This is a genomic window from Streptococcus mitis SK564 (assembly GCF_000148525.1).
Lineage (GTDB): Bacteria > Bacillota > Bacilli > Lactobacillales > Streptococcaceae > Streptococcus > Streptococcus mitis_H.
On sequence record NZ_AEDU01000032.1, the window covers coordinates 1 to 57,671 of the forward strand.

54 protein-coding genes and 1 pseudogene (1 of these 55 running past the window's edge) are annotated in these 57,671 nt (G+C 38.9%); 51 read left to right on the forward strand and 4 right to left on the reverse strand.

The genetic code is table 11. From position 1 onward, the window contains the following. The 25 genes and pseudogenes from SMSK564_RS13835 to asp5 all read left to right on the forward strand — a co-directional run. The coding region (locus SMSK564_RS13835) for an LPXTG cell wall anchor domain-containing protein (protein ID WP_000630055.1) at positions 1–466 on the forward strand (466 nt) is incomplete at its 5' end. 504 nt (positions 467–970) lie between these two features. After that, positions 971–1,225 (forward strand): hypothetical protein, encoded by a 255-nt coding sequence (locus SMSK564_RS13045; protein WP_000948461.1) that lies wholly within the window; start codon positions 971–973, stop codon positions 1,223–1,225. A gap of 273 nt (positions 1,226–1,498) precedes the next feature. Further along, a complete protein-coding gene (locus tag SMSK564_RS13870) occupies positions 1,499–1,849 on the forward strand; it encodes a CatB-related O-acetyltransferase (RefSeq protein ID WP_000128880.1) in 351 nt (116 codons plus the stop codon). Positions 1,850–1,965: 116 nt separating this feature from the next. Further along, the gene (locus SMSK564_RS11925; RefSeq protein WP_025170938.1) at positions 1,966–2,850 is read left to right on the forward strand and encodes a glycosyltransferase family 2 protein; all 885 of its coding nucleotides are present in this window, start codon (positions 1,966–1,968) and stop codon (positions 2,848–2,850) included. A 690-nt stretch (positions 2,851–3,540) separates the two neighbouring features. Continuing rightward, positions 3,541–5,625: a glycosyltransferase gene (locus tag SMSK564_RS11930; RefSeq protein WP_001003169.1), complete on the forward strand. Its 2,085-nt coding sequence runs from the start codon at positions 3,541–3,543 to the stop codon at positions 5,623–5,625. Next, positions 5,622–6,500, forward strand: a complete 879-nt coding sequence (locus SMSK564_RS11935; RefSeq protein WP_000659782.1) for an acyltransferase — start codon at positions 5,622–5,624, stop codon at positions 6,498–6,500. Before SMSK564_RS11930 ends, SMSK564_RS11935 begins: the two co-directional genes overlap by 4 nt. A gap of 26 nt (positions 6,501–6,526) precedes the next feature. Beyond that, positions 6,527–8,611 (forward strand): glycosyltransferase, encoded by a 2,085-nt coding sequence (locus SMSK564_RS11940; protein ID WP_000426740.1) that lies wholly within the window; start codon positions 6,527–6,529, stop codon positions 8,609–8,611. Then, on the forward strand, positions 8,611–9,489 hold the full coding sequence (locus SMSK564_RS11945) for an acyltransferase (protein WP_000747431.1): 879 nt from the start codon (positions 8,611–8,613) through the stop codon (positions 9,487–9,489). The genes SMSK564_RS11940 and SMSK564_RS11945 overlap by 1 nt, the downstream gene beginning before the upstream one ends. 29 nt (positions 9,490–9,518) lie before the next feature. Next, positions 9,519–10,406 (forward strand): glycosyltransferase family 2 protein, encoded by an 888-nt coding sequence (locus SMSK564_RS11950; RefSeq protein ID WP_000526151.1) that lies wholly within the window; start codon positions 9,519–9,521, stop codon positions 10,404–10,406. Then, the gene (locus SMSK564_RS11955; protein ID WP_000191224.1) at positions 10,403–11,299 is read left to right on the forward strand and encodes a glycosyltransferase family 2 protein; all 897 of its coding nucleotides are present in this window, start codon (positions 10,403–10,405) and stop codon (positions 11,297–11,299) included. Before SMSK564_RS11950 ends, SMSK564_RS11955 begins: the two co-directional genes overlap by 4 nt. Positions 11,300–12,030: 731 nt before the next feature. Then, complete coding sequence (locus tag SMSK564_RS11960; protein WP_001009498.1) at positions 12,031–12,903, forward strand: DapH/DapD/GlmU-related protein; 873 nt, start codon at positions 12,031–12,033, stop codon at positions 12,901–12,903. A 177-nt stretch (positions 12,904–13,080) separates the two neighbouring features. Continuing rightward, positions 13,081–14,091 carry a sugar transferase gene (locus tag SMSK564_RS11965; RefSeq protein WP_000766265.1) on the forward strand — a complete coding sequence of 337 codons (1,011 nt, stop codon included), beginning with the start codon at positions 13,081–13,083 and terminating at the stop codon, positions 14,089–14,091. 9 nt (positions 14,092–14,100) lie between these two features. Further along, a complete protein-coding gene (locus tag SMSK564_RS11970) occupies positions 14,101–16,545 on the forward strand; it encodes an SP_1767 family glycosyltransferase (RefSeq protein ID WP_001044148.1) in 2,445 nt (814 codons plus the stop codon). Positions 16,546–16,565: 20 nt separating this feature from the next. Then, positions 16,566–17,444 (forward strand): glycosyltransferase family 2 protein, encoded by an 879-nt coding sequence (locus SMSK564_RS11975; protein WP_000391824.1) that lies wholly within the window; start codon positions 16,566–16,568, stop codon positions 17,442–17,444. A 12-nt stretch (positions 17,445–17,456) separates the two neighbouring features. Further along, positions 17,457–18,683: a glycosyltransferase gene (locus SMSK564_RS11980; RefSeq protein WP_000888629.1), complete on the forward strand. Its 1,227-nt coding sequence runs from the start codon at positions 17,457–17,459 to the stop codon at positions 18,681–18,683. 109 nt (positions 18,684–18,792) lie between these two features. Then, a pseudogene (locus SMSK564_RS13910) lies at positions 18,793–18,951 on the forward strand (glycosyltransferase family 2 protein); the annotation flags it as partial. Between the two features lie 60 nt (positions 18,952–19,011). Beyond that, positions 19,012–20,229 carry an accessory Sec system protein translocase subunit SecY2 gene (gene secY2, locus SMSK564_RS11985; RefSeq protein ID WP_025170939.1) on the forward strand — a complete coding sequence of 406 codons (1,218 nt, stop codon included), beginning with the start codon at positions 19,012–19,014 and terminating at the stop codon, positions 20,227–20,229. Between the two features lie 9 nt (positions 20,230–20,238). Continuing rightward, complete coding sequence (gene asp1 / locus SMSK564_RS11990) at positions 20,239–21,819, forward strand: accessory Sec system protein Asp1 (RefSeq protein WP_000291169.1); 1,581 nt, start codon at positions 20,239–20,241, stop codon at positions 21,817–21,819. Further along, positions 21,803–23,338, forward strand: a complete 1,536-nt coding sequence (gene asp2, locus SMSK564_RS11995) for an accessory Sec system protein Asp2 (protein ID WP_000031246.1) — start codon at positions 21,803–21,805, stop codon at positions 23,336–23,338. Before asp1 ends, asp2 begins: the two co-directional genes overlap by 17 nt. Further along, positions 23,335–23,775: an accessory Sec system protein Asp3 gene (gene asp3 / locus SMSK564_RS12000; RefSeq protein ID WP_000586334.1), complete on the forward strand. Its 441-nt coding sequence runs from the start codon at positions 23,335–23,337 to the stop codon at positions 23,773–23,775. The genes asp2 and asp3 overlap by 4 nt, the downstream gene beginning before the upstream one ends. Beyond that, positions 23,768–26,140 (forward strand): accessory Sec system translocase SecA2, encoded by a 2,373-nt coding sequence (secA2, locus tag SMSK564_RS12005; RefSeq protein ID WP_000472385.1) that lies wholly within the window; start codon positions 23,768–23,770, stop codon positions 26,138–26,140. The genes asp3 and secA2 overlap by 8 nt, the downstream gene beginning before the upstream one ends. Before the next feature lie 11 nt (positions 26,141–26,151). Next, on the forward strand, positions 26,152–27,663 hold the full coding sequence (gene gtfA, locus SMSK564_RS12010; protein ID WP_000158464.1) for an accessory Sec system glycosyltransferase GtfA: 1,512 nt from the start codon (positions 26,152–26,154) through the stop codon (positions 27,661–27,663). Next, on the forward strand, positions 27,656–28,993 hold the full coding sequence (gtfB, locus tag SMSK564_RS12015) for an accessory Sec system glycosylation chaperone GtfB (RefSeq protein WP_000571749.1): 1,338 nt from the start codon (positions 27,656–27,658) through the stop codon (positions 28,991–28,993). Before gtfA ends, gtfB begins: the two co-directional genes overlap by 8 nt. 1 nt (position 28,994) lies before the next feature. After that, positions 28,995–29,174: an accessory Sec system protein Asp4 gene (gene asp4 / locus SMSK564_RS12020; protein ID WP_001278708.1), complete on the forward strand. Its 180-nt coding sequence runs from the start codon at positions 28,995–28,997 to the stop codon at positions 29,172–29,174. A gap of 4 nt (positions 29,175–29,178) precedes the next feature. Further along, positions 29,179–29,403, forward strand: a complete 225-nt coding sequence (gene asp5, locus SMSK564_RS12025; protein WP_000569967.1) for an accessory Sec system protein Asp5 — start codon at positions 29,179–29,181, stop codon at positions 29,401–29,403. Between the two features lie 50 nt (positions 29,404–29,453). Here asp5 and SMSK564_RS12030 read toward each other — a convergent pair whose 3' ends face one another. Together SMSK564_RS12030 and sstT are read right to left on the reverse strand one after the other, a co-directional pair. After that, the gene (locus SMSK564_RS12030; protein ID WP_000028190.1) at positions 29,454–30,407 is read right to left on the reverse strand and encodes an aromatic acid exporter family protein; all 954 of its coding nucleotides are present in this window, start codon (positions 30,405–30,407) and stop codon (positions 29,454–29,456) included. Between the two features lie 67 nt (positions 30,408–30,474). Continuing rightward, the gene (gene sstT, locus SMSK564_RS12035; RefSeq protein WP_000713439.1) at positions 30,475–31,680 is read right to left on the reverse strand and encodes a serine/threonine transporter SstT; all 1,206 of its coding nucleotides are present in this window, start codon (positions 31,678–31,680) and stop codon (positions 30,475–30,477) included. 151 nt (positions 31,681–31,831) lie between these two features. Here sstT and SMSK564_RS12040 point away from each other — a divergent pair, with 151 nt between their 5' ends. The 25 genes from SMSK564_RS12040 (at position 31,832) to SMSK564_RS12155 (ending at position 54,419) form a co-directional block, all read left to right on the forward strand. After that, positions 31,832–32,398, forward strand: a complete 567-nt coding sequence (locus SMSK564_RS12040; protein ID WP_001154852.1) for a mechanosensitive ion channel family protein — start codon at positions 31,832–31,834, stop codon at positions 32,396–32,398. A gap of 51 nt (positions 32,399–32,449) precedes the next feature. Next, a complete protein-coding gene (locus SMSK564_RS12045) occupies positions 32,450–33,355 on the forward strand; it encodes a magnesium transporter CorA family protein (RefSeq protein ID WP_000242267.1) in 906 nt (301 codons plus the stop codon). A gap of 16 nt (positions 33,356–33,371) precedes the next feature. Continuing rightward, positions 33,372–33,899, forward strand: a complete 528-nt coding sequence (locus tag SMSK564_RS12050; RefSeq protein ID WP_000234222.1) for a YqeG family HAD IIIA-type phosphatase — start codon at positions 33,372–33,374, stop codon at positions 33,897–33,899. 2 nt (positions 33,900–33,901) lie between these two features. Further along, a complete protein-coding gene (yqeH, locus tag SMSK564_RS12055; RefSeq protein WP_000391197.1) occupies positions 33,902–35,008 on the forward strand; it encodes a ribosome biogenesis GTPase YqeH in 1,107 nt (368 codons plus the stop codon). A gap of 211 nt (positions 35,009–35,219) precedes the next feature. Beyond that, on the forward strand, positions 35,220–35,531 hold the full coding sequence (yhbY, locus tag SMSK564_RS12060; protein ID WP_000060169.1) for a ribosome assembly RNA-binding protein YhbY: 312 nt from the start codon (positions 35,220–35,222) through the stop codon (positions 35,529–35,531). 51 nt (positions 35,532–35,582) lie between these two features. Next, positions 35,583–36,215: a nicotinate-nucleotide adenylyltransferase gene (locus SMSK564_RS12065; protein WP_000963700.1), complete on the forward strand. Its 633-nt coding sequence runs from the start codon at positions 35,583–35,585 to the stop codon at positions 36,213–36,215. Then, positions 36,212–36,805 (forward strand): bis(5'-nucleosyl)-tetraphosphatase (symmetrical) YqeK, encoded by a 594-nt coding sequence (gene yqeK / locus SMSK564_RS12070; RefSeq protein WP_000222106.1) that lies wholly within the window; start codon positions 36,212–36,214, stop codon positions 36,803–36,805. Before SMSK564_RS12065 ends, yqeK begins: the two co-directional genes overlap by 4 nt. Beyond that, positions 36,806–37,306 carry a cysteine hydrolase family protein gene (locus tag SMSK564_RS12075; protein WP_000844691.1) on the forward strand — a complete coding sequence of 167 codons (501 nt, stop codon included), beginning with the start codon at positions 36,806–36,808 and terminating at the stop codon, positions 37,304–37,306. It begins immediately after the preceding gene. 12 nt (positions 37,307–37,318) lie between these two features. Next, a complete protein-coding gene (gene rsfS, locus SMSK564_RS12080; RefSeq protein ID WP_001003002.1) occupies positions 37,319–37,672 on the forward strand; it encodes a ribosome silencing factor in 354 nt (117 codons plus the stop codon). 110 nt (positions 37,673–37,782) lie between these two features. Beyond that, entirely contained in the window at positions 37,783–38,523 is a 741-nt protein-coding gene (locus SMSK564_RS12085; RefSeq protein WP_025170940.1) for a class I SAM-dependent DNA methyltransferase, read from the forward strand. 9 nt (positions 38,524–38,532) lie between these two features. Continuing rightward, on the forward strand, positions 38,533–39,630 hold the full coding sequence (locus SMSK564_RS12090) for a nucleotidyltransferase (protein ID WP_000156391.1): 1,098 nt from the start codon (positions 38,533–38,535) through the stop codon (positions 39,628–39,630). Between the two features lie 131 nt (positions 39,631–39,761). Then, a complete protein-coding gene (locus SMSK564_RS12095) occupies positions 39,762–40,016 on the forward strand; it encodes a type II toxin-antitoxin system Phd/YefM family antitoxin (RefSeq protein WP_000388574.1) in 255 nt (84 codons plus the stop codon). 3 nt (positions 40,017–40,019) lie between these two features. Then, positions 40,020–40,274, forward strand: coding sequence for a Txe/YoeB family addiction module toxin (locus SMSK564_RS12100; RefSeq protein WP_000924733.1), 255 nt, complete (start codon positions 40,020–40,022; stop codon positions 40,272–40,274). Positions 40,275–40,485: 211 nt separating this feature from the next. Continuing rightward, positions 40,486–42,099 carry a ribonuclease Y gene (locus tag SMSK564_RS12105; protein WP_000404936.1) on the forward strand — a complete coding sequence of 538 codons (1,614 nt, stop codon included), beginning with the start codon at positions 40,486–40,488 and terminating at the stop codon, positions 42,097–42,099. A 128-nt stretch (positions 42,100–42,227) separates the two neighbouring features. Then, the gene (gene gmk / locus SMSK564_RS12110) at positions 42,228–42,854 is read left to right on the forward strand and encodes a guanylate kinase (protein WP_000775039.1); all 627 of its coding nucleotides are present in this window, start codon (positions 42,228–42,230) and stop codon (positions 42,852–42,854) included. A gap of 24 nt (positions 42,855–42,878) precedes the next feature. Further along, the gene (gene rpoZ / locus SMSK564_RS12115) at positions 42,879–43,193 is read left to right on the forward strand and encodes a DNA-directed RNA polymerase subunit omega (protein WP_000979235.1); all 315 of its coding nucleotides are present in this window, start codon (positions 42,879–42,881) and stop codon (positions 43,191–43,193) included. A gap of 65 nt (positions 43,194–43,258) precedes the next feature. Further along, a complete protein-coding gene (locus SMSK564_RS12120; protein WP_000951907.1) occupies positions 43,259–45,655 on the forward strand; it encodes a primosomal protein N' in 2,397 nt (798 codons plus the stop codon). A gap of 12 nt (positions 45,656–45,667) precedes the next feature. Beyond that, positions 45,668–46,603, forward strand: a complete 936-nt coding sequence (gene fmt / locus SMSK564_RS12125) for a methionyl-tRNA formyltransferase (protein WP_000163654.1) — start codon at positions 45,668–45,670, stop codon at positions 46,601–46,603. Next, positions 46,596–47,909 (forward strand): 16S rRNA (cytosine(967)-C(5))-methyltransferase RsmB, encoded by a 1,314-nt coding sequence (gene rsmB, locus SMSK564_RS12130; RefSeq protein WP_004237212.1) that lies wholly within the window; start codon positions 46,596–46,598, stop codon positions 47,907–47,909. Before fmt ends, rsmB begins: the two co-directional genes overlap by 8 nt. A 14-nt stretch (positions 47,910–47,923) precedes the next feature. After that, a complete protein-coding gene (locus SMSK564_RS12135; protein WP_000406242.1) occupies positions 47,924–48,664 on the forward strand; it encodes a Stp1/IreP family PP2C-type Ser/Thr phosphatase in 741 nt (246 codons plus the stop codon). Next, positions 48,661–50,562 carry a Stk1 family PASTA domain-containing Ser/Thr kinase gene (gene pknB, locus SMSK564_RS12140; protein ID WP_000614551.1) on the forward strand — a complete coding sequence of 634 codons (1,902 nt, stop codon included), beginning with the start codon at positions 48,661–48,663 and terminating at the stop codon, positions 50,560–50,562. The genes SMSK564_RS12135 and pknB overlap by 4 nt, the downstream gene beginning before the upstream one ends. A gap of 88 nt (positions 50,563–50,650) precedes the next feature. After that, positions 50,651–51,409, forward strand: coding sequence for a threonine/serine exporter family protein (locus tag SMSK564_RS12145; protein WP_000392876.1), 759 nt, complete (start codon positions 50,651–50,653; stop codon positions 51,407–51,409). A 1-nt stretch (position 51,410) separates the two neighbouring features. Continuing rightward, positions 51,411–51,860, forward strand: a complete 450-nt coding sequence (locus tag SMSK564_RS0103205; protein ID WP_025170941.1) for a threonine/serine exporter family protein — start codon at positions 51,411–51,413, stop codon at positions 51,858–51,860. Between the two features lie 112 nt (positions 51,861–51,972). Further along, positions 51,973–53,145 carry a hydroxymethylglutaryl-CoA synthase gene (locus SMSK564_RS12150; protein ID WP_000151953.1) on the forward strand — a complete coding sequence of 391 codons (1,173 nt, stop codon included), beginning with the start codon at positions 51,973–51,975 and terminating at the stop codon, positions 53,143–53,145. Next, the gene (locus tag SMSK564_RS12155) at positions 53,145–54,419 is read left to right on the forward strand and encodes a hydroxymethylglutaryl-CoA reductase, degradative (protein WP_000704400.1); all 1,275 of its coding nucleotides are present in this window, start codon (positions 53,145–53,147) and stop codon (positions 54,417–54,419) included. Before SMSK564_RS12150 ends, SMSK564_RS12155 begins: the two co-directional genes overlap by 1 nt. Before the next feature lie 189 nt (positions 54,420–54,608). Here the strand turns inward: SMSK564_RS12155 and SMSK564_RS0103210 are convergent, their stop codons facing one another. Then, entirely contained in the window at positions 54,609–55,574 is a 966-nt protein-coding gene (locus SMSK564_RS0103210; RefSeq protein WP_000226007.1) for a LacI family DNA-binding transcriptional regulator, read from the reverse strand. Next, the gene (locus SMSK564_RS12160) at positions 55,555–57,009 is read right to left on the reverse strand and encodes a sucrose-6-phosphate hydrolase (protein ID WP_000455327.1); all 1,455 of its coding nucleotides are present in this window, start codon (positions 57,007–57,009) and stop codon (positions 55,555–55,557) included. Before SMSK564_RS12160 ends, SMSK564_RS0103210 begins: the two co-directional genes overlap by 20 nt. Before the next feature lie 381 nt (positions 57,010–57,390). Here SMSK564_RS12160 and SMSK564_RS12165 point away from each other — a divergent pair. Next, positions 57,391–57,671: part of a sucrose-specific PTS transporter subunit IIBC coding region (locus SMSK564_RS12165; RefSeq protein ID WP_001064568.1), annotated on the forward strand (this coding region is incomplete at its 3' end). 1,299 nt of the annotated region lie beyond the right edge of the window; the window shows 281 of its 1,580 annotated nt.

The following is a 57,671-nucleotide window of genomic DNA, read 5'->3' on the forward strand; positions in this document are numbered from 1 at the left end:
CGCTTTAACTCCAGAAGAGAAGAAAGTGATTGAGGACAAGGTCAAAGCAGTCAACCCAGGCTCTACAGTAGTAGTAGATAACAAGGGTAACGCAACAGTCACAACACCATCAGGTAAGACAGCAGTTATCCCAGGCGTAGACTTGACTAAGACAGAAAAAGATGTAACGAAACCAAATGCAGGAAATGACATCGTTAAACCAGGCACATCAGCATCAACAAGTGCGTCAGCGTCAACAAGCGCCTCTGAACCAGCATCAACAAGTGCGTCAGCTTCAGCCAGCGTATCGGCATCAGCAAACACATTATCTTCTGAAACACCATCAGAATCAGCAGGTAAGTCAAGACAGCAATTGCCAAATACAGGTACAGAAGCTTCCAAATCATCTGTACTCCTTGGAGCTTTGGCAGCCGTGACTGGTCTAGGTCTGTTTGCGAAACGCCGTAAACGTGATGACGAAGAATAATCGGATTAAAAATACATAGAAAGTATTATTATCTCGATTTATGAAAAATCCCTTGGATGAAAACTCATCCAGGGGATTTTTTGCATTATTTCGTCGTAAATGTCCACTAATGATCGATAGTTGTATTCGTATTTTTCCTGTACGATTGTAACCTATGGTAAACAAGACTTTAAGACCTCATTTTACTTGTTGATTAATATCCTTGAAGGAATAAAACTCTATCGGCATGACTTTGAATCGTATATGATTATCTTTCCAATTCGTTAATTGTATGTAAATTTATTAATTTTCAATTCTGGGATAGCCTTGATATTTTTATGTAAGTTACTTTTATTATAAGAGTATTTGTGGTAAGATGTATATAACAAGAGAACACTATATAGTCTCTCTATACGAAGGGTAAATAACACTAAATTTGTATAAAGTTTTCGTTAGATGACTACTTATTCAAATTGTAGGTGAACTGATAGATATAGTCAATTTAGTTGGAGGGGGAAGTTTTAATTGCTATCTGGAAAATTCTGTTTATTTTCACATAAAAATAAGCAACACCAACGTTATTTTCAATTCTTACCTGATGGTCAGATTAGAGATATTGGTGGAGCAGGTCATGATAATGAGCGGTTTTGGAAATTAGAAGATCACAAACTTAAATTATATTCTAAGTCAGAGCAACTAACAGCAGTTTTTGAGTGTTGCTATGAAGAAGTAGGTCATTCCTACTGGGAAGGATTACATCAGGAAACGATTCCCTTATAAATACGAATATATGATTCGCGTCCAGACTTATTTGATTACCTGACAAAATATACTTGTCGTTATTTGATTGATTACGGAGCCTTAATAGTAGGGAAACATACGTATGGCATTCCACAATTAATTGACTATGATCATGGAGGTCAGGTTATAATTGGTGATTATTGTTCTATTGGGCATAATGTTCAATTTATAACTGCAAATCATGATTTAGAGTTGATTACAACCTATCCATTCAAGAGTTTAGAGGTATTTTATACGGATGAGTCATTGCAGATGACTGATGATCATATTTTGAAAAGTCCAACTCGAGTTGGTAATGATGTTTGGATTGGAAACAATGCTCAAATCATGGCTGGGGTAACTATTGGAGATGGTGCAGTCATAGCAGCAGGGGCTCTGGTGACCAAGGATGTAGAACCATATGCTGTTGTAGGAGGCAATCCAGCCAAAGTGATTCGTTATCGTATCGCAGAGCCTACTTTCCGTGAACAAATGTTAGAAATTGCGTGGTGGAATTGGCCAGAAGACATTATTTCTGAACGATTGGATAAAATCATGAGTAAGGATATATCAGGATTTATAAAAGAATACTTACAAAATGCTGGGGAAGTTAAATGTGACTAAACCGTTATCAGAAATATTAGAATTGATTTAGGGCATATATTAAAAAATGCGTACTGTACTGAAATCGACTTTGTTTTTTATATATTGCACCAGAAAAGGAGTATATGATTAAAATGATGGAAAAAATAAGTGTTATTGTTCCTGTTTATATGTCAGAACTATATCTTGAAAAATGCTTGGATAGTATCGTTCAACAAACCTATCAAAATCTTGAAATTATTTTGATTAATGATGGCTCAACAGATGGTTCAGCCGCAATCTGTCAACGTTATCAAAATCAAGATACACGTGTCAAAGTCTATCATAAAAGAAACGGTGGAGTTTCTTCTAGCCGCAATCGTGCCTTGGAAGTTGTAACTGGGGATTATATCGTTTTTGTAGATAATGATGACTGGTTGGAGTTGGATCATATTCAAAATCTTTATGATTTATTGAAAAAAACAGATGCAGATATTGCAATCGGAAACTTTACTCAATTTTTGGATGATCAATCTAGTTTTTTGATTCATGTAGGAGCAGATGGTTATTTTGAGAAGACTTATACGCCATTTGAATGGTTTTGCCATCAATATGACAGTAAGTATAATCTCAGTCAATGCTTTACAGTTCCGTGGGCGAAGTTATACAAGACGGAGTTGTTTAAAGATATTGTATATCCAACGGATAAAAGTGTAGAGGATGATTACACAACTTATAAAGTTTATCTTCAGGCAGATAAAATTGCTTTTATGAATAAGGCTATTTATATCCATAGAAAACGTTCTACAAGTGTTACAAGGACAGTCAATCTTGCAGATGTATATCCCTTAAAGAGTATTGAAGAACGTATGACTATTCTCCAATTAATTGGAGCTCCTCAGGAGTTATTGGATAGGGAAATTCAAGCTTATAAATGGCGATTATCTATTCATGAAGAAGAAACTCTTAAACATGGAGATGTGGAATCTTATCAACAAATTTTGGTCAAAAAAGCAATTGTAGCTAAATATTTTGAAGGTTAGGAAGACACATTTTATAAATTGATTTTTCTCTATTTTTGGTGGATGTTTTTAGATAGAAAAAGTGACCTATACTCAAAAATTAGAATGTTATCTAATTATTGATGTGTGTTGCTTTTTGCGTTTATCAGATAGCTATTCTAAAATAATAAGGTTATACTTTTCGAAAATGAAATTTAAATCACGTCAGCGTCGCCTCACTGTGCGTAGGGTTGATACTGGAAAAAACTCAATTTGAGGAGAAAATAAAGCAAATTTTCTAATTTAAAAGACTTTTTGCCCAGTCTCTCTATCTACAACCTCAAAGCTGTACTTTGAGCAACCTGCGGCTAGATTTCTAGTTTGCTCTTTGATTTTCATTGAGTATTATTTACATTAATAGATTCCTAAAAGATACTTGATATGCAGATAGACGAGTCATTTTTTAGATGTCTGAGACGAATTAAAAATTTATCTTTAGGGTTGATCATTCGAAAATGTTATTGTGTAACTGCAGTAAGATTATAACGCTAAATATTTTAAGTTATTTAACTTGTGTTTTGCATGATTATTGAATCCAGAGAGTAATTATAATTTAGTGCGGTATGAGCGATTCTATCAATGAAATAAATATATTTTTTTAATTTGGAACTTCCTTAATAGCTTAAAAAATAGCAAAAAAATGTTATAATAGTAGGAAAGGAGAACGAGCTCATGAATGAAAAAATTACGGTAATTGTGCCAGTTTATAATGTTGAACATTACCTGAATAAATGTTTAGATAGTATCATAAAACAAACATATAAAAATCTTGAAATTATTGTTGTCAACGATGGCTCTACAGATAATTCAGGAATAATTTGTCAAGAGTATGCACGCAAAGATAATCGAATTATTTACATTGAAAAAGAAAATGGTGGTTTATCAGATGCGAGAAATGTAGGTCTGGACAAAATGACTGGTTCCTATGTAACTTTTATTGATTCAGATGATTGGGTTGAGTCGGATTATGTAGAAGTTCTATATAATAAATTAATTGAGTATCATGCAGATATTGCCGTTGGGAATTACTATTCTTTCAACGAAAGCGAAGGAATGTTCTACTTCCATATATTGGGAGACTCCTATTATGAGAAAGTGTATGACAATGTTTCTATCTTTGAGAACTTGTATGAATCTCAAGAAATGAAGAGTTTTGCTTTGATATCTGCTTGGGGCAAACTCTATAGAGCAAGATTGTTCGAGTGGTTACGCTTTGATATAGGTAAATTAGGAGAGGATGGTTACCTCAATCAAAAGATTTATTTATTATCTGAGAAGATTATTTATATAAATAGAGGAATTTATTCATATCGAGTTAGAAAAAATAGTCTGTCCAAACATTGGACAGAAAAGTGGATGCAAGCCTTAGTGTATGCTATGTCTGAACGCATTACCTTATTAGCTAGTCTAGGTTATCCTTTAGAACAACACTTGGCACATTATCGTCAAATGTTGGATTGGGTACTTTATAATGGCCAAATTCATGGACTTTCAGATACACAGTCTTATAAAGAGTTTGAAATGAAAAGAACTCTTTTAAATCAGTTGTCAATACAGGAGCAAAAGGAAAAGAAGGCTATTGTGTTAGCAGCAAATTATGCTTATGTAGATCAGGTCATGACGACTATAAAGTCTATTTGCTATCATAATCGCTCAATCCGTTTTTATTTGATTAATAGTGATTTTCCTAATGAGTGGATGAAACAATTAAATAAGCGCTTGGAGAAGTTTGATTCAGAAATTATCAATTGTCGGGTGACTTCTGAACAAATTTCGCGTTATAAAACGGATATTAGTTACACAGTTTTTTTACGCTATTTCATAGCTGATTTCGTGCAAGAAGACAAGGTCCTCTACTTGGACTGTGATTTAGTTGTAACGAAAAATCTGGATGATTTGTTTGCTACAGACTTACAAGATTATCCTCTGGCTGCTGTTCGAGATTTCGGGGGCAGAGCCTATTTCGGTCGAGAAATGTTTAATGCAGGTGTTCTCTTGATTCATAATGTTTTTTGGAAACAAGAGAATATGACGCAAAAGCTAATTGACCTAACCAATGAATGGCATGATAAGGTCGATCAGGCTGATCAAAGTATTTTAAATATGCTCTTTGAAAATAAATGGTTAGAATTGGACTTTGATTATAATCATATTGTCATTCATAAACAGTTCACTGATTATCAATTACCTGCAGGTCAGGATTATCCTGGTATTATTCATTATCTTTCTCATAGGAAACCGTGGAAGGACTTGGCGGCTCAAACCTATCGTGATGTTTGGTGGTACTACCATGGCCTTGAATGGACAGAGTTAGGAAAAAATTATCATTTACACCCATTACAAAAATCTCACCGTTATCCTATAAAGGAACCGTTCACTTGTCTCATTTATACAGCTTCAGACCATATTGAGCAAATTGAAACATTGATTCAATCCTTACCAGCCATTCAGTTTAAGATAGCAGCTAGAGTCATAGTCAGTGATAAATTAGCACAGTTGACAGTTTATCCAAATGTGACCATTTTTAACGGGATTCACTATTTGGTAGATGTTGATTATGAGTTGGTAGAAACGAGCCAAGTACTTTTAGATATTAATTATGGTGAAAAAACAGAAGAGATTTTAAATCAATTTGCAAGACTTGGGAAGCCCATTTTAACCTTTGAAAACACCAAATCCTACGAAGCGGGTCAGGAAGTATATGCTGTTGACCAAGTTCAAGCAATGATTGAAAAATTAAGAGAAATAAGCAAATGAAGGAAAAACATCTATTAGAAGATGCTCTGATTTTGACGGTTAGTGATCAGATTGAACAGTTGGATTATCTCCTAGAAAACTTGTCAAACATCTGTTTTCATATTGCCGCTCCTGTACAGTTTTCGGATAAAATCCGTAGTTTAGAAACTAAATATAATGTTCGTCTCAGGACAGTTACAACTGAACAGCAAATTGATTTTCTAGTGAATATGTGTGATTTCCTACTAGATATTAATCATTTTCAAGAAGTTGATTCTATTGTTTCCAAGTTTGTTCAGACTAGGAAACCTGTCTTCGCTTTTGACAATACAGTCCATGGCAATCAAGGTCAAGAAGTCTTTTCGTCAAGTAATCCAGATAAACTGGTTTCGAGAGTGAGAGAGTATCTGAATGAAGTCAGAGTAGGCATCAATCATCAAGAGAAAATCATCCAAGATGGGACTTGGAATGTATTTCAAATTAATAATAAAGCAGATTTAATTGTCGGAAGCAATGTTATTTGTAGAAATTTTGAAAATTTTAATGTTTCTTCTGGCAAGTTGGTATTGAATGATGGTGTCTTCATCAATAATTCTTGTAGTTTTAACTGTATGGAAAGAATTGAAGTCGGAAACGGAACTATGATGGGGGAAGGTGTTCGTTTTTATGATCACGACCATGTTTATACCGCTGAAAAAATTGAAAAATGGCAGTGGACCACAGCGCCAATAAGAATTGGAAGAGAGTGCTGGATAGGAAGTAATGTCACGATTTTAAAAGGAGTGACTATTGGGGATAATACCATTATCGGAACAGGTTGTCTCATACACAATGATATTCCATCAAACAGTATGGTTTATAATGATGGGAATGTACTTGTAAAAGAACGTAGCTAAAAATAGATATTCTAGGGAATGATTATATGGAAAATGAATTAATTAGTATTATAGTTCCAATCTACAATGTTGAGAATTATTTGCGACAATGTTTGGATAGTTTAATTAATCAAACTTATAAAAATCTTGAAATTATCGTTATCAATGATGGCTCTACAGATAATTCGGGCGTGATTTGTCAAGAGTATGCACAAAAAGATAATCGGATTATTTATATTGAAAAAGAAAATGGTGGTCAATCGGAAGCACGGAATATGGGCTTGGATCGAATGACAGGATCTTATGTGACCTTTGTTGATTCAGACGATTGGGTAGAACCGAATTATATAGAAGTTTTATATAAGAAATTACTTGAGTATTGTGCAGATATAGCAGTTGGAAATTATTACTCTTATGATGAACAGGAGGGGGTATTCTATTTCCATATATTCGGGGATTCCTATCATGAGAAGGTATATGATAATGTCTCTATTTTTGAAAATTTATATGAATCAAAACAAATGAAAAATTTTGCTTTGATTTGTGTTGCTGGAAAACTTTATAAGGCAGGCCTATTTGAAGACTTACGTTTTGAGGTAGGTAAGTTAGGAGAAGATGGTTATCTCAATCAAAAGATTTACTTACTTGCTGAGAAGACAATTTATTTGAATAAAGGCTTATATGCTTATCGCCAAAGAGAAGGAAGTAGTTCCAGAATTTGGACAGAAAAGTGGATGCATGCTTTAGTTGATGCTATGTCTGAGCGTATTACTCTACTAGCTAATATGGGTTATCCTCTTGAGAAGCACTTGGCAGTTTATCGTCAGATGTTGGAAGTCAGTCTCGCGAACGGTCAAGCTAGTGGTTTATCCGATACAGCAACGTATAAAGAGTTTGAAATGAAAAGAACTCTTTTAAATCAGTTATCAAGACAGGAACAAAGGGAAAAGAAAGCCATTGTACTAGCAGCAAACTATGGCTATGTGGACCAAGTTTTAACGACTATCAAGTCTATTTGCTATCACAATCGTTCCATTCGTTTCTATCTGATTAATAGTGATTTTCCTAATGAATGGTTGAAACAATTAAATAAACGATTAGAAAAGTTTGATTCAGAAATTATTAATTGCAGGGTTACATCTGAGCAAATTTTGCGATATAAAACTGATATTAGTTACACTGTTTTTTTGCGTTATTTTGTAGCTGACTTCGTGAAAGAAGATAAAGCTCTTTATTTGGACTGCGATTTAGTGGTAACTAAAAATTTGGATAATTTGTTTGAAACAGATTTGCAAGATAATCCATTAGCAGCTGTTCGAGATTATGGAGGAAGAGTATACTACGGTAGGGAAATGTTCAATGCGGGTGTTTTACTAATCAACAATCGTTTGTGGAAACAAGAAAATATGTCCCAACGCTTGATAGATTTGACAAATGAGTGGCATGATAAGGTGGATCAAGCAGATCAGAGTATTTTAAATATGCTCTTTGAAAATAGATGGATAGAGATGGAATTTGATAATAACCATGTTGTGATTCATAAGCAATTCACAGACTATGAGTTACCAGCAGGTCAAGATTATCCTGGTATTATCCACTATCTCTCACATAGAAAACCGTGGTTTGATTTAGCCGCGCAGACCTATCGTGATGTTTGGTGGTATTATCATAGCCTTGAATGGACAGAGTTAGAAAAAAATCATCATTTACACCCATTACAAAAATCACATATCTATCCTATCAGAGAGCGGCTTACTTGTTTAATTTATACGTCTTCAGATCAGATTGAACAAATTGATACATTGATTCAATCCTTGCCCAATATTCAATTTAAGATTGCTGCTAGAGTTATGGTCAGTGATCGTTTGAAACAATTGTTGGTCTATCCAAATGTAACTGTTTATGCTGGAATTAATTATTTAGTAGAACTAGATCAAGAATTGATTGAGACTAGTCAGGTACTTTTAGATATTAATCATGGTGAAAAAACAGAGGAAATGTTAGATCAATTTTCAGAAAGAGGGAAGTTGATTTTAGCTTTTGAAAATACAAAATATCGTGAGGTTGGACAAATAACCTACAAAGTAGAACAAGTTCAAGAAATGATTGAGAAATTAAGAGAAATAAGCTAATGAAGAAAAGAACTATACTAGGCGATGCCTTGATTTTGACTGTCAGTGATCAGATTGAGCAGTTAGATTATCTCCTAGACAACTTGCCGGACATCTGTTTTCATATTGCGGCTCCTGTCCAGTTTTCCGAGAAAATCCGTAGTTTAGAAACTAAATACAATGTCCGGCTCCTAACAGTTACAAATGAAGAACAGCTAAACTTTCTAGTCGATACGTGTGACTTTTTATTAGATATCAATCATTTTCAAGAAGTGGATGCTATTGTATCAAGGTTTGTACAGGCTGGGAAACCTGTCTTTGCATTTGATAATACAGTCCATGGAAATCAAGGACAAGAGGTTTTTCTATCAAGTAACCTGGATAAATTGGTTTCTAGAGTGAGAGAGTATCTGAATGAAGTCAGCGTGGGAGTCAATCATCAAGAAAAAATCATCCAAGATGGGACTTGGAATGTGTTTCAAATAGAGGATAAGGCTAGCTTCGTGGTAGGTTCTAACGTTGTCTGTAGAAATTTTGAAAATTTTCGTCTTCCTTCTGGGAAGTTAATACTGCATGATGGTATCTTCATCAATAACTCTTGTAGTTTCAACTGTATGGAAAGAATTGAAATTGGAAAAGGAACCATGATGGGGGAAGGGGTTCGTTTTTATGATCACGACCATGTTTATACTGCCGAAAAAATCGAAAAGTGGCAGTGGACTACGGCTCCGATTAGAGTTGGAAGAGACTGTTGGATAGGAAGTAATGTCACGATTTTAAAAGGAGTGACTATTGGGGACAATACCATTATCGGAGCCGGTTGTCTCATACGCAATGATGTTCCGGCAAATAGTGTGGTTTATAATGATGGTAATCTTTGTGTAAAGAGAAGAGAATAAATAGAAAATAAAGTCTAGGTGGTCAGTATATGGGGAATGAATTAATCAGTATTATAATTCCAATTTACAATGTTGAAAAATATTTACGACAATGTTTAGATAGTATTATGAATCAGAGTTATGAACAATTTGAGTGTTTATTAGTCAATGATGGCTCACCAGATAACTCTGCTGATATTTGTAGAGAATATGTTGATAAGGATTCTCGTTTCAAATATTTTGAAAAGGAAAATGGTGGAGTCTCTTCAGCTCGAAATCTAGGTATTGAACGTTCGGGGGGGGCGTACATTACTTTTATAGATCCGGATGATTGGGTGGAATCAGATTATTTAGAAGTGCTGTACAGAGCTTTAGTAGATGAAAAAGCAGATATAGCTGTCTCTACTTATAAACAATTTAATGTGGATGATAATTGCGTCTACGTTCATTCTTTTCAGAGAGGATATGATAGAAAAGTTTTTACAAATGTAGAATTAATTGATTCTCTACCTTTGTTGCGCGGATATGATAGTACCTATAATTTTGTTAGTTGCAAATTGATTACTAGAAATATACTAGAATATATTCGTTTCAATCTCTCTACTGGTTATGGTGAAGATATGGAGTTTTGGAGCAAAGTATTTTTAATATCTAAGAAAATTGTTTATGAAAATAAAGATACTTATATCTACCGAACTAGTAATGATCATTCAAAGTATTATGAAGCAGAAAATATTCGAAGTAATGTTGAACAACGTCTCATTTTTCTGGCGATGCTTGCTGCTAGAGGAATGGATATAACGAATCATCTATCTGAATATATGCGCTTCATGAATGTTTCTAAGATGAAATTATTAGAAGAAGTGGGAGAAACTCACGAAACGGTTCAATGGCTAAAAGAAAGTTTGTTTTTGTTAGGAGGAGATTTAAGTAATTGACACAAGAGTTAATTAGTATTGTAGTCCCTATCTACAATGTTGAAAAATATTTACGACCATGTTTAAATAGTATTCTAAGTCAGAGTTATGAACAATTTGAGTGTTTATTAATCAACGATGGTTCACCAGATAACTCTGCTGATATTTGTAGAGAATATGTTGATAAGGATTCTCGTTTCAAATATTTTGAAAAGGAAAATGGTGGAGTTTCTTCGGCTCGAAATCTAGGTATTGAACGTTCGGGGGGGGCGTACATTACTTTTATAGATCCGGATGATTGGGTGGAATCAGATTATTTGGAGGTTCTGTATAGAGCTTTGGTAGATGAAAAAGCAGATTTAGCTGTCTCTACTTATAAACAATTTAATGTGGCTGATAATTGTTATTATGTCCATTCTTATCAAAGAGGATACGAAAAACGAGTTTTTAATCAGGAAGAATTTATATCAGAACTTCCACTATTAGAGAGGTATGATTATTCATATGGATATTCTACTTGTAAATTAGTGGATAGAAGTTTGTTGGGTGATTTTAAATTTAATGAGGTAACTACTTTATCGGAAGATATGGAATTTTGGTATAAAGTTTATTTGTTTTCGAATAAAGTTGTTTATGTAAATAGGGATACGTATATATATCGTACGGGTAATTTAAGAATTTATGATTCGGAAGCGATTCGTAGTGATATTCAACAACGTCTTAACTTTCTTACTTTTCTTGGAGTCAGAGGAGTGGAAAAGCAGAGTTATGTAGAAAATTTTATCACTCACTTAAAATATAGGATAGAGGAACAGATAAAATACGATTTAGAAGATACAGAGACTGTACGTTGGTTAAAGGAAATTTTATTTTTGATAGATATAGGTAGTGAGAGTGCTTTAAGAGTTAATTAGTATTATAGTTTCTATCTGTAATATGGGGAAGTGTTTGAGAAAATGATTGAAAAACATTATGAAGTAAACTTATCAAAATTTTGAATGTTTGTTAATAAATGGTGTTTCTCTAGAAAATTCTGTTGATATTTGTAGAAAGTATGTTTTTAAAGTTTCTTGCTTACAATATTTTGAAAAATAAAATTAGTACGTAATTTAAGTATTGAATGTTTGGAAGTTGAGTACCTTTGCTGATTCAGATGATTGTTTGTCTTAGATTTAAATTATTTAGAAGTGCTATATTTAAAAGATAGTTCTATGTAGTACAGATTCTGTGATTGAAGTTTTATTTTAAAGTGTACTTATGTACAAAAAGTTGTTTATATACTCATGAATTCCTATATAATTACAGAGTACATTTTGAATAGACTGTTGGAGAAATACGAGCGGAGAAATAAATGATGGAGGATATTGATATACAAATAGGATGGCTATATCATATTGTATCGCTGAATATATCTATTTGGAAAAGATTAGAAACAGAATATAATAGAGACTTAGAAAATTTAAATTTTTTGAAAATATATCAAGGACTCATTTGGAATTCATAGAAGATTAAAATTAAAAAGTAATCGTCTTAGGAGTTGATAATCTCCCAACTCTAATTTGTGAAATTATTGAATTTTATGATAGAGGATAATGGATTTATCAGGTAAGCTAAGTTTAGGAAATAATATAGGTGGTAAAAAAACATGAATTTTAAAGATTCTGTAAAATTATTAGGAGATTTTCATCATATAGAGATTTCTCCTACTAGTACTATTGAATTAGGAACAGATGTTACATTTCGTTCATTTGTAAGTTTAGAAGTAGCTAATAATGCTAAATTAACACTAGGAAATAGAGTTTTCTTTAATGATCATTGTACGATTCGTTGTGGTAAAGAAATTGAAATTGGTAAGGATACCATGTTTGGAGATGGGGTAAGGATTTTTGACCATAATCATAAATACTCAAATTACCATATCGAAAAAATTCAATTTACTGCTGACAAAATAACGATAGGAAAAAATTGTTGGATTGGAACTAATGTTGTCATTTTAAAAGGGGTTACGATTGGAGATAATGTCATTATTGGAGCAAATGCCCTAATTTATAAAGATATACCAGCTAATTCTATCGTTACTTCTCAGGAGGATTTAAAAATCATTCCTAGGAACCAACACCAATTTCATGTTTTTACTTTAACAGCTTCAGATACTTTAGAAAACCTAGACTATCTTGTTCAGAATCTGCCAGAGGTAGCTTTCCATATAGCAGCTAAAACAAATATTTCGGATTATCTTGAAAGTTTCAATCGTTATGAAAACGTGAATATATACACAAATGTTCATCATGGTGATATTATTGAGGATTTGTTGAAGAAATCAGATATTTATTTAGATATCAACCATTGGGGAGAGGTGGATGGCATTGTTCATAGAGCAATAGAACAAAATAAGCCTGTTTATGCTTTTGAAAATACCAATCATGATTCAACTGGGACAAGTAAGGTTTTTTTAGCAAATGAACCAGAAACGATGGCGGCAGCTATTCGAGAATTTTTAGATAAGAAGACTTCCTAATGTTGAGTAAATTGGGCATAAAAAATTGTCTATTTATGGTTAAAATACTATATAGACACGGAGCTTTGAAATAGGTTAGAATCTGAAACGAAATCAAACAATAATACAATCTGTTTATATAGTGGAGTGGTTGGTATGTTGTTTTCTAAAAAAAGGGAATCTAAAAGGGAAGTATTTATGAAACTACATTTAACGAATTTATACGGTATGGCTGGTGATAGTACTGTTATTCTAGCCCAAAATGCTGTACAAAAAATAGCAAGTCAACTGGGGTTTAGAGAGGTTGGTATTTATTTTTACAACATTGCTTCAGATAGCCCTTCTGAAATGAATAAGCGTCTGGATGGGATTATGGCCAGTATTTCTATTGGTGATATCTTAGTCTTTCAGTCTCCTACTTGGAATGGCTTTGAGTTTGATCGAGTCTTGTTTGATAAGTTGAAGGATATGCAGGTGAAAATTATTTGCTTTATCCATGATGTTGTTCCTCTCATGTTTGATAGTAACTATTATCTTATGAAGGAATATATGTATATGTATAATCTATCAGATGTTTTAATCGTCCCATCAGAGAGGATGAAAGAACGCTTGATGGAAGAAGGCTTGACAACTAAGAAAATCCTCGTTCAAGGTATGTGGGATCATCCTCATGATTTATCCTTATATACCCCAGAGTTTAAAAAAGAACTCTTTTTTGCTGGAAGTTTAGAGCGTTTTCCAGACTTACAAAATTGGTCTCAAGATACGCCTTTAAGAGTATTTTCAAATAAAGGGGAGATCGGTTCTAGTGCTAGAAATCTTAGTATTGAAGGATGGAAAAAAGACGAGGAACTATTGCTAGAATTATCAAAAGGTGGATTTGGTCTTGTCTGGGGAACGCATCAAAATGATGGAGAAAGCAACCAATATTACACCCTGAATATATCTCATAAGGTTAGTACCTATCTGACAGCTGGGATACCAGTCATTGTACCAAGTAGCCTATCAACTTCTAAATTTATAGTAGATCAGGGCTTGGGCTTTGTGGCAGATAGCTTAGAAGAGGTTCATGAGATAGTTGAGAAAATGAATCTACAAGAATATCAAGAAATGACGAATCGTATAAAGACCTTTAGTTATTTGCTAAAAGAGGGTTATTTCACTAAAAAGTTATTGGTAGATGCAATCTATCACTTGGGAATTGATTAAGGGAATGAGATGAATAAAACAATTGTATTAGCTGGTGATCGCAATTACACCACGCAGTTAGAAACAACCATAAAATCTATTCTATACCACAATAGAGACGTTAAGATTTATATTTTAAATCAAGATATTATGCCAGATTGGTTTCGAAAACCACGAAAAATTGCTCGTATGTTAGGTAGTGATATTATTGATGTAAAGTTGCCAGAGCAAGCTGTATTTCAAGGTTGGGAAACTCGGGAGTATATAAGTCCAATGACTTATGCCAGATACTTTATACCAGATTATATTTCTGAGGATAAAGTTTTATATTTGGACAGTGATTTAATTGTAAATCAATCTTTGGAACCATTATTTGAGATTGACTTTTATGAATATTTATTAGCAGCTGCTTGGGATACGGATGGTGTCACATTTAATGCAGGAGTGATGCTGATCAATAACAAAAAATGGCGTCAGGAGAAATTAAAAGAGCGACTAATTGAACAATCAATAGTTACATTAAAAGAAGTGGATGAAGGGAAATTTGAAAATTTTAACGGTGATCAAACGATTCTGAATCAAGTTTGCTCTAATAGATGGTTAGAGCTAGACAGAGGATACAACCTTCAAGTAGGTCATGATGTAACTGCTTTTTATAATAAATGGGAAAATTATTTTAATGAATTAGTATCCCCTAGCATCATACATTTTGTTTCCTATAGAAAGCCTTGGACTACTTTGATAGCTAACCGCTACCGTGATTTATGGTGGGAATTTCATGATTTGGAATGGACTAAAGTCTTACAACATCATTTAGGAGATTTTGAACTATCATCGTCTTTAGATAAGGAATTTTCTTGTTTAACTTTGACAAACTCCCAAAATTTAGAAGGAATAGAAGAGCTAGTCACAGCTTTACCAGATGTGGTATTTCATATCGCTGCTTGGACAGATATGGGTGATGAATTAACAAAATTAGCTGTATATGATAATGTGAGATTGCATCCACAGATTGTTCCTCCAGTCTTAGATAAGTTGAAAAAGTCAACAAATCTATATTTGGATATCAATTATGGTAGTGCAGATGAGAACTTTTTAAAATCTTTGAAGGAACAGGATAAAAGGCTATTAACTTTTCAATCGACTCATCATGGAAATTTGGGACAAATCGTTTTTGAAAATGGGAAAGTTTCATTTATGATTGATGCAATTAAAGATCTTAAGAAAAATGGTCATCTTACCTGTTTTCGACAAGTTCCAAGTTTAACTTGCTTAACATTTACTGCTTCTCAGAATATTGAACAACTGGATTACTTGGCTGAACAGCTACCCAATGTTGTTTTTCAAGTTGCAGCTTGGACAAGTATGGGGCCAAAATTATATGATTTATCTAATCGTTATCCCAATATTCAACTTTATCCAGCAATTTCAAGAGATAAGTTAGAAGAATTGAAAGAAAATATGGATGCTTACTTAGATATCAATTTGGTGAGTTCAACGGCTGATATTGTTGAAGAAATGACTCGTCTATCTAAACCGATACTAGCTTTTTATAAATCTCAAAATGGGAATAATGGTCAAAGATTGTATTCAAGTGAACATCCTGAAAGAATGTTGGCTGATTTACAGAAATTAATAAATAATGAAATTCTAGGGAAACAGCTGGATCCGATTCAAGTAAAAGGGATAGATGAAACCTTAGATTATATTATTGAGAACAAGTCTTCTTTGGTTCGTTTTGGGGATGGAGAAATTAATATGCTTGCAGGGCATTCGATTCCATATCAGGATTATGATGAAGATTTGGTCTCGATTATGAGAGATATCATCGGACAGGAAAGTAGAGAAGAATTAGTTGTGTGCCTTCCTGATGCCTTTACAGATCGTTTCAGGTTTACATCTTGGGCAATTCCATTTTGGAAAGATCACATGGATCATTATATGGATTTTTACAGAGAACTATGTAGTAATTCATGGTATGGCTCAACCTTTGTATCTCGCCCTTATATCGATTTTGAAGACAAGAGTCAAGCTAAAACTCAATTTGAAAAATTGAAAAGTATCTGGGAAAACCGTGATTTACTGATAGTTGAAGGTGCGACTTCTCGTTCAGGTGTAGGGAATGATTTATTTGATAAGGCCAATTCTATTAAACGGATTGTTTGTTCTTCTCACAGTGCTTTTTCTAAAGTTTCTGAAATTGAACACGAAATTGAACAACATGCGGCTGGTCGCTTGATTTTATGTATGTTAGGCCCTACAGCAAAAGTTTTAGCTTATCATTTGAGTCAAAAGGGGCATCAGATATTAGATATTGGCCATATAGATTCAGAATATGAGTGGATGAAGATGAGAGCCAAGACAAAGGTTAAGTTTGCGCACAAACATACAGCAGAATACAATTTTGATCAGGATATTGAATTCATTGAGGATGAAGTATATAATAGTCAAATTGTTGCTGATTTGTCTAGATAGAAAATATGAACGGAGTATAAGTGGAAGAATTAATTACTGTTATTGTGCCTGTTTACAATGTAGAAGACTTTATTGATATGTGTTTAGATAGTCTATCTAAACAGACTTATAAACTTTTTGAAGTGCTAATGGTGAATGATGGTTCTACAGATAATTCAGGGACCATTTGTAAGGAGTACGCTGTTCGTGATAGTCGTTTTCATTATCTTGAAAAAGAGAATGGAGGACTTTCAGATGCTCGCAACTTTGGTCTTGAACATTCCAAAGGAGCGTACATTACATTTGTCGATTCTGATGATTGGGTTAGTGATACTTATCTTTTTGATTTATATGAAGCGCTAACTAGAGAGAACGCTGATATTTCAATAGCAAGCTATGTAAAGTATAATGTGGCAGAAGCAATGTATTATTTTCATATATTTGAAGATAATTACTATGAAAGAGTTTTTACTTCTGAGGAATTGATAAGAGAATTACCAAATTTAGAAAATGCAGAGTTATCTTACTATACCAGTTGGGGAAAATTATTCAGGAAAAACTTATTTGAACATGTTCATTTTCCAAAAGGAAAGTTAATAGAGGATACTAGAACGAATATTAAGTTATTCTTAGAGTCATCAAAAGTAATTTATATTAATAAAGGTTTATATTTCTACCGTGTTAGAGAAGGGTCTATTATACAAAGTGTTACAGAAAATTTACTAGAGGATGTTTTTGATGCTTTAGTTGAACGAATTTGTATTGTGAGTATGAGTGGTTTGTATTCAGATTCATATAGATATTCTCTATTATCTCATTTAGAGGGTAGATGTGCTCAAGCGAGAGAGAGTGGTTTAGAGTATTCTGAAATTTACAGAAGATACTTAGAAATGATTCACTTGATTAAACGAATGAGATAGAATGGAGAGTAGATGTTAGAAGATAAAAAAGCTGTAGTTTTTGCAGGTGATTACGCATATATTCGACAAATTGAAACAGCAATGAAATCACTTTGCCGACATAATAGTCACTTAAAGGTATATATCTTAAATCAAGATATTCCTCAGGAATGGTTTAGTAGATTGAGAGTCTACTTACAAGAAATGGGAGGAGATTTGATTGATTGCAAATTAATAGGGCAACAGTTTCAAATGAACTGGTCAAATAAACTTCCCCATATCAATCATATGACATTTGCACGCTATTTTATTCCAGATTTTGTAACAGAAGATAAAGTTCTCTATCTTGATAGTGATTTAGTGGTGACGGGTGATTTGACATCCTTATTTGAAGTAGACTTAGGTGAGAACTATCTAGCTGCAGCTCGTTCTTGCTTTGGAGCTGGAGTTGGCTTCAATGCTGGAGTTTTGTTGATTAACAACAAAAAATGGAAATTAGATAATATTCGTCAGCAGTTAGTTGAATTAACTGAGAAAGAACATGAAAATGTGGGAGAAGGAGATCAGTCTATTCTCAATATTCTTTTTCAAAATAGTTGTTACCAGCTAGAGGATACCTATAATTTCCAAATAGGTTTTGATGCTGGTGCAGCTGAAAAGAATCATGCTTTTATTTTTGAAATTCCATTAACACCTCTTCCAAAAATTTTGCACTATATTTCTCCTGATAAACCCTGGAAGCAGTTTTCTGTTGGACGTCTGAGAGAAGAGTGGTGGAAATACTCTTTTATGGAATGGAGTTATATAGTATCTAGCTGGAAAGAAAAGGGGGTATTTTATTCTGCAGATATTTATAAACCAAAATTAACTTGTATGAATTTAACTAATTCTTGGTGTGTAGAAAAAATTGATTATCTAGTTGAACAATTACCAGAAGTACATTTTTATATAGCTGCTCATACTGTTATGGCAAATGAATTGAATAGACTATCTAAATTTCAAAATGTTACTCTCTATCCGAATTCTTTTCCTATTCTTGTAGAGAGACTCTTAAGAAATTCAGATATTTATTTAGATTTAAATTTAGACCATAAACTAGAATATATTTATGATTTAGTGAAGAAATATAATAAACCTATGCTTAGTTTTGAAAGTAGTCGATATCAAGAACTTTCGGATAGTGACTATGATGGTCTTTATTCTAATATTACTCCTGAAGAATTAGTTAATGCAATTAGAAGCTATATTCAAGATAAATAATCCATGATAGAATAATTAGTTACATACCTTGAAAGTTTATGATAACGACTTTTTAAATTGGATAAGAAAGTACTATTTATGATGTTTTGTTACTCATTTTAGCTGGATTGGATTAGATATTTCAGTTATGCGTGTTAGATTTATCAATCTTTTAAAGGATTATAAGCAAATTTTAGAATACTATCAATTAATAGATATTGAGGAATATAAAGACATTTGTTTCAGATTAAAGCTATTTTTTGAAGCAGGAAAAAGAACTAAAGTATGATATTCCTCTTTTTATAACTAAGAGAGGAGAATCAAGTTGTTAAGAGAAAGAAAGTATATCGTGAAAAAAATTTACTCATCAATAGCAGTAAAAAAAGGACTAATAAGTTTGTTTCTGCTGTTTATCTATGTAGTTGGAAGTCGACTTACTCTTCCTTTTGTTGATTTGAATAGTAGAGACTTTCTAGGTGGATCAACGGCATATTTGGCCTTTTCAACCGCACTTTTAGGAGGTAATCTAAGGAGTTTATCCCTATTTTCTATAGGGTTATCACCGTGGATGTCATCAATGATTCTATGGCAGTTACTCTCTTTTTCTAAGAAATTAAATATTTCTTCAGGAGCAGTAGAAGTTCAAAATAGAAGACAGATGTATTTGACATTAGTCATTGCCTTGATTCAATCCTTAGCACTCTCATTGAATTTGCCCATACAGCAGTTTTATTCTTCTTTCTTAGTGATTATAATGAACACCTTGTTATTAATAGCGGGAGCCTTTTTTCTCATATGGCTATCAGACTTAAATTCTCGACTTGGAGTAGGTGGCTCGGGAGTTATTTTATTAGCTAGCATTGTTTTAACTATTCCACAAGATATTTTAAGTACATTTCAGCTTGTTCGAATTTCAACGGGAATGATAATATTTATTGTATTGAGTAGCATTGTATTAACCTATATGATGGTACTTATGTATAGAGCGCGTTATCGTATACCCGTTCATAAGATTGGCTTACGTAGCCGATTCAAGCGCTATTCTTATTTTGAAATAATGCTAAATCCTGCTGGAGGGATGCCGTTTATGTATGTTATGAGTTTTTTAAGTTTACCTACCTATATCTTTTTACTATTACAAGCCCTTTTTCCTCAGACTTCTGTCTTCTCTGAAATGTCGGCTCAGTACGGAATTGGAAAACCATTATGGATTTATTCATACATTGCCATGATTTTTTTATTTAGTATTGCTTTCTCTTTTGTCAATATGAGTGGCGATCAGATATCAGATCGTATGAAGAAATCTGGAGAGTATATATACGGAGTTTATCCAGGAGAGGAAACCGGTCGCTTTATTAATCGATTAGTGTTTCGTTTTTCGATTATAGGTGGGACCTTTAATGTGCTTATGGCAGGAACTCCAATGTTATTAGTTTTATCTGATGAGAAGTTGCTAAAAATTGCTATGATTCCAGGTTTATTTATGATGTTTGGTGGTATGATTTTCACAATCAAAGATGAAATGAAGGCTTTGAGACTAAATGAAACCTATAAACCCTTGATTTAGGAGGCTTTTATGTATTATTTTATTCCAGCTTGGTATGGTTCAACTCGCCAATGGCATGCGGATATGATTCCATGGTATCATTCTCAGTTTCGTTTTGAGTTTGATGATACTTTTAATCAAATTAGGCTTTTTCAAAGACAAGGGATACCATCCCGGCTATTAGTATTAGCCTATCAGCCACATTTGCGTTATTTTTTACATAGGCACGGTGTCTTAGAGACAGAAGTCTATTCTATCTTTGATGATATGCAAGACTTGCATGATATACACACCCAGGTTCTTAATATGAAAGATATAGAGTGGGATAGCGATTGTCAATTTCTCTATAGTCCATTTGCAATAGTGGTTCAGAAAAATGGCAAAAAATATGCCAAGGTAGAACATGGTGTAGAAGGCTTTATTACTGAGATCCAATATTTTGATTTCGATGGACAGATGAGTAAGAATTATATCATGGATGATCGTGGCTTTGTATCGAGTGTTATTTATTTTGATAATGGACAGCCTACCTATCAAGACTACTTGGATCCTAAAGGTATCTGGAGATTTAGGGAGCATTTAAACGAGGGAGGACGAGTAGAGGTAAATCCAATATTTGGTTACCGTTTTAAACAGCTTCACTACACTGACATGAGTCAATTAATCGCAGAATATTTTGATAAATATCTGCAAAAGCAACAGAAAAAACAGGATATTTTCATCATTCCTTCTCATCCCCATCATGACCAATTTGTCTTAAATTGTTTACCGAGTGATACTGATAAAATTTTGAGTCTTTTCATTAATCGGAATTCTCAAGCTAGTTTTAAAGCCTTAGCTCCATCATTTGAACAGGTAGATGTAGTCTTAGTGGATAGAGAGGATAGTTTACAACTTTTGCAGGAACTATATCCTGAACTTTCTAATAAATTTTATCATCTTTCTCCTTTTGATACACGTTTACGTCTGGGGCGAAGTCAAACAAGAAAAGAGTCTATTATTTACTATCAACTTGATTTTAACGAAGAAATTGATAGAGAATCATTGACTCAAGTTTTGTTATTTATTGCTGAGACCAAAAATACAGAGGTCATTTTTGGAGCCTTTTCTGCTAGTCAGGAACAAATGGAGGAAGTGGAATCACTTGTCAATGAAATCATTCAGAAACAAATCCATACTGATAGTTTAGAAAAAGGAATAGACTACGGTGGGGCAGAAAATCCTTTAGAAGAAAATCAAGAGCAGGAACTACGTTTTCAGTTTGTCAATATGAATGATGAATTGGATCTGATTAAGACACTAGAATTTGTTCGTTTGATTGTGGATTTGAATAAACAACCCCACCTCTATACCCAAATCGCAGGTATTAGTGCGGGAATTCCTCAGATTAATCAGATTGAAACAGTCTATGTGGAACATTTGAAAAATGGTTATCTGATTTCAGATGTGACCGGATTTTCCAAGGCGGCACATTACTATACAGATAAACTGAAAGAATGGAATCAAGCCTTAGTATACTCTATTGATAAAATCAAGGAGCATACTGGACAACGATTCTTAGATAAGTTGCATCACTGGATTGAGGAGGTTACAGATGTCAAAGGATTATAAAATCCTACAGATAGGGATTGATAATTGGGCTCATCATTATGAAATTCCTGAAAACATGGATTGGTATTATTTCTGTCCCAATTCACCGCTAGCTCTTCGCAAAATGATGGAAATGGAAGGGATAACCAGTTTTCATGCTATCTTAATAGAGGATGGACAGTATATAAGGGATTTAATGCCTTTTGTACATCATATCGAACCCTATACTTTACTTTATAATCAAGATTTTCAAACGACAGATTTGGGTATTCTTGATTGCTTAAAAAAGCGGTGTGCTCAGGCTGTAGATTTTTCTGATCCCCAGGAATTACTCAATGATTTATCAACTTCTCTCTTTGGTGGGGGGTATGGGGATAAATTATTTCCGTCAAGTATCCAAATTCATCCCTCTTTTAAAGGTTCTATTTCCTATCAAGGATTTGAGCATGTGACCTTAGAAGGAAATTTTGGGGATGATTTTCAACAACTAGCTTACTGGTCTGATAATTTTAGAGTATATAAAAATTCAGATATAGAGTTATGGTTAGAATATGAAAAAGAAGGAAATTGTGAATTAAGATTTGTTATTCGTAAATTGTGGGATGGATCTGTAGATGATTTTTTTGAAGAGGAAATTTATAGTGAAATTGACTTAGAAGAAGCAATAGTAATAAATAGTAAAGAAATAGATATCTTTTTGTCAGTATCGATAGAAGCTAGAGGACAAGGAAAAATTCAGCTTGGAAATCTTCATCAGCGTTGGAGTCGTAAACAATTTGGAAAATTTTTCCTTGGAGGTCATATTTTACATGATAGTAAGCGTGATGAAATCAACTACTTCTTCCATCCGGGTGATTTTAAATCTCCCTTGACCATCTATTTTGCTGGGTATCGTCCTGCAGAGGGGTTTGAAGGTTACCGTATGATGAAAAATCTAGGATGTCCTTTTCTTCTATTTTCGGATCCTCGTCTTGAGGGTGGAGCCTTTTACATTGGAAGTCAAGAATTAGAGAATAAGATTAAAGAAACCATTCAATATTATTTGGATTATCTTGGTTTGACATCTAAAGATTTGATTTTATCTGGTCTTTCCATGGGGACCTTTCCGTCGCTCTATTATGCAGCCGCTTTTGAGCCACGTGCAGTTATTGTCGGTAAGCCATTAGCTAATATTGGGACTATCGCAAAACGAGCGCGTTTAGAGGCACCAGGAGTATTTAATACCAGTTTTGATGTTCTGAGACATCAGACTGGTGGAGTTAGTTATCAACATATGGAAGATTTGAATCAAACCTTTTGGAATGATTTTAAAAAGGCTGATTTTTCAAATACGACCTTTGGTTTGTCCTATATGAAGGATGAGGATATGGATCCTCAGGTTTACGAACAATTAGTAGCTCATTTGTGTAATACTGGTGCGAAAATTCTTTCTAAGGGGACAGCTGGTCGACACAATGATGACACAGATACAAATGTAGCCTGGTTTCTACATTTTTATCGTATGATATTGAATAGTGATTTTGGAAGGTTAGACAAATGATTATCAATCAGAGAACAGATATTAGGTGGGGAGAAGTAGGGGAGACATTTATGTATGGTACGAGTGTTACCTATCATCCAGATCAGCATATTAGTCTCTACAATCCCCTAGTGGCTTCTGGGGAGATTATTCGCTCGTGGACTTCTAGTTTGAACTACCAAGCCTTTAGAACACAACCTAGTCTCCCACTTTTAAAAAGAAAGCATGATTATGAGATTTCTATGAATATAGAATGTCAGCCTACCAATGGAGTCTATACAAAGATTGCCTTTTTTGATAGATATGGAGATGTGATTGAGGAAAAGGTAGAAAAAATAAAAACTTTCTGCTTTACCTATCCTGATGATACCTATACCTATCAAGTTTCCCTTCTGAGTGCTGGTTTTGAGTCCTTAGATTTCTATTCTTTTTCTATTAAGGAGACGAATCGTGTTTAAAGGTTTATATCAAGATTTTCAACTTCGGAAAGTCAAAAGGATTTTAAGAAAGATTAATGCCCTTAAGGGAAATATGGAGTCTCTATCAGACCAGGAACTAGCGGCAAAAACAGTGGAATTTCGTCAGCGCCTTGCTGATGGAGTCACTCTCGATGATCTATTGGTAGAGGCTTTTGCTGCTGTTCGTGAAGCAGATAGACGTGTATTGGGCATGTTCCCCTATGATGTCCAAGTCATGGGAGGAATTGTGATCCATCAGGGAAATGTCGCTGAGATGAATACTGGCGAGGGGAAGACCTTGACAGCTACTATGCCCGTATATCTCAATGCCCTGACAGGTAAAGGTACTATGGTAATTACCACTAATGAATATCTAGCCAAACGTGATGCCGAGGAGATGGGACAAGTCTATCGCTTCTTAGGATTGACTATTGGTATCCCTTTTCCAGATGATGACCAAGAGGAAGTGACGCCAGAAGAGAAAAAAAAGATTTATGCTTCTGATATCATTTATACAACGAATAATAATTTAGGTTTTGATTATTTACATGATAATTTGGCCTCAAATGAGGAAGGAAAATTTTTACGCCCCTTTGATTACGTCATCATCGATGAGATTGATGATATCTTATTGGACAGCGCTCAGACACCTCTTATCATTGCAGGCTCCCCTCGGGTTCAATCAAATCACTACGGCATTATTGATACGCTGGTAACGACTTTGGTAGAAGGAGAGGACTATATCTTTAAAGAGGAGAAGGATGAGATTTGGCTCACTACCAAGGGGGCTAAAGCTGCTGAAAGCTTTTTAGGGATAGATCATTTTTACAAGGAAGAACATGCAATTTTTGCTCGTCATTTAGTGTATGCGCTTCGAGCCCATAAACTCTTTACAAAGGACAAGGACTATGTCATTCGTGGGAATGAAATGGTATTAGTAGATAAGGGGACCGGACGTTTGATGGAGCAAACTAAACTACAGGGAGGTCTCCATCAGGCCATTGAAGCCAAGGAACATGTCAAATTGTCTCCAGAGACGCGGGCTATGGCTTCGATCACCTATCAGAGCCTTTTTAAGATGTTTAATAAGATATCTGGTATGACAGGGACAGGGAAGGTTGCAGAAAAAGAGTTTATTGAAACCTACAATATGTCTGTAGTACGCATTCCAACCAATCGCCCTAGACAACGGATTGACTATCCAGATAATCTCTATGTCACTTTACCTGAAAAAGTGTATGCTTCCTTGGAGTACATCAAGGAATACCATGCTAAGGGAAATCCCTTACTCGTTTTTGTTGGCTCAGTTGAAATGTCTCAGCTTTATTCGTCACTCTTGCTCAGAGAGGGAATTGCCCATAATGTTCTAAATGCTAATAATGCGGCGCGTGAGGCCCAGATCATCTCTGAGTCAGGTCAAATGGGGGCTGTGACAGTGGCTACTTCCATGGCAGGACGTGGTACGGATATCAAGCTTGGTGAAGGAGTCGCAGAGCTTGGCGGCTTGATTGTTATTGGAACTGAGCGGATGGAAAGTCAGCGGATAGACCTGCAAATTCGTGGCCGTTCTGGCCGTCAGGGAGATCCTGGTATGAGTAAGTTTTTTGTATCCTTGGAGGACGATGTTATCAAGAAATTCGGTCCATCTTGGGTTCATAAAAAGTACAAAGATTATCAGGTTCAAGATATGACTCAACCAGAAGTATTGAAAGGTCGTAAATACCGAAGGCTAGTCGAAAAGGCTCAGCATGCTAGTGATAGTGCTGGACGTACGGCGCGTCGTCAGACACTAGAATATGCGGAGAGTATGAATATTCAACGGGATATGATTTATAAGGAGCGTAATCGTCTAATAGATGGTTCTCGTGACTTAGAAGATGTTGTTGATGAAATCATTGCTAGCTACATAGATCAAGTGACTTCTTCAGACTATGAAAGCCGAGAACTACTCTTCCACTTCATTGTGACCAATATTAGTTTCCATATTAAAGAAGTTCCAGACTATGTAAATGTGACTGACAAAATCGCAGTTCGTAGCTTTATGAAGCAGGTGATTGATAAAGAACTTTCTGAAAAGAAAGAATTACTTGATCAGCATGGTCTGTATGAACAGTATTTACGACTTTCTATGCTCAAGGCTATTGATGACAACTGGGTAGAGCAGGTAGACTATCTCCAACAGTTATCGATGGCTATCGGTGGCCAGTCTGCTAGTCAGAAAAACCCGATCGTAGAGTACTATCAAGAAGCCTACGCAGGTTTTGAAGCCATGAAAGAACAGATTCGGTCTGATATGGTACGTAATCTTTTGATGGGACTTGTTGAAGTTACTTCTAAAGGTGAAATTATGACTCATTTCCCATAAGAGGAGAATATATGACAATTTATAACATAAATTTAGGAATTGGTTGGGCCAGCAGTGGTGTTGAATATGCCCAAGCCTATCGTGCGGGTGTTTTTCGGAAATTAAATTTGTCCTCTAAGTTTATCTTTACGGATATGATTTTAGCTGATAACATTCAGCACTTAACATCTAATATTGGTTTTGATGATGATCAGGTGATCTGGCTTTATAATCATTTTACAGACATAAAGATTGCACCGACTAGCGTGACAGTGGATGATGTCCTGGCTTATTTCGGTGGTGAAGAAAGTCACAGAGAAAAAAATGGTAAGGTCTTGCGTGTCTTCTTTTCTGATCAAGATAAGTTTGTAACCTGTTATTTGGTAGATGAGGACAAGGACTTGGTTCAACACGCGGAATATGTCTTTAAAGGAAAACTGATTCGTAAGGATTACTTTTCTTATACGCGTTATTGTAGCGAATACTTTGCTCCCAAGGACAATGTTGCAGTCCTATACCAACGAACTTTTTACAATGAAAACGGGACTCCAGCCTATGATATCTTGATGAATCAAGGCAAGGAAGAAGTTTATCGTTTCAAGGACAAGATTTTCTATGGGAAGCAATCTTTTATGTGTGCCTTTATGAAATCCTTACATTTGAACAAGTCTGATTTGGTCATTCTTGATAGGGAGACAGGTATTGGACAGGTTGTTTTTGAGGAAGCGCAGGTAGCGCATCTAGCGGTAGTTGTTCACGCGGAGCATTATAGTGAAAATGCTACAAATGAGGACTATATCCTTTGGAACAACTATTATGACTATCAGTTTACAAATGCAGATAAGGTTGACTTCTTTATCGTATCAACTGATAGACAAAATGAAGTTCTACAAGAGCAATTTGCCAAATACACCCAGCACCAACCAAAGGTTGTTACCATTCCTGTAGGAAGTATTGATTCCTTGACCGAGTCAAATCAAGGACGTAAGCCATTTTCATTGATTACAGCTTCACGTCTTGCCAAAGAAAAACACATTGATTGGTTGGTCAAGGCGGTGATTGAGGCGCGTAAGGAAATTCCTGAATTAACATTTGATATTTATGGTAGTGGCGGAGAAGATTCTCTGCTTAGAGAAATTATTGCAAATCATCAGGCTGAGGATTATATCCAGCTCAAGGGACATGCGGAACTTTCGCAGATTTATAGCCAGTATGAGGTCTATTTGACGGCTTCTACCAGCGAAGGATTTGGTTTGACCTTGATGGAAGCTATTGGTTCAGGCCTTCCTCTAATTGGTTTTGATGTGCCTTATGGTAATCAGACCTTTATAGAAGATGGGAAAAATGGTTATTTAATTCCAAGTTCATCTGACCATGTAGAAGACCAAATCAAGCAAGCTTTTTCAACTAAGATTTGTCAATTGTATCAAGAAAATCGTTTGGAAGCTATGCGTGCCCATTCTTACCAAATTGCAGAAGGTTTCTTAACCGAAGAAATTTTAGAAAAGTGGAAGAAAACAGTAGAGGAGGTGCTCCATGATTGAACTTTATGATCGTTGTAGTCAGGAAAGTCGAGATTTACATGAAAGTCTAGTCGCTACTGGTCTTTCTCAACTTGGAGTAGTCATCGATGCAGATGGTTTTCTGCCTGATGGTCTGGTCTCTCCTTTTACTTATTATCTAGGATATGAAAAGGGAAAACCTCTCTATTTTAATCAAGTCCCTGTTCCAGCTTTTTGGGAAATTTCAGGAAATAATCAGTCTGCTCGTATTGAGGATATGACACAGGAGAGAGCTGTCATTCATTATGCTGACGGAATGCAGGCTCGTTTGGTTAGGCAAGTAGATTGGAAAGACCTAGAAGGTCGAGTCCGTCAAGTTGATCATTATAATCGCTTTGGTGCTTGCTTTGCTACAACGACTTATAGCGCAGATAGTGAGTCGATTATGACCGTTTACCAAGATGTCAACAGTCAACAAGTTTTACTTGAAAACCATGTGACGGGTGATATCTTATTGACTTTGCCTGGTCAGTCCATGCGTTACTTTGCAAATAAGGTTGAATTTATCACCTTCTTTTTGCAAGATTTGGAAATAGATACAAGTCAGCTTATCTTTAATACCTTAGCGACTCCTTTCTTGGTTTCCTTCCATTATCCAGATAAATCTGGCTCAGATATCCTGGTTTGGCAGGAACCTCTCTATGATGCCATTCCAGGCAATATGCAGTTGATTTTAGAGAGTGATGATGTGCGTACTAAGAAAATCATCATTCCCAACAAGGCGACTTATGAGCGCGCTTTAGAGTTGACTGACGAGAAATACCATGATCAGTTTGTGCACTTGGGTTACCATTACCAGTTTAAACGAGATAATTTCCTAAGACGAGATGCCTTGATCTTGACTAATTCAGATCAGATTGAGCAAGTAGAAGCAATCGTAGAAGCCTTGCCTGATGTTACCTTCCGTATCGCAGCGGTGACAGAGATGTCTTCTAAGCTCTTAGACATGCTTCGCTATCCTAATGTGGTACTTTACCAGAATGCTAGTCCACAGAAGATTCAGGAGCTCTATCAATTGTCGGATATTTACTTGGATATCAACCACAGTAATGAGTTGTTGCAGGCGGTGCGTCAGGCCTTTGAGCACAATCTCATGATTCTTGGATTTAATCAGACAGTGCACAATAGACTCTATATCGCTCCTGATCATCTATTTGAAAGTAGTGAAGTTTCTGCTTTGGTTGAGACCATTAAACTGGCCCTTTCAGATGTTGATCAAATGCGTCAGGCACTTGGAAAGCAAGGCCAACATGCCAACTATGTTGACTTGGTGCGATATCAGGAAACTATGCAAACTGTTTTAGGAGGCTAACATGTCAGACGAAGATTTATTTTACAAAGACGTTGAAGGTCGCATGGAAGAGTTGAAACAAAAACCCATCAAGAAAGAAAAAGAAACCCGAGGGGAAAAGATTAGTAAGACTTTTTCACTCTTACTGGGGTTGATGATTCTGATTGGTTTGCTCTTTACTTTGCTAGGAATTTTGAGGTAGGTCTATGATTGAAATACTAATTATTTTAGCTATTGTCCTCTCTATTGCTTTGATTGTATTGGTAACTATACAACCCCGTCAAAATCAACTCTTTTCCATGGATGCCACTAGTAATATTGGTAAACCAAGCTACTGGCAGAGCAACACCTTGGTAAAGGTGCTCACCTTATTAGTGAGTTTGGCCTTATTCGTTCTACTATTAACCTTTATGGTAATAACTTACAAATAAAAGAAAACTTCAGATATTCACCTTTTGTGATTGGTCTGAAGTTTTCTTTTTTACTGTCCATATTTTTGGTAAAAATCAACTTTGACTTGGATGAAGGTTTTGGCTTCACGTAGGAGTTGAAGAAGGGTGGCGCGGGTTTCAAATTCTTCTCTTGTCTTGGGGAGACTGCGGTTCCGGAAGACTTCCAGATAACGTTCAATTTCATCTAGTAAATCAGAAGCAGGATTGGTCTGGCTTAGTTGACCGGCAATTTTTGAAAAGAGTTGGGCCAAAATCAGACTTTCACTGGCAGCTAGGTGACAGGTGTTGATTTGCTGGGCCATATTTCGCAGGATACGACTTTGTCGCTGTCTCATCTCAAAGTAGTGAATATGGTAATCAGTCTGGTGAAAGAGCTGGTCAGAGTGATCTAGATAGACCAGTTTGAGGGCTTCTTCCAAAAGGGTGTCCAATTCTTCAACTAACTGTGCTCGGTTGCGTCCATCCCCTCTGGATAAATAATATTTGAAGCGCTGGAGAATATCTTTTAACTTTTCTTCTACCAATGTGTGGTAGTGATGAATCTCCTCTTCTCGTGAAGGCATGTAGAGATTGACCAGTAGGGCAAATCCTGTACCAATAGCAAAGAGAAGGAATTCGTTGACTAGGAGGTCTGGAGAGGTTGACTCTTGCACCAAGAGATGGCTAACCAAAACCGTGCTTGGTGTGATGCCAATTTCCCAGCCCATCTTGTAGGCTAGGGGAACATAAAGAGCCAGATAGAGGCCAAGGCTCCAGATATGAAATCCGCTCAAGTGAAAAGCCAAAACCCCGATAACCAGAGCCAGAAGCATGGAAAAGAGCCGATTGCGGGCCAGTTTTAAGGTACTTCTACGCGTATCAGATAGGCTCAAGAGGGCGATGATTCCAGCCGAGACAGCTGAGGAGAGATTGAGAAAATAAGCAAGAAGGCAGGCAAGACAGGTAGCTAAGATGAGCTTGGTCGTACGTTGACTAATAGACATAAGAATTTCCTGGTAAGTTAGAATAAAAGCGTAAAAGACAAGACCTGAGCAGGCTTGTCTTTATGCGCTATTTTTTACGGGCTGCTGCGTATTCGGCAACGGCAGTAAAGAGGACGTCTGTAGAAGAGTTAAGGGCTGTTTCACATGAGTCTTGGATGACACCAATCACAAAACCAACTCCGACAACTTGCATGGCAATATCGTTAGAAATACCGAAAAGGCTACAAGCAACTGGGATAAGAAGGAGGGAACCTCCCGCAATACCAGAAGCACCACAGGCTGAGATAGCTGCCACTACACTGAGGACAAAGGCTGTGGCGAAGTCAACGGGGATTCCAAGAGTATTTACTGCAGCAAGGGTCAAAACGTTAATGGTAATCGCTGCTCCGGCCATGTTGATAGTAGAACCAAGTGGGATAGAAACAGAATAGGTATCTGGATCCAGACCGAGGTCGTGGCAAAGTTTCATATTGACAGGGATATTAGCCGCAGAACTACGAGTAAAGAAGGCTGTCACACCGCTGACACGCAAACATTTCCAAACGAGGGGATAAGGGTTTCTCTTCATAAAGAGGAAGGCAATTAGCGGATTGACTACCAGAGCCACAAAGAACATGGTTGTCACCAAGAGGGCAAGCAAGATTCCGTAGTTGGCTAGGCTTCCGATTCCCTTATCAGAAATAGTTTTGAAGACAAGGCCAAGGATTCCAAATGGAGCCAGGTTGATAATCCATTCGACAATTTTAGAAGTCACATCAGCCATAGTTTTCAGTAATTCTTTACTATTTTTGCTGGCTTCTCTCATAGCAATCCCGAAAACAACTGCCCAAGATAGGATACCGATGTAGTTGGCAGTAATGAGGGCATTAACTGGATTGTCAACTAGTTTGAGCAAGAGGTTGCTGAGGACTTGTCCAATCCCATCTGGTGGAGCAATATCGGTATTAGCGCTATTTAGGGTAATTTCAACAGGTACGATGAAACTTGCTAGTACAGCGATAAGGGCAGCCGCAAAGGTTCCCACCAAGTAAAGGAAGATAACGGTTTTCATATTGCTATCTTGTCCCTTTTGATGTTGGGAAAGGGCATTGGCAACGAGGGCAAAGACCAGAATCGGTGCGATGGCTTTGAGGCCACCAACAAAGAGATCTCCTAGCAGGCCAATTCCTGAAATATTAGGAAATGTCAGTCCTAGGGTTCCTCCAATAAGCATGCCAATCAAAATTCGTTTGATTAGGCTTGCCTTATTCCAAGCATGAATGAATTTTTTCATAACAATCTCCTTTGTTGTGTAATGTTTATGATTATAGTATAAATATGAACTAAAATCAAGAATTTTCTGTCTATTTTTGAAATTATTTTTGAATATTTATGGAGAATGACACTTTATGAAAGTATGGTATAATAAATGAAAGGAGTTTTCTATGCAAGAATTTATTCAAACCTATCTCAATAAGCTTGATGTTACAGCGATTATCGAGAATATCTTAACCAAGTTACTTTCTCTTTTATTCTTATTTTTACTCTTTTATATAGCTAAGAAATTGCTCCATGCCATGGTGCAGAGAATTGTTAAACCTTCTCTAAAAATGTCTCGTCACGATGTCGGGCGTCAGAAAACCATCTCACGTCTGTTAGAAAATGTGTTTAATTATACCCTTTATTTCTTTTTGCTTTACTGCATTTTGTCGATTTTAGGTTTGCCAGTTTCTAGTTTGCTGGCAGGTGCTGGAATCGCTGGGGTGGCTATTGGGATGGGAGCCCAAGGTTTTCTGTCTGATGTTATCAATGGCTTTTTCATCCTCTTCGAACGTCAACTGGATGTGGGGGATGAGGTTGTTCTGACAAATGGGCCTATTACTGTCTCGGGCAAGGTCGTCAGCGTTGGTATTCGAACAACACAACTCAGAGGAGAAGATCAGGTTCTGCACTTCGTCCCCAATCGGAATATTACCGTTGTCAGCAATTTCTCTCGTACAGACCAGGCCTGAAATTTTAGCAGATTTATGGTACAATAGAAAGAGTTTAATAAAGGAGAAAAGATGGTTTTAGAAAAGCAGTTGGGCAATGGTTGTACCTGGATAGACCTTGATGTGGATAAGATTAAAAATATGGAAGATCTTTCTGACATCTATGGATTGGACAAGGAAACCATTGAGTATGCTCTGGATAGAAATGAACGAGCTCATATGGATTATAACCGTGAAACGGAGACGGTAACCTTTATTTATAATGTTCTTGATTTAGAAAAAGACAAAGAATATTATGAAGCGATTCCGATGACCTTTATCGTCGAAAGACAACGAATGATTACCATCAGCAACCATAAGAATGCTTATGTCATTGATCAGATGTCAGCTTATCTGGATAGCCATGAGTCGCTTTCTATTTACAAGTTTCTCTTTGCTGGTTTAGAGATTATCAGTAACGCTTATTATCCTGTCATTGAAGAGATGGATAAAAGTAAGGACGAAATTAGTGCCTTGCTACGTCAAACTACAACAAAGAAAAATCTCTTCGCCCTCTCTGACTTGGAGACAGGTATGGTTTACTTGACAGCAGCAGCAAAACAAAATCGACTCCTCTTGGAACATATCCAGGGCCATGCTCTTTATCGGAGATTTAATGATGTCGAACGAGAGCAGTTTGATGATGCCATGATTGAAGCCCATCAGTTGGTGTCTATGACAGACTTGATTTCTCAAGTCTTGCAACAACTCTCAGCTTCTTACAACAACATCCTAAACAATAACTTGAATGATAGTTTGTCAATTTTGACTATTATCTCCGTCTTACTAGCAGTACTTGCGGTTATTACAGGTTTCTTCGGAATGAATGTTCCTCTACCATTTACAGAAGAGCCAAATGCTTGGATTTATATCTTAATGACTAGCTTGATTTTATGGGTGGCCTTATCTCAATGGCTGAAGAAAATTACTAGAAAATAAAAGAAAAGGAGCCAAAATGGTGATTGAAAACTACATGCCAGACTTTGCTGTAGAAGCAGTTTATGATTTGACAGTCCAAAGCCTGCAGGCGCAGGGAATCAAGGCTGTTTTGGTCGATTTGGATAATACCCTCATAGCTTGGAACAACCCAGATGGGACACCAGAGATGAAGCAATGGTTACATGACCTTCGGGACGCGAGCATTCGCATCATTGTGGTATCAAATAACACTAAAAAACGCGTCCAACGTGCAGTTGAGAAGTTTGGAATTGATTACGTTTATTGGGCTCTGAAGCCCTTCACATTTGGGATTGACCGTGCCATGAAGGAATTCCACTATGAGAAAAGTGAAGTGGTCATGGTCGGCGACCAGCTTATGACAGATATACGAGCAGCCCACCGTGCTGGCATTCGCTCAATTTTGGTCAAGCCCTTGGTTCAACACGACTCGATCAAGACACAGATTAACCGTGCTCGTGAGCGCCGTGTTATGCGAAAAATCACTGAAAAGTACGGACCAATTACATATAAAAAAGGAATTTAACTATGGAAGAAATTCTCTGTATTGGTTGTGGAGCAACCATTCAGACGACAGACAAGGCTGGTCTTGGTTTCACTCCCCAGTCGGCACTTGAAAAAGGCTTGGAGACTGGCGAAGTTTATTGTCAACGCTGTTTCCGTCTTCGCCATTATAATGAGATCACAGATGTCCAGTTAACGGACGATGATTTCCTCAAGCTCTTGCACGAGGTGGGAGACAGTGATGCCTTAGTGGTCAATGTCATTGATATCTTTGATTTTAATGGCTCTGTTATCCCAGGCTTGCCACGTTTTGTATCGGGCAACGATGTCCTCTTGGTTGGAAATAAAAAAGATATCCTGCCCAAGTCTGTTAAACCAGGCAAGATTAGCCAGTGGCTGATGGAACGTGCCCATGAGGAAGGTCTTCGTCCTGTGGATGTCGTCCTAACTTCGGCACAAAACAAACAGGCCATTAAGGAAGTCATTGACAAGATTGAGCATTACCGTAAGGGGCGTGATGTCTATGTAGTTGGGGTAACCAATGTCGGGAAATCAACCCTTATCAATGCCATTATTCAGGAAATTACGGGTGATCAGAATGTCATCACGACTTCTCGTTTTCCAGGTACAACCTTGGACAAAATCGAGATTCCGCTTGATGACGGATCTTATATTTATGATACGCCGGGAATCATCCACCGTCACCAGATGGCCCACTACTTGACGGCTAAAAACCTCAAGTATGTCAGCCCCAAAAAGGAAATCAAGCCTAAAACCTATCAGCTTAATCCTGAACAAACCCTGTTTTTAGGAGGTCTCGGACGCTTTGACTTCATTGCAGGTGAAAAGCAAGGTTTCACAGCCTTCTTTGACAATGAACTCAAATTGCATCGTACCAAGTTAGAAGGAGCGAGTGCTTTTTACAACAAGCACGTCGGAACTCTTTTGACACCACCAAATAGCAAGGAAAAAGAAGATTTTCCAAAACTAGTTCAGCATGTATTTAACATTAAGGAAAAGACAGACTTAGTCATCTCAGGCCTAGGCTGGATCCGCGTAACAGGCACCGCCAAAGTTGCCGTCTGGGCACCAGAAGGCGTCGCCGTCGTCACACGAAAAGCAATTATTTAAAACAAAATCACTGAGCGAACAAAGTGAGCTCATACAAAGATAGTTATTGCCGTGGTGTCTTGCCAATCGATAGATTGGCAAGGGGCACAATTGAGACCAAGGCTCAATTGTGAGGTCAGGAAATCCATTTTTCAAAGATGAAATCTTTGGAAAATTAGTTCCGACCGTCCCACACCACCTAAAATAACTATCAAAAAACAAGGAAGAAATTATGTCATTAACATCAAAACAACGTGCCTTCCTCAACAGCCAGGCACATACCCTCAAACCCATCATCCAAATCGGGAAAAATGGACTTAACGACCAAATCAAAACCAGCGTCCGTCAAGCTCTTGATGCTCGCGAATTGATTAAGGTAACGCTCTTACAAAACACAGATGAAAACATCCACGAAGTAGCTGAAATTTTGGAAGAAGAAATCGGTGTGGATACAGTCCAAAAAATCGGACGCATCTTGATTTTGTTTAAACAATCCAGCAAGAAAGAAAATCGTAAGATTTCTAAAAAAGTCAAAGAAATTTAAAAACTATACTCCAAATAACTGTTTTTACAGAGAAATAAAGGAGACTAGCCTATGGCAATCGAACTATTGACTCCCTTTACCAAGGTAGAGTTGGAGCCAGAAATCAAGGAGAAAAAACGCAAACAAGTCGGGATTTTAGGGGGGAATTTTAACCCTGTTCACAATGCCCATCTCATTGTTGCGGACCAAGTACGGCAACAGTTGGGACTGGACCAAGTTCTACTCATGCCTGAATACCAACCTCCTCATGTAGATAAAAAGGAAACCATCCCTGAACACCATCGCCTCAAGATGCTTGAGTTGGCGATTGATAGGATTGACGGCTTAGCTATTGAAACGATTGAATTGGAGCGCAAGGGTATTTCTTACACCTACGACACCATGAAGATTTTGACAGAGCAACATCCAGATACGGATTATTACTTCATTATCGGAGCTGATATGGTGGATTATCTGCCTAAGTGGTATAGAATTGATGAGCTGGTTGACATGGTTCAGTTTGTGGGAGTTCAGCGCCCACGCTACAAGGCTGGGACTTCTTACCCAGTTATCTGGGTGGATGTGCCTCTCATGGATATCTCGTCCAGCATGGTGCGTGACTTCATTGCCCAAGGTCGGAAACCCAACTTTCTCCTACCTCAGCCAGTGCTAGACTACATCGAGAAGGAGGGGCTCTACGGATGACCTACCAAGACTATATCAACTGCTCCCGTGAGACTTTGTTGGAAAAAATGGCAGAGCTTCTACCTGAAAAACGGTTAACCCATTGCTTGGGTGTGGAGCGTGCAGCCATAGAACTAGCTCAGCGATTTGGAGTCGATACTGAGAAAGCAGGACTAGCAGGTCTTCTTCATGACTATGCTAAGAAGTTGTCAGATCAGGAATTTCTGGACTTGATTGACCGTTATCAGCTAGATTCTGACCTCAAAAACTGGGGCAATAATGTCTGGCATGGCATGGTCGGAATTTATAAAATCAAAGAAGATTTGGATATGCAAGATCCTGAAATCCTGCGAGCCATTGAAATCCATACAGTCGGGGCTGGTCAGATGACCTATCTTGATAAGATAATCTATGTCGCAGACTATATCGAGCACAATCGTGTCTTTCCAGGAGTGGATGTGGCACGTGAGATTGCAAGTCTATCGCTTGATAAGGCAGTGGCCTACGAAACAGCTCGTACCGTGGAGCATCTAGCTCATCAGGGATTCCCTATCTATCCCCAAACCCTTGAAACCTATAACGCCTTTGTGCACTATTTGAAAGAGGACTAAATGAAGACGGCTTTTATTATTATTGATGTACAAAATATTTTAGTGGAAACAGGTTTTAAGACAGAGAGACTATTGGAAAAAATTTCTTATTTACAAAACCAAGCTAGAAGCAAGAATATTGAAATTATCTATGTTCAACATATTGAGAACTCTGAAGCTCAAACATCAGAAGATTGGCAGTTATCTGCGCTTTTAAATCGAAAACCTGATGAAAAGGTCTTTCAGAAGAAGTATAACAGTATTTTCAAAGAAACAGGTTTAAAAGAATACTTGGATAAACAGGGGATTGAAAAATTAGTTTTATGTGGTATGCAGACAGAATATTGTGTGGATACCTCTGTCAAGGTTGCTTTTGAATATGGCTATCAGCTTATTATTCCAGAAGGAACTTGCACAACGTTTGATGGGAAAGACATCCCAGCAGAAACGATAAATGAATTCTATGAGGGTATTTGGGAGGGGCGCTTTGCAGATGTCCTAGATTACAAACATATTTTCTAGAAAGAGGACTAAATGAACGAAAAAGAATTACTAGAACTAGTCGTGAAAGCGGCTGATGAGAAACGTGCGGAGGATATCCTCGCACTTGACGTACAAGATTTGACCAGCGTGACGGATTACTTTGTTATTACTAGTTCAATGAATAGCCGTCAGTTGGACGCTATCGCTGATAACATCCGTGAAAAAGTAGCTGATGCAGGCTTTAAAGGTAGCCATGTCGAAGGTGATGCAGCTGGAGGCTGGGTCTTGCTGGACCTCGGTGCTGTCGTTGTGCATGTCTTTTCAGAAGAAATGCGTGCTCACTATAACCTAGAAAAACTATGGCATGAGGCGGATTCTGTAGATATTTCAGAAGCCTTAGCATAGGAGATAAACTCAGTTGTAGTCAACTGGGTTTCTTTGCTTATTTTAGAAAAAAAGGATAGAAAGGTATAGGGCGAGTGGTTTTTGCCATGGAGGCTCTTGGTATCATGATTATGGCAACTTATGAAACCTTTGCGGCTGTTTACGATGCTGTGATGGATGATAGTTTATATGATAAATGGACGGATTTTTCTCTGCGTCATTTGCCTAAGACCAAGGAGAGAAAAAAACTCTTAGAATTGGCTTGTGGGACAGGTATCCAGTCTGTGCGCTTTTCTCAAGCTGGTTTTGATGTGACTGGACTTGACTTGAGCGCGGATATGTTGAAGATTGCTGAGAAGAGAGCTGCTTCAGCCAAGCAAAAGATTGATTTTATTGAAGGCAATATGTTGGATTTATCCAAGGTGGGTCAATACGACTTTGTCACTTGTTATTCGGACTCTATCTGCTACATGCAGGATGAGGTGGAGGTAGGAGACGTCTTTAAGGAAGTGTATAATGCCCTCAATGAAGATGGAGTTTTCATCTTTGATGTGCATTCGACCTATCAGACGGATGAGGTTTTTCCAGGCTATTCCTATCATGAAAATGCGGAAGATTTCGCCATGCTCTGGGATACCTACGAGGATGCGGCGCCTCACTCCATTGTGCATGAGCTGACATTCTTTATCAAGGAAGCGGATGGTTCCTTTAGTCGCCACGATGAAGTGCATGAGGAGCGGACCTATGAGGTCTTGACCTATGATATCTTGTTGGAACAGGCTGGATTCAGGTCTTTCAAACTCTATGCAGACTTTGAGGACAAGGAGCCAACAGAGACAAGTACCCGTTGGTTTTTTGTGGCGCAGAAGTAGGAGCTTACTATGACTATCACGGGTATTATCGCGGAGTTCAATCCTTTTCATAATGGCCACAAATACCTGATGGCTCAGGCTGAGGGGCTGAAAATTGTTGCCATGTCTGGGAATTTCATGCAGCGTGGAGAGCCTGCTATTGTGGACAAGTGGACACGGGCTCAGATGGCGCTTGAAAATGGAGCGGATCTGGTAGTGGAATTGCCCTTTTTAGTCAGTGTTCAGGCGGCAGATTTCTTTGGCCAAGGAGCTGTGGATATCTTGGATTGTTTAGGCATTGATACTCTAGCATTTGGGACGGAGGAAGTTCTGGATTACCAGAAAATCGCTGACTTATACACAGAACAAGGTGCTGAGATGGAGAAATTTGTGGAAAATCTTCCTGATTCTCTTTCTTATCCCCAGAAGACCCAGGCCATGTGGAAGGAGTTTGCAGGTCTTGATTTTTCAGGAAATACGCCCAATCATGTTCTTGCTCTGGCCTATGCCAAGGCGGTTGCGGGACGAAACATCAAGCTACATCCGATTCAGCGTCAGGGCGCTGGTTACCATTCTGTGGATAAGGATGTGGACTTTGCTTCGGCGACAGCCCTCCGTCAGCACCAGAAGGACCAAGATTTTTTAAAATGCTTTATGCCATCTGTTGCCACCTTTGAGCAGGCGAGTAAGGTGAGCTGGGATGACTATTTTCCCTTGCTCCGATACCAAATCTTGTCAAATCCAGAACTAACCACCATTTATCAGGTCAATCAAGAAATGGCAGTGCGCATCAAGGATGCCATCAAGACAGCCCAGTCTGTGGAAGAATTGGTAGAAGCGGTTTCGACCAAACGTTACACCAAGGCGCGTGTCAGACGCCTCTTGACCTATATCTTAGTACAGGCAAGAGAAAGTGATTTGCCAGAAGGGATTCATGTCCTTGGATTTACCGAAAAAGGCAGGCAGCATCTTAAGTCTCTGAAAGGGCAGGTCAATCTAGTCAGCCGAATTGGCAAAGAACCCTGGGATGCCATGACTCAAAAGGCAGACCAGATTTACCAACTAGGAAAGCCAAGTATAGAAGAGCAGAATTTTGGCAGAGTGCCGGTTAGAATAGAAAAGAACTAAGTCTACTGCAAAGTAGGCTTTTTGAGATTTTTTACGAATAAATAGATAGAAAAGAAAATCTTGTACAAGTTCCTGACAATTTCTTTCTTTTCGTGTATAATAGTGGAAAAGAGGTAAAATGAGGTATGGTTATGGAAGCAGTTCTTTACTCAACATTCCGAAATCATTTAAAAGACTACATGAAGAAGGTAAACGATGAGTTTGAACCTTTGACGGTGGTCAATAAAAATCCAGATGAGGACATTGTAGTCCTTTCAAAGAGTGAGTGGGATAGTATTCAAGAAACCCTGAGAATCGCTCAAAATAAGGAGTTATCAGACAAGGTTTTGCGAGGAATGACTCAAGTTCGTGCTGGAAGTACTCAGGTCCATGTTATTGAGGAGTAAGAAATGCTGCTCAAGTTTACAGAAGATGCCTGGGCAGATTATTGCTACTGGCAAACTCAGGATAAGAAAACCCTAAAAAGAATCAACATGCTAATCAAGGATATTCAACGCGATCCATTTACAGGAATAGGTAAGCCAGAACCACTCAAGTATGACTACCAAGGAGCCTGGTCACGTCGTATTGACGCAGAAAATCGCTTGATTTATATGATGGATGGAGATAGCGTGGCTTTCTTGTCTTTCAAAGATCATTACTAAGTCTACTGAAAGGTGGGCTTTTTTAAATTTTTACTGACGTTACGGATTCTCAGTAATAAAGATTATCCAAATAAATTCAGGGAGTTAAACTCCAAATTCACGCTAAATTCCCCAAAACATATTCTATTTTAGGTTTGTGAAAATCACTTTTTTATGGTAGAATGTAAAAGAATGTATGTCATTCGGAATAACAATAAAATGAGGTAAAAACATGGAAATCATGTCGCTTGCGATTGCTGTTTTTGCCGTCATCATTGGTTTAGTCATTGGATATGTCAGCATCTCAGCCAAGATGAAATCATCTCAGGAAGCTGCGGAGTTGATGCTTTTAAATGCTGAACAAGAAGCAACTAATTTACGTGGACAAGCTGAGCGTGAAGCAGATTTACTGGTTAATGAAGCCAAACGTGAAAGCAAGTCTCTTAAAAAAGAAGCACTATTGGAGGCCAAAGAAGAAGCCAGAAAATACCGTGAAGAAGTGGACGCTGAATTCAAATCAGAACGTCAGGAACTCAAACAAATCGAAAGTCGTTTGACAGAGAGAGCTACTAGCCTCGACCGTAAGGACGATAATTTGACGAGTAAAGAACAAACACTTGAACAAAAAGAACAAAGTATTTCTGATAGAGCGAAAAACCTTGATGCGCGTGAAGAGCAATTAGAGGAAGTCGAAAGACAAAAAGAAGCAGAGTTAGAGCGTATTGGTGCTCTGTCTCAGGCAGAAGCACGAGATATTATCTTGGCTCAGACAGAGGAAAACTTGACTAAGGAGATTGCTAGCCGTATTCGTGAAGCTGAGCAAGAGGTCAAGGAACGTTCTGACAAAATGGCCAAGGACATCTTGGTTCAAGCTATGCAACGTATCGCTGGTGAATATGTAGCGGAGTCAACCAACTCAACAGTTCACTTGCCAGATGATACTATGAAGGGACGCATTATTGGTCGTGAAGGTCGTAACATTCGTACCTTTGAAAGTTTGACAGGGGTCGATGTCATTATCGACGATACACCAGAAGTGGTGACATTGTCAGGATTTGATCCGATTCGTCGCGAGATTGCCCGTATGACTATGGAAATGTTGCTCAAGGATGGTCGTATCCACCCAGCTCGTATCGAAGAGTTGGTTGAGAAAAACCGTCAAGAGATTGACAATAAGATCCGTGAATACGGTGAGGCTGCTGCCTATGAGATTGGTGCGCCAAACCTTCATCCAGACTTGATGAAAATCATGGGTCGCTTGCAGTTCCGTACTTCATATGGACAAAATGTCTTGCGCCATTCGATTGAGGTTGCTAAATTGGCTGGTATCATGGCCAGCGAACTTGGTGAAAACGCGGCTCTTGCCCGTCGTGCTGGATTCCTTCACGATATTGGGAAAGCTATTGACCGTGAGGTTGAAGGTAGCCACGTTGAAATCGGTATGGAATTGGCCCGTAAGTACAAGGAACACCCAGTTGTGGTGAATACGATTGCTAGTCACCACGGCGATGTTGAAGCAGAAAGCGTCATTGCAGTTATCGTTGCTGCAGCAGATGCCTTGAGCGCAGCCCGTCCAGGTGCTCGTAGTGAGTCTCTTGAAAGCTACATCAAGCGTCTCCATGATTTGGAAGAAATTGCGAATGGCTTTGAAGGAGTACAAACTAGCTTTGCCCTTCAAGCAGGACGTGAAATTCGTATCATGGTCAATCCAGGACAAATCAAGGACGACAAAGTCACAATCTTGGCTCACAAAGTTCGTGAGAAAATTGAAAATAATCTCGATTATCCAGGAAATATCAAGGTAACCGTGATTCGTGAGCTTCGTGCAGTAGATTATGCTAAATAAATAAGAAAGAGCAGTTGAAAAATTACTGCTTTTTTGTTACACTAGATAGAAAGACTGTAAAGGATAATCTGGCTTTTTGCCATTATTCTAGAGAAATGTTATTTCACAGACTGACTAAAGGAGACACAATGGCAGACCGAGGCTTACTAATCGTTTTTTCTGGTCCTTCAGGGGTTGGTAAAGGAACGGTTAGAAGAGAGATTTTTGAGAGTTCTGAAAACCAATTTCAATACTCTGTATCGATGACGACACGCGCACAACGTCCTGGAGAAGTGGACGGTGTTGACTATTTCTTCCGTACTCGTGAAGAGTTTGAAGAGCTGATTCGTCAAGGACAGATGTTGGAATACGCAGAATATGTCGGCAACTACTATGGCACTCCTCTGACCTATGTCAATGAAACCTTGGACAAGGGAATCGATGTTTTCCTTGAAATTGAGGTTCAGGGTGCTCTTCAGGTCAAGAAAAAGGTTCCAGATGCTGTTTTTATCTTCCTGACACCACCAGATTTGGATGAATTGCAAGATCGTTTGGTAGGTCGTGGAACAGACAGTGCAGAAGTGATTGCCCAACGAATCGAAAAGGCCAAGGAAGAAATTGCCCTTATGCGTGAGTATGATTATGCGATTGTCAACGATCAGGTGCCCCTAGCTGCTGAGCGTGTCAAACGTGTCATCGAAGCAGAACACTTCCGTGTGGATCGTGTCATTGGTCACTATCAGGAGATGTTACCAAAATCTCCAGCTACCCGATAAAATTTAGAAAATAGGTACAAGCAAATGATGTTAAAACCCTCTATTGATACCTTGCTCGACAAGGTTCCATCAAAATATTCACTCGTAATCTTGGAAGCAAAACGTGCCCACGAATTGGAAGCAGGTGCGCCAGCAACTCAAGGTTTCAAGTCTGAAAAATCAACTCTTCGCGCTTTAGAAGAAATCGAATCAGGAAACGTAACAATTCACCCAGATCCAGAAGGAAAACGTGAAGCAGTGCGTCGCCGTATCGAAGAAGAAAAACGCCGCAAAGAAGAAGAAGAAAAGAAAATCAAAGAGCAAATCGCTAAAGAAAAAGAAGATGGTGAAAAAATTTAAGGTTGGGGGGACTCAATCTTATTTTTTCTATTGCAAGAATGTACTGACAAGGAGGAGGTGAGAAGATGGCCATAGCCAAGATTATTGTAGATGTGCCCTTGATGCAGACGGACCAGCCCTATAGTTACAGGATTCCTGAGGAGTTTGAGGGAATGCTAGAAGTTGGGATGCGGGTCCATGTACCTTTTGGTAAGGGCAATCGCCTGATTCAAGGGATTGTTCTTGGTTTGGATTCTCAATCAGCTGAAGAAGAGATAGAGCAAGATTTAAAAGATATTGCAGAGGTGCTGGATTTTTCTCCTGTTCTCACGCAAGAACAACTCTGGCTAGCTGAAGAGCTCCGCAAGTCCGTCTTTTCTTATAAAATCTCTATCCTCAAGGCTATGTTACCAGGGTTTCTGAACTCCAGCTATGACAAAATTCTCTATCCTAAGGCAGGTCTGAGTCAGGAAGACAGAGAGCGCTTGTTTGGTTCAGAAGATTCGCTTGTCTTTTCTTCACTAGACCTTGTCAAACAAGCCGAAATGATGAGTTTGACTAGAAAAGGCCTGCTTGGTCTGGAATATCAGGCGATTGATCAAAAGAAGGTCAAGACCCAGTCTTGGTATGAGGTAGACCTTGTTCAGTTAGAAGGTGTAGAGATTTCTGCACGTGCCAAGAAAAAGTTGGAACTGAGAGACTATTTGCTTTCTCATCCTGAGAGTGCTTCCTTGGCTAGTTTGTTAGAGTCCTATTCGCGAGAGCAAGTAAATTTCTTTGTGGAACAAGGTGCTGTTACCATAGTCCAAAAGGAAGTGCAACGCTCGGCTGCTTATTTTGAAGGAATTGAAGCAAGTAGACCTTTGGAGTTGAATCCAGAGCAAAGACAGGCGCGTGATGCGGTTGTCAGTGCGATTGGCAGTCATCAGCCTCCCTTCCTCCTTCAAGGGATTACAGGAAGTGGGAAGACCGAGGTTTACTTGCAGATTATCCAAGGGGCCTTGGACAAGGGCAAGACAGCTATTTTACTGGTGCCTGAGATTTCTTTGACTCCGCAGATGACGGAGCGTTTTATAGCTCGTTTTGGTGAGAAAGTGGCCATTCTTCACTCAGGCCTATCCAATGGTGAAAAGTATGATGAATGGCGCAAGGTGGAGCGTGGCGATGCTCAAGTTGTTGTGGGTGCCAGATCCGCCATCTTTGCTCCGCTGAAAAATCTGGGTGTCATGATTATTGATGAAGAGCATGAAGTGACTTATAAGCAGGACAGCAATCCCCGTTACCATGCCAGAGAGGTTGCTATTTTACGGTCTCAGTATAATCAAGCAGCTCTGGTACTTGGTTCAGCAACTCCTAGTCTAGAAAGCCGTGCTCGAGCTGGAAAAGGCGTCTATCAACATTTACGTCTGACCCAACGGGCTAATCCCTTAGCTAGGATCCCTGAGGTTCAAGTGATTGATTTTCGGGACTATATCGGACAAAATGAGACGTCAAACTTTACGCCCCCTTTGCTAGAATCCATTCAAGACCGTCTGGCTAAAAAAGAGCAGGTGGTTCTTATGCTCAATCGCCGTGGTTATTCTAGCTTTGTCATGTGTCGGGAGTGTGGGACGGTGGATACTTGTCCTAACTGTGACATTTCCCTGACCTTGCACATGGATACTAAGACCATGAACTGCCATTATTGTGGTTTTTCGAAGGATATTCCTCATGTTTGCCCCAACTGTAAGAGTCGCAGTATTCGTTACTATGGGACGGGAACACAGAAGGCTTATGACGAGCTGGCAGAACTCTTTCCTCAGGCACGTATTTTGCGCATGGATGTGGATACAACGCGCAAGAAAGGTAGTCACCAAGCTCTGCTTGACCAGTTTGGACAAGGGGAAGCGGATATTTTACTAGGTACTCAGATGATTGCCAAGGGATTGGATTTTCCCAATGTAACTCTAGTCGGAGTTCTAAATGCGGATACGGCCTTGAATCTGCCTGATTTCCGTTCTTCTGAGAGAACCTTCCAGCTCTTGACTCAGGTTGCAGGCCGGGCAGGCCGAGCTGAAAAAGCTGGGCAGGTCTTGATTCAGTCTTACAATCCTCAGCACTACGCTATTCGATTTGCCAAGGATCAGGACTACGAAGGCTTTTACGCTTATGAAATGGGAATCAGACGACAACTTGGCTATCCACCTTACTATTTCACCATTGGCATTACCCTTTCTCACAAGAAAGAAGAAGAGGTTGTCAAACGTGCCTATGAAGTTATGAACATTTTGCGATCAGGCTTGTCAGAGACCAGTCACATTCTGGGGCCAACGCCCAAACCCATTGCCCGTACCCACAACCTCTATCATTACCAGATTTTAATTAAATACCGTTTAGAAGATGAGTTGGGGCCGACTCTCAACCAGGTCTTGGCCTTGACTCAAGAACGGGAAAATAGTGAGCTCCGTCTCAGCATTGACCATGAGCCACAGCAATTTTTATAAGAAGGAGAAGATATGACAAAATTAATCTTTATGGGGACACCCGACTTTTCAGCAACAGTTTTAAAAGGGATTTTGACAGATGAGCGTTACGAAATTCTAGCCGTTGTGACCCAGCCAGACCGTGCTGTCGGACGCAAAAAAGTTATCCAAGAAACCCCAGTCAAGCAGGCTGCCAAGGAAGCAGGACTTCCTATCTACCAACCTGAAAAACTATCTGGAAGTCCAGAGATGGAAACTATTATGCAGCTAGGAGCAGATGGAATTGTGACTGCTGCATTTGGGCAGTTTCTCCCAAGTAAACTCCTTGATAGCATGGACTTTGCGGTCAATGTTCACGCTTCTCTTCTTCCTAAACATCGTGGTGGCGCGCCAATCCATTATGCCTTGATTCAAGGGGATGAGGAAGCTGGTGTAACCATTATGGAAATGGTTAAGGAAATGGATGCAGGGGATATGATTTCTCGTCGTAGTATTCCAATCACGGATGAGGACAATGTTGGCACCTTGTTTGAGAAATTAGCTCTTGTTGGTCGCGATTTGCTTTTGGACACTTTGCCTGCCTACATTGCTGGTGACATCAAACCTGAACCACAGGATCCAAGTCAGGTTACTTTCTCGCCAAATATCAAGCCAGAAGAAGAAAAACTGGACTGGAACAAAAGCAATCGTCAACTCTTTAACCAGATCCGTGGGATGAACCCGTGGCCTGTTGCCCATACTTTCCTTAAGGGCGACCGCTTTAAGATTTATGAAGCCCTACCAGTAGAAGGTCAGGGAAATCCAGGAGAGATTCTCTCTATCGGCAAGAAAGAATTGATTGTCGCAACGGCAGAAGGGGCTCTATCCCTCAAACAAGTGCAACCAGCTGGTAAGCCTAAGATGGACATCGCTTCCTTCCTCAACGGAGTTGGACGTACATTGACTGTAGGAGAACGATTTGGTGACTAAAGTAGAAACGGCTAGAAGTATAGCCCTAGCGGTATTAGAGGATGTTTTTGTCAATCAAGCATACTCAAACATCGCTTTAAATAAACACCTCAAGGGGAGTCAACTCTCTGCAGCAGACAAGGGCTTGGTAACAGAGATTGTCTATGGAACTGTAGCCCGTAAACTGACTCTGGAATGGTACCTATCCCACTTTATAGAAGACAGAGACCAGTTAGACAGTTGGCTTTATGTCCTTCTTCTCATGAGTGCCTACCAGCTCCGCTATCTGGATAAGATTCCAGACCATGCTGTGGTCAATGAAGCAGTGGAATTGGCCAAAGTCCGTAAAAAGGGCAGTGAAAAATTAGTCAACGCTGTCCTTCGCCGTATCCTGCGTGAAGGTTGGCCAGATATTGACAACATCAAACGAAAGAACAAGCGTGATTCCATTGCCTATTCCCTTCCGGTTTGGCTAGTTGCCAGGCTCAAGGAAGAATACGGAGAGGAGCGAGCGCAAGCTATTTTTGAAAGCCTTTTGGTGCGTAACAAGGCCAGTATTCGTGTAACAGACATAGACCGAAAAGAGGAAATCCAAGCCTTGTTGGAGGCCAGTGATTCGTCCTTGTCTCCTTCTGGTCTGGTTAAGGAGCAAGGGCATTTTGCAGGCCATGATTTGTTTGCGGATGGAGCCATTACCATCCAAGACGAGTCCAGCCAGCTAGTTGCTCCAACGCTTGATTTACAAGGTGATGAGCAGGTTCTAGATGCCTGTGCGGCTCCGGGTGGAAAAACAGCCCATATAGCTTCTTATCTCACGATCGGTCAGGTTACTGCTCTGGACTTGTACGATCACAAGTTGGACTTAATCCAAGAAAATGCTCAACGTTTGGGAGTTGCAGATCGGGTTCAAACGCAAAAATTGGATGCCAGAAAGGTGCATGAGTTTTTTGGTCAGGATTCTTTTGATAAGATTTTGGTGGATGCTCCCTGTTCAGGAATCGGTCTTCTGCGACGAAAACCAGACATCAAATACAATAAAGAAACGGCAGATTTCGCGCCCTTACAGGAAATTCAGCTAGAAATATTAGGTAGTGTTTGTCAAACACTAGGCAAAGGTGGTATAATAACTTATAGTACCTGTACTATTGTCTCAGAGGAGAATTTTCAAGTCGTTGAGGCGTTTTTAGAAAGTCATCCTGAGTTCGAGCAGGTAAAACTAGAACATGAATGTAAGGATATCATGAAAGACGGCTGTATCCTCATTACACCTGAATTGTATGGAAGTGATGGATTCTTCATCAGTCAATTTCGCAAGATATCGGATTAGGAAGGAACTGACACATGGAAATTTCATTATTAACAGATGTTGGTCAGAAACGAACAAATAATCAAGACTATGTCAACCACTATGTCAATAGAGCTGGACGTACTATGATTATTTTAGCTGATGGGATGGGAGGTCATCGCGCAGGGAATATCGCTAGTGAAATGGCGGTAACAGACCTAGGTATAGCTTGGGTTGATACCCAGATCGATACAGTCAATGAAGTGCGTGAATGGTTCGCCAATTACCTAGAAATTGAAAATCAAAAGATTCATCAACTTGGACAAGATGATGCCTATAAAGGAATGGGAACAACTCTAGAAGCTGTTGCTATTATTGGCAATCAGGCTATCTATGCTCATATTGGAGATTCTCGTATCGGTTTGATTCGTGGAGAAGAGTACCACCAGTTGACGAGCGACCATTCCTTGGTCAATGAATTGCTCAAGGCTGGTCAATTGACACCTGAAGAAGCTGCTAGCCATCCACAGAAAAATATTATTACCCAGTCAATCGGTCAAAAAGATGAAGTTCAACCTGATTTTGGAATGATTACCCTTGAGCCAGGTGACTATCTCTTGCTCAATAGTGATGGTTTGACCAACATGATCTCAGGCAGTGAGATTTGTGATATTGTAACCAGTGATATTCCTTTGGCAGATAAAACAGCGACGCTTGTGCGTTTTGCTAACAATGCAGGAGGTTTAGACAACATTACGGTTGCCCTTGTTTCTATGAACGAGGAGGATGCAGAATGATCCAAATCGGCAAGATTTTTGCCGGACGCTATCGGATTGTGAAACAGATTGGCCGAGGAGGCATGGCAGATGTCTATTTGGCCAAGGATTTAATTCTAGACGGAGAAGAAGTGGCAGTGAAGGTCCTGAGGACCAACTACCAGACGGACCCGATAGCTGTAGCTCGTTTTCAGCGTGAAGCGAGAGCTATGGCAGATCTAGACCATCCTCATATCGTTCGGATAACAGATATTGGTGAGGAAGACGGTCAACAGTATCTTGCAATGGAGTATGTTGCTGGACTAGACCTCAAACGCTATATCAAGGAACACTATCCTCTTTCTAATGAAGAAGCAGTCCGTATTATGGGACAAATCCTCCTAGCTATGCGTTTGGCCCATACTCGAGGAATTGTTCACAGGGACTTGAAACCTCAAAATATCCTTTTGACACCAGATGGGACTGCCAAGGTCACAGACTTTGGGATTGCGGTCGCTTTTGCAGAGACAAGTCTGACTCAGACTAACTCTATGCTGGGTTCGGTTCATTACTTGTCACCAGAGCAGGCGCGTGGTTCTAAGGCGACTGTACAGAGTGATATCTATGCCATGGGGATTATTTTCTATGAGATGTTGACAGGCCATATCCCTTATGACGGGGATAGCGCGGTGACCATCGCTCTTCAGCATTTCCAGAAACCACTGCCGTCAGTTATTGATGAAAATCCATCTGTGCCTCAGGCTTTGGAGAATGTTGTTATCAAGGCAACTGCCAAGAAATTGACAGATCGTTATCAGTCAGTTGCAGAGATGTATGTGGACTTGTCTAGTAGCTTGTCTTACAATCGTCGTAATGAACCTAAACTGGTATTTAATGATACTACTAAGGCGGACACCAAGACTCTACCAAAAGTATCCCAGAGTACCTTGACTTCGATTCCTAAGGTGCAAACACAAAGTCCGAAGCCACAGACTGCGAAGCCGAGTCAGCAGGTTTCAGAAGACAATTACGCAAGCAAGCCTGTTAAGAAACGGAAATTTAGAGTTCGTTATATGATTTTGTTGGCCAGCATTGTATTGGTAGCAGCCTCTCTGATTTGGATATTATCCAGAACTCCTGCAACCATTGCCATTCCAGATGTGGCAGGTCAGACAGTTGCGGAAGCCAAGGAAACGCTCAAGAAAGCCAATTTTGAGATTGGCGAGGAGAAATCAGAGGCTAGTGAAAAGGTGGAAGAAGGGCGTATTATCCGTACAGATCCTGAAGCTGGAAAGACTCGAAAAGAAGGTTCGAAAATCAATTTGGTTGTCTCATCAGGCAAGCAATCTTTCCAATTGAGTAACTATATCGGCCGTAAATCGACAGATGTTATAGCAGAACTCAAGCAGAAGAAGGTTCCTGAAAATCTCATCAAAATTGAGGAAGAAGAATCAAGTGAGAGCGAAGCAGGAACTGTTCTCAGACAGAGTCCAGCTGCTGGAACAACCTATGATTTGAGCAAGGCCTCAACGATTACCTTAACCGTTGCTAAGAAAGTAACCAGCGTTTCTATGCCAAGTTATAAAGGATCTAGTCTTGAATTTACTAAAAACAATCTCGTTCAAATTGTCGGTATTAAAGAAGCCAATATTGAAGTTGTAGAAGTGTCGACAGCTCCTGATGGAACTGCTGAGGGTACAGTCGTTGAACAGAGTCCAAAAGCGGGTGAAAAGGTTGATTTGACTAAGACGCGTGTCAAGATTTCAATCTACAAACCAAAAACACCACCGTCAACGTCATCATCAGCACCATCCCAACGTGGAAACCAAGGTTCTACTACGACACCAAGTCAGGGGAACCAACAAGGAAATCAACGAGGGAATGCACCTGCTACTACTCAATCAAGTAGTGAAGGGAACCACGAAAATTCTCGTGATTAAACGAATCTTTGTCATGATTTCATGGCAAAGATTTTTTTTGATTCCAGATTTGTGATAGAATAGAAGGAGTTGATAAAAGGAGGAAAGCATGGAAGAATCAAAAGAATTAAATGCCGTTATTGATGTGATTATGTTAGCTGGAACCATTCTCCTCAAAAGTGGTTCAGAGATTCATCGCGTAGAAGATACCATGATTCGTATTGCGCATTCGCAGGGGATTGTGGATTGTAATGTTCTTGCCATGCCTGCCGCTATCTTTTTCTCCATTGAAAATACCAATATTTCGCGTATGAAGCGCGTGACCTCCTCTTCTTATAACATCGAAAAAGTCTGCGATGTCAACCAGATTTCTCGTCAGTTGGTAGGAGGAAATCTGGATTTAGAGACAGCCTTCAAGCAATTGAAGGCCTTGCAAGCCCAGCCGCTTCCTTATACTAAGTTGCAGGTAACTTTGGCTGCGACCTTTAGTGCCCCTTTCTTTTCAGTTATGTTTAGTGGAAACATCTACGACGCACTTGGGGCAGGAGTGGCGACCTTATTTGGTTTTGCCTTTTCCCTCTATGTGGAAAAGTTTATCCGAATTCCCTTTGTGACGGCCTTTGCTGGAGCTTTTGTATTTGGGATGATTGCCCAGTTTTGGGCTCGCTACACAGGTTTTCCTTCAACGGCAGATTTGATTATAGCTGGTGCTGTCATGCCTTTTGTACCAGGAATTGCCTTGACCAATGCGGTCCGTGATATTATGACTAACCACATAAACTCTGGTATGAGTAAGATGTTTGAATCCCTGCTCATTACCCTTGCTTTAGGGGCGGGAACTTCTGTCGCCTTGGTATTGATGAACTAATATGACACTAACAATCTTTTTATTACAAGCAGTGGCAAGTCTTCTTGCCATTATCACTTTTCTAATCGTACTCAATGTGCAACGGTCCATGCTCTTACCAGGAGGGATTTTGGGCATGGCTGTCTGGCTAATTTATCTTTTGCTCAAGGAACCGACCAATGTTATTGTGGCTACTTTTATTGCAGCCATTATCGGTTCTTGTGTCAGCCAGATTTTAAGTATTCTTTATAAGACTCCTGCTGTGGTCTTTATCTTGGCCATCTTGGCACCTCTGGTTCCGGGTTATCTCTCCTATCGGACAACTGCCTTTTTTGTGACAGGAGATTACAGTCATGCCATTGCTAGTGCAACCTTGGTTGTTATGTTGGCTTTGGTGATTTCCATTGGAATGGCTAGTGGAACAGTGATTCTCAGACTTTATTCTTACTTACGAAAACAGCATAAAAGTTAGATTCATAAGGGACTTGATTTGGTGAATCAAGTCTTTTTTCTCTCTTTTACTGCCATTTGTGATAAAATAGTATAGAACGATTTTTTACATGAATGATAAAACAGAGGTAAATATGACAATCGGTATTGATAAGATTGGTTTTGCGACCAGTCAATATGTCTTGAAATTACAAGACTTAGCAGAAGCGAGGGGAATTGACCCTGAAAAATTAAGCAAAGGACTCTTACTCAAGGAATTGAGTATTGCGCCCCTAACTGAGGATATCGTGACCTTGGCGGCCAGTGCAAGTGACTCTATTTTAACTGAGCAAGAAAGACAAGAAATCGATATGGTCATTGTGGCGACTGAGTCAGGAATTGACCAGAGTAAAGCTGCGGCCGTCTTTGTGCATGGTTTGCTGGGAATCCAGCCTTTTGCTCGTAGTTTCGAGATTAAAGAAGCCTGCTATGGAGCAACAGCTGCCCTTCATTATGCCAAATTGCATGTGGAAAATTCTCCAGAGTCCAAGGTTTTGGTCATTGCCAGTGATATTGCCAAGTACGGTATTGAAACTCCAGGAGAACCAACTCAGGGTGCTGGCAGTGTGGCCATGTTGATTACACAAAATCCACGCATGATGGCCTTTAATAATGACAATGTGGCTCAGACTCGTGACATCATGGATTTCTGGCGTCCAAATTACTCAACAACTCCTTATGTAAATGGTGTTTATTCTACCCAACAATATTTGGATAGTTTGAAAACGACTTGGCTTGAATATCAAAAACGCTACCAGCTTACTTTGGATGATTTTGCGGCGGTTTGCTTCCACTTGCCTTACCCTAAATTAGCCTTAAAAGGCTTGAAAAAAATCATGGATAAGAGCCTGCCTCAAGAGAAAAAAGACCTCTTGCAAAACCATTTTGACCAGTCTATTCTCTACAGTCAAAAGGTGGGGAATATCTACACAGGATCCCTCTTCCTTGGACTTTTGTCTCTCTTGGAAAATACAGATAGCTTGAAGGCTGGGGATAAAATCGCCCTTTATAGTTACGGAAGTGGGGCTGTAGCTGAGTTCTTTAGTGGTGAATTGGTTGAAGGATATGAAGCATATCTAAATAAAGACCGCTTGAATAAACTTGACCAACGAATTGCCCTATCCGTTGCAGACTATGAAAAAGTCTTCTTTGAGGAAGTAGAGTTAGACGAAACAAATTCTGCCCAGTTTGCTGGCTATGAAAATCAAGATTTTGCCTTGGTTGAAATTATCGACCACCAACGCCGTTATAGCAAGGTTGAAAAATAATGAAGATAAGTTGGAATGGATTTTCTAAAAAATCATACCAAGAGCGCCTCGAGCTTTTAAAAGCTCAGGCGCTCCTTAGTCCTGAGAGACAAGAGAGTTTGGAGCAGGATGAACAGATGAGTGTGACTGTGGCAGACCAGCTGAGTGAGAATGTGGTGGGAACTTTTTCTTTACCTTATTCGATGGTTCCAGAGGTTCTTGTCAACGGTCAGGAATACACAGTTCCTTATGTGACAGAAGAGCCCTCTGTGGTTGCTGCGGCCAGTTATGCAAGTAAAATTATCAAGCGAGCAGGTGGCTTTACTGCTCAGGTTCATGAGCGCCGGATGATTGGTCAGGTAGCCCTTTATCAAGTTGCTGATCCTGAACAAGCGCAAGAGAAGATTGCCAGCAAGAAAGCAGAACTCTTGGAGCTTGCCAATCAAGCCTATCCTTCTATTGTTAAACGTGGAGGTGGGGCGCGTGATTTGCATGTAGAGCAGATAAAAGGCGAAACAGACTTTCTCGTTGTTTATCTCCATGTCGATACCCAGGAAGCCATGGGTGCTAATATGCTCAACACCATGCTGGAGGCCTTGAAACCAGTCTTAGAAGAACTCAGTCAGGGTCAAAGTCTTATGGGAATCCTGTCCAACTACGCGACCGATTCTCTGGTGACTGCAAGTTGTCGTATCGCCTTTCGCTACTTGAGCCGCCAAAAGGAGCAAGGACGGGAGATTGCGGAGAAAATAGCTTTGGCTAGTCAGTTTGCGCAGGCTGATCCTTACCGAGCTGCTACTCATAATAAAGGGATTTTTAATGGTATAGATGCCATTTTAATAGCCACTGGTAATGACTGGCGTGCTATTGAGGCAGGAGCTCATGCTTTTGCAAGTCGAGATGGACATTACCAAGGTCTTAGTCAATGGACGCTGGACCTTGAAAGAGAAGAATTGATCGGTGAGATGACCCTGCCCATGCCTGTAGCGACCAAGGGTGGCTCTATCGGTCTCAACCCTCGTGTAGCCCTCAGTCATGAGCTACTGGGAAATCCTTCTGCCAAAGAATTAGCCCAGCTTATCGTGTCTATCGGACTTGCCCAAAACTTTGCAGCCCTGAAAGCCTTGGTGAGTACAGGGATTCAGCAAGGCCACATGAAATTACAGGCAAAATCCTTAGCTCTCCTCGCAGGTGCCAGTGAATCCGAGGTAGCTCCCCTAGTTGAACGCCTCATCGCAGATAAGAGCTTTAACCTAGAGACAGCCCAGCACTATCTCGAAAATTTAAGATTATAAAAAACTCAGACGAATTGGTCTGAGTTTTCTTGTGCTTATACTCAATGAAAATCAAAGAGCAAACTAGGAAACTAGCCGCAGGTTGCTCAAAGCACTGCTTTGAGGTTGTAGATAAGACTGACGAAGTCAGTTACATATATCTACGGTAAGGCGACGCTGACGTGATTTGAATTTGATTTTCGAAGAGTATTAAATACTTTTTCCTGGTAATAGGGTGACTGGTAAGAAGTAACCAGTTGTCGCAACTTCCTTGCCTTCGATCTTTTGTAAGAGGAGGTCAACAGTGAGTTGGGCAATCTCCTTCATAGGTTGCTTAATTGTTGTCAAATGAGGATAGTAATTCTCGATAAAGTAGGTCCCATCGTATCCGATGACCTTGAGCTCTTCTGGGACAGAAATGCCCAGTTCTTGAGCAATTTTAATGACCAGGATAGCTGTCAAATCATCCGAAGCAAAGATGGCATCTGGTTTTTGACGGGTTAAGATATTTTTGATTTCCATTTCTTTTCTGACAGGAGAAAAGTCACTGGAAACATTGATAATAGGAGCTTTGGGGAGTACAGAAGCAAAACCAGCATGGCGCAGTCCAGTTGGCGAATTGGAATTGTCATTACCTGTAATCATGATGATAGACTGGGCACCTGTCTTAACCAATGTCTGGGCTGCGAGAACCCCACCAGCGTAGTTGTCAGAGGAAACGACAGGAATGTCTGGCGATAGGTTTCGGTCAAAGGAAATAATTGGTGCTGTCACTCGATTGTAGTCTTCGATTCCCAAGTTGTGACTACCCGAAATGATGCCGTCCACCTGATTGGCTTCGAGCATTTCGATGTACTCGCGTTCCTTTTCAGAGTCATGCTCACTGTTGCAGATGATGGTCTTGTACCCATTTTTGAAGAGTTGGTGTTCCAGCTTATCAATCAATTCTGCGTAGAAAACGTTGGAAATATTTGGGAAAATCAAGCCGATTAACTTAGCTGATTTTCCTTGTAAACTACGAGCTAGGTTGTTGGGTTTATAGCCCAATTCTCGCATGGCTTCATTGACCTTTTGAATGGTTTTCTCAGAGAGATAGCCTTTTTTATTGATAACCCGAGAAACGGTAGTAGGGCTGACACCTGCAAGTTTGGCGACATCAGTTAGTTTTGCGACCATAATCTAATTCATAGTAAGTTCCAGTTGGGTTTCCAGATTTGATCAGGATCCCATTTTGGTCTGCATGTGGGAAAACACGACCAGAAAATACTTTTTCTCCTTTATTGATGAAAATTTCAAAGATAGAGTTATCGATGAAGATTGTAGCAGTAGTAGCCTGATTATCGATTGGGCAAGAACGAGTTGTTCCAAATTCTTGAGCGTACTGTTCACCAGCCTCGCTACGATCTACTGTCACTTGACCATTTACAAGGTCAAAGTTGATGGAAAGTCCCTTGCCTTCTTTATCAGCAAGTAAGACAATCTCGCTCTGGCTATTAGCTTCCAAGTTGAGTTCAAGTTCGTAAGTGTTCTTGGTTTGGGTACGGTTTGAGAAGGCTTCTTCAGAAGCACGAAGGTCCTTGATAGCTGCGACTGGGTATTGGTAGAGTTTACCGTCTTTGATAGTCAGTTCTTTGACCAAAGAGAAGGTTCCTTGATGATCAAAACGGTCAGATGGATAAGAAACATCTGGTAAACCAAGCCAGCTAACTGCTAGAGCACGTCCGTCAGGAGCGTTGAAGGCTTGGGTAGCATAGGCTTCAAAACCATAATCCATATTTTGAAGCTGAGATACATCTACCATTTTGGCATTTTCAGGGTCAAAGGAAGCCCCGATTTTATACATATTTGGATAGATATTGTCGTAATCTAGAACATCCTTATCTAATCCTTGTGGACAGTAGAGAAGGACAGGTTGCTCGCCTACAAAGACCAGATTTGGACATTCCATCATGTAGGCAGTGCGGTCGTTAGCAAAGTCAAGGTCGCCAATAGCTTGCCAGTTTGTGTAGTCGTTGTCAATAGCTTTGTAGAGACGGACGAAGCCTTTTTTCTCCAAGTCTTGTCCACCGACGATGGCATAGTATTGCCCCTTGAAGTTAAAAATTTGCGGATCGCGGAAGTGGTCTGTAGAATCTGCTGGCTGGTCAATCAATATCTTGTCAATCTTCGTAATCTTACCATCCTTGTCCATCACAGCACCGATCTGGTAAGGGTGACGGATCCAGTTTTCATCACGGACATTTCCTGTATAGAATAGGAACAAGTTATCACCAAATTGCATGGCAGAACCAGAGTAGGCACCGTGGCTATCTAATGGAGTATCAGGCAAAATTTTGACACCAGTTTCCGTGAAGTGAACTAAGTCCTCACTTTCCAATTGCACCCAAGATTTCAAACCGTGGGCGGCACCAAAAGGAAAGTTCTGATAAAAAACAATCCACTTCCCATCAAAGTAAGAAAAGCCATTTGGGTCGTTGAGAAGTCCTGTTTTTGGCTCAACATGGTAATGAGTATGCCATGGAGATTGTGCCATATTTTTCTTAATATTTTGAATTTCTTCTTGCGTCCAATCTTGATAAAGTCTGTAACGACGCTCAGTTGTCCATTCCATTCATTCATTCCTCCAAAAATCTTATCACTTTTAATAGTAACCGTTTTCGGTTAAAAAAGCAAGTCTTTTATGTTAAAAAAGAGGAAAAACTATCAAACGTTTATCACAAATCAAAACCAGAAAACCAATCAACTTTTCAAGAAAATATGAAAGATAATGAAATAAAAGCCTGTTTAACCAAGGGTTCAAACTTATTTTTTCAAGGGATGTCTGTTAAAATAGTCAAAAACAATCAATCTGAAACGTGTCTACTAAGTGGATAGAATATTTTTTCTGCAAAACGCTTGACATATTTCTAAAACATGATAAAATAATAGTCGTAAGGGCGGATAAAATCGCTTTCAAACAATAACGAAATTTTATATAAGGAGGTTTTTGCAAATGAACAATCAGGAAATTGCAAAAAAAGTCATCGATGCCTTGGGCGGACGTGAAAATGTCAACAGTGTTGCCCACTGTGCGACTCGTCTTCGTGTCATGGTCAAAGATGAAGGAAAAATCAATAAAGAAGTGATTGAGAACTTGGAAAAAGTTCAAGGTGCTTTCTTTAACTCAGGTCAATACCAAATCATCTTTGGTACAGGTACAGTTAACAAAATGTACGATGAAGTTGTTGCACTTGGTTTGCCAACATCCTCTAAAGATGACATGAAAGCAGAAGC

Excerpts from the sequence above, each read along its gene's own strand:
- SMSK564_RS11925 (WP_025170938.1), top strand. The coding sequence starts at position 1,966 with ATGGAAAAAATAAGTGTTATTGTTCCTGTTTATATGTCAGAACTATAT.
- rpoZ (WP_000979235.1), top strand. The coding sequence starts at position 42,879 with ATGATGTTAAAACCCTCTATTGATACCTTGCTCGACAAGGTTCCATCA.
- SMSK564_RS12050 (WP_000234222.1), top strand. The coding sequence starts at position 33,372 with ATGGTGATTGAAAACTACATGCCAGACTTTGCTGTAGAAGCAGTTTAT.
- asp1 (WP_000291169.1), top strand. The coding sequence starts at position 20,239 with ATGTATTATTTTATTCCAGCTTGGTATGGTTCAACTCGCCAATGGCAT.
- SMSK564_RS12100 (WP_000924733.1), top strand. The coding sequence starts at position 40,020 with ATGCTGCTCAAGTTTACAGAAGATGCCTGGGCAGATTATTGCTACTGG.
- SMSK564_RS11950 (WP_000526151.1), top strand. The coding sequence starts at position 9,519 with ATGGGGAATGAATTAATCAGTATTATAATTCCAATTTACAATGTTGAA.
- SMSK564_RS12090 (WP_000156391.1), top strand. The coding sequence starts at position 38,533 with ATGACTATCACGGGTATTATCGCGGAGTTCAATCCTTTTCATAATGGC.
- SMSK564_RS12075 (WP_000844691.1), top strand. The coding sequence starts at position 36,806 with ATGAAGACGGCTTTTATTATTATTGATGTACAAAATATTTTAGTGGAA.
- asp2 (WP_000031246.1), top strand. The coding sequence starts at position 21,803 with ATGTCAAAGGATTATAAAATCCTACAGATAGGGATTGATAATTGGGCT.
- SMSK564_RS12065 (WP_000963700.1), top strand. The coding sequence starts at position 35,583 with ATGGCAATCGAACTATTGACTCCCTTTACCAAGGTAGAGTTGGAGCCA.
- SMSK564_RS13870 (WP_000128880.1), top strand. The coding sequence starts at position 1,499 with ATGACTGATGATCATATTTTGAAAAGTCCAACTCGAGTTGGTAATGAT.
- yqeK (WP_000222106.1), top strand. The coding sequence starts at position 36,212 with ATGACCTACCAAGACTATATCAACTGCTCCCGTGAGACTTTGTTGGAA.
- sstT (WP_000713439.1), bottom strand. The coding sequence starts at position 31,680 with ATGAAAAAATTCATTCATGCTTGGAATAAGGCAAGCCTAATCAAACGA.
- SMSK564_RS12105 (WP_000404936.1), top strand. The coding sequence starts at position 40,486 with ATGGAAATCATGTCGCTTGCGATTGCTGTTTTTGCCGTCATCATTGGT.
- SMSK564_RS12135 (WP_000406242.1), top strand. The coding sequence starts at position 47,924 with ATGGAAATTTCATTATTAACAGATGTTGGTCAGAAACGAACAAATAAT.
- SMSK564_RS11970 (WP_001044148.1), top strand. The coding sequence starts at position 14,101 with ATGAATAAAACAATTGTATTAGCTGGTGATCGCAATTACACCACGCAG.
- SMSK564_RS12160 (WP_000455327.1), bottom strand. The coding sequence starts at position 57,009 with ATGGAATGGACAACTGAGCGTCGTTACAGACTTTATCAAGATTGGACG.
- SMSK564_RS12085 (WP_025170940.1), top strand. The coding sequence starts at position 37,783 with ATGGCAACTTATGAAACCTTTGCGGCTGTTTACGATGCTGTGATGGAT.
- SMSK564_RS12150 (WP_000151953.1), top strand. The coding sequence starts at position 51,973 with ATGACAATCGGTATTGATAAGATTGGTTTTGCGACCAGTCAATATGTC.
- gtfA (WP_000158464.1), top strand. The coding sequence starts at position 26,152 with ATGACAATTTATAACATAAATTTAGGAATTGGTTGGGCCAGCAGTGGT.
- fmt (WP_000163654.1), top strand. The coding sequence starts at position 45,668 with ATGACAAAATTAATCTTTATGGGGACACCCGACTTTTCAGCAACAGTT.
- gtfB (WP_000571749.1), top strand. The coding sequence starts at position 27,656 with ATGATTGAACTTTATGATCGTTGTAGTCAGGAAAGTCGAGATTTACAT.
- rsfS (WP_001003002.1), top strand. The coding sequence starts at position 37,319 with ATGAACGAAAAAGAATTACTAGAACTAGTCGTGAAAGCGGCTGATGAG.
- SMSK564_RS11930 (WP_001003169.1), top strand. The coding sequence starts at position 3,541 with ATGAATGAAAAAATTACGGTAATTGTGCCAGTTTATAATGTTGAACAT.
- SMSK564_RS11980 (WP_000888629.1), top strand. The coding sequence starts at position 17,457 with ATGTTAGAAGATAAAAAAGCTGTAGTTTTTGCAGGTGATTACGCATAT.
- pknB (WP_000614551.1), top strand. The coding sequence starts at position 48,661 with ATGATCCAAATCGGCAAGATTTTTGCCGGACGCTATCGGATTGTGAAA.
- gmk (WP_000775039.1), top strand. The coding sequence starts at position 42,228 with ATGGCAGACCGAGGCTTACTAATCGTTTTTTCTGGTCCTTCAGGGGTT.
- SMSK564_RS0103210 (WP_000226007.1), bottom strand. The coding sequence starts at position 55,574 with ATGGTCGCAAAACTAACTGATGTCGCCAAACTTGCAGGTGTCAGCCCT.
- SMSK564_RS12095 (WP_000388574.1), top strand. The coding sequence starts at position 39,762 with ATGGAAGCAGTTCTTTACTCAACATTCCGAAATCATTTAAAAGACTAC.
- asp5 (WP_000569967.1), top strand. The coding sequence starts at position 29,179 with ATGATTGAAATACTAATTATTTTAGCTATTGTCCTCTCTATTGCTTTG.
- SMSK564_RS11945 (WP_000747431.1), top strand. The coding sequence starts at position 8,611 with ATGAAGAAAAGAACTATACTAGGCGATGCCTTGATTTTGACTGTCAGT.
- SMSK564_RS12045 (WP_000242267.1), top strand. The coding sequence starts at position 32,450 with ATGGTTTTAGAAAAGCAGTTGGGCAATGGTTGTACCTGGATAGACCTT.
- asp3 (WP_000586334.1), top strand. The coding sequence starts at position 23,335 with ATGATTATCAATCAGAGAACAGATATTAGGTGGGGAGAAGTAGGGGAG.
- SMSK564_RS12040 (WP_001154852.1), top strand. The coding sequence starts at position 31,832 with ATGCAAGAATTTATTCAAACCTATCTCAATAAGCTTGATGTTACAGCG.
- SMSK564_RS12145 (WP_000392876.1), top strand. The coding sequence starts at position 50,651 with ATGGAAGAATCAAAAGAATTAAATGCCGTTATTGATGTGATTATGTTA.
- yhbY (WP_000060169.1), top strand. The coding sequence starts at position 35,220 with ATGTCATTAACATCAAAACAACGTGCCTTCCTCAACAGCCAGGCACAT.
- SMSK564_RS12120 (WP_000951907.1), top strand. The coding sequence starts at position 43,259 with ATGGCCATAGCCAAGATTATTGTAGATGTGCCCTTGATGCAGACGGAC.
- SMSK564_RS11935 (WP_000659782.1), top strand. The coding sequence starts at position 5,622 with ATGAAGGAAAAACATCTATTAGAAGATGCTCTGATTTTGACGGTTAGT.
- asp4 (WP_001278708.1), top strand. The coding sequence starts at position 28,995 with ATGTCAGACGAAGATTTATTTTACAAAGACGTTGAAGGTCGCATGGAA.
- SMSK564_RS11965 (WP_000766265.1), top strand. The coding sequence starts at position 13,081 with ATGAAACTACATTTAACGAATTTATACGGTATGGCTGGTGATAGTACT.
- SMSK564_RS12155 (WP_000704400.1), top strand. The coding sequence starts at position 53,145 with ATGAAGATAAGTTGGAATGGATTTTCTAAAAAATCATACCAAGAGCGC.
- SMSK564_RS11960 (WP_001009498.1), top strand. The coding sequence starts at position 12,031 with ATGAATTTTAAAGATTCTGTAAAATTATTAGGAGATTTTCATCATATA.
- SMSK564_RS12030 (WP_000028190.1), bottom strand. The coding sequence starts at position 30,407 with ATGTCTATTAGTCAACGTACGACCAAGCTCATCTTAGCTACCTGTCTT.
- SMSK564_RS0103205 (WP_025170941.1), top strand. The coding sequence starts at position 51,411 with ATGACACTAACAATCTTTTTATTACAAGCAGTGGCAAGTCTTCTTGCC.
- SMSK564_RS11940 (WP_000426740.1), top strand. The coding sequence starts at position 6,527 with ATGGAAAATGAATTAATTAGTATTATAGTTCCAATCTACAATGTTGAG.
- yqeH (WP_000391197.1), top strand. The coding sequence starts at position 33,902 with ATGGAAGAAATTCTCTGTATTGGTTGTGGAGCAACCATTCAGACGACA.